The 57671-nt window shown below is 50.3% G+C and carries 43 protein-coding genes (2 of these 43 running past the window's edge); 31 read left to right on the top strand and 12 right to left on the bottom strand.

All coding sequences use genetic code 11. From position 1 onward, the window contains the following. The 9 genes from PJDR2_RS21130 to PJDR2_RS21090 form a co-directional block, all read left to right on the top strand. Positions 1-268: the 3' portion of an ABC transporter permease gene (locus tag PJDR2_RS21130; RefSeq protein WP_015845762.1), read on the top strand. Its footprint begins 647 nt before the window's first position; 268 of the gene's 915 nt are visible here — the last part of the coding sequence; its start codon lies off the left edge, out of view; it ends in the stop codon at positions 266-268. Between the two features lie 13 nt (positions 269-281). Beyond that, a complete protein-coding gene (locus PJDR2_RS21125; protein ID WP_015845761.1) occupies positions 282-1178 on the top strand; it encodes a carbohydrate ABC transporter permease in 897 nt (298 codons plus the stop codon). Positions 1179-1297: 119 nt separating this feature from the next. Further along, entirely contained in the window at positions 1298-2956 is a 1659-nt protein-coding gene (locus PJDR2_RS21120) for an extracellular solute-binding protein (protein WP_015845760.1), read from the top strand. A 35-nt stretch (positions 2957-2991) separates the two neighbouring features. After that, positions 2992-3759, top strand: coding sequence for a sugar phosphate isomerase/epimerase family protein (locus PJDR2_RS21115; protein WP_015845759.1), 768 nt, complete (start codon positions 2992-2994; stop codon positions 3757-3759). A gap of 150 nt (positions 3760-3909) precedes the next feature. After that, positions 3910-5895 carry a discoidin domain-containing protein gene (locus tag PJDR2_RS21110; RefSeq protein ID WP_015845758.1) on the top strand — a complete coding sequence of 662 codons (1986 nt, stop codon included), beginning with the start codon at positions 3910-3912 and terminating at the stop codon, positions 5893-5895. Positions 5896-5922: 27 nt separating this feature from the next. After that, positions 5923-7926, top strand: a complete 2004-nt coding sequence (locus tag PJDR2_RS21105) for a discoidin domain-containing protein (RefSeq protein ID WP_015845757.1) — start codon at positions 5923-5925, stop codon at positions 7924-7926. 153 nt (positions 7927-8079) lie between these two features. After that, positions 8080-8961, top strand: a complete 882-nt coding sequence (locus PJDR2_RS21100) for a nicotianamine synthase family protein (protein WP_015845756.1) — start codon at positions 8080-8082, stop codon at positions 8959-8961. 74 nt (positions 8962-9035) lie between these two features. Continuing rightward, entirely contained in the window at positions 9036-9611 is a 576-nt protein-coding gene (locus PJDR2_RS21095) for a LysE family translocator (protein WP_015845755.1), read from the top strand. Positions 9612-9629: 18 nt separating this feature from the next. Further along, positions 9630-10409, top strand: coding sequence for an AraC family transcriptional regulator (locus tag PJDR2_RS21090; RefSeq protein WP_015845754.1), 780 nt, complete (start codon positions 9630-9632; stop codon positions 10407-10409). Between the two features lie 22 nt (positions 10410-10431). Here PJDR2_RS21090 and PJDR2_RS21085 read toward each other — a convergent pair whose 3' ends face one another. Then, positions 10432-11301 (bottom strand): AraC family transcriptional regulator, encoded by an 870-nt coding sequence (locus PJDR2_RS21085; protein WP_015845753.1) that lies wholly within the window; start codon positions 11299-11301, stop codon positions 10432-10434. A gap of 152 nt (positions 11302-11453) precedes the next feature. Here PJDR2_RS21085 and PJDR2_RS21080 point away from each other — a divergent pair, with 152 nt between their 5' ends. Then, positions 11454-12491, top strand: coding sequence for a glycoside hydrolase family 88/105 protein (locus tag PJDR2_RS21080; protein ID WP_015845752.1), 1038 nt, complete (start codon positions 11454-11456; stop codon positions 12489-12491). Between the two features lie 56 nt (positions 12492-12547). Here PJDR2_RS21080 and PJDR2_RS21075 read toward each other — a convergent pair whose 3' ends face one another. Further along, complete coding sequence (locus tag PJDR2_RS21075) at positions 12548-14848, bottom strand: helix-turn-helix domain-containing protein (RefSeq protein ID WP_015845751.1); 2301 nt, start codon at positions 14846-14848, stop codon at positions 12548-12550. Between the two features lie 313 nt (positions 14849-15161). On the opposite strand from PJDR2_RS21075, the gene PJDR2_RS21070 reads away from it, so the two are divergent. The 4 genes from PJDR2_RS21070 to PJDR2_RS21055 all read left to right on the top strand — a co-directional run bounded on the left by PJDR2_RS21070 (position 15162) and on the right by PJDR2_RS21055 (position 23240). Then, entirely contained in the window at positions 15162-16760 is a 1599-nt protein-coding gene (locus PJDR2_RS21070; RefSeq protein ID WP_015845750.1) for an extracellular solute-binding protein, read from the top strand. 78 nt (positions 16761-16838) lie between these two features. Next, positions 16839-17738, top strand: a complete 900-nt coding sequence (locus PJDR2_RS21065; protein ID WP_015845749.1) for an ABC transporter permease — start codon at positions 16839-16841, stop codon at positions 17736-17738. Positions 17739-17757: 19 nt separating this feature from the next. After that, the gene (locus tag PJDR2_RS21060) at positions 17758-18627 is read left to right on the top strand and encodes a carbohydrate ABC transporter permease (protein WP_015845748.1); all 870 of its coding nucleotides are present in this window, start codon (positions 17758-17760) and stop codon (positions 18625-18627) included. A 59-nt stretch (positions 18628-18686) separates the two neighbouring features. After that, on the top strand, positions 18687-23240 hold the full coding sequence (locus tag PJDR2_RS21055) for an Ig-like domain-containing protein (protein WP_015845747.1): 4554 nt from the start codon (positions 18687-18689) through the stop codon (positions 23238-23240). A 344-nt stretch (positions 23241-23584) separates the two neighbouring features. Here the strand turns inward: PJDR2_RS21055 and PJDR2_RS21050 are convergent, their stop codons facing one another. Genes PJDR2_RS21050 through PJDR2_RS21040 form a run of 3 tightly spaced genes read right to left on the bottom strand, consistent with a single transcriptional unit; the run spans position 23585 to position 29225 of the window. Further along, complete coding sequence (locus PJDR2_RS21050; RefSeq protein ID WP_015845746.1) at positions 23585-24565, bottom strand: alginate lyase family protein; 981 nt, start codon at positions 24563-24565, stop codon at positions 23585-23587. 17 nt (positions 24566-24582) lie between these two features. Continuing rightward, on the bottom strand, positions 24583-28557 hold the full coding sequence (locus PJDR2_RS21045) for a glycoside hydrolase family 2 protein (protein WP_015845745.1): 3975 nt from the start codon (positions 28555-28557) through the stop codon (positions 24583-24585). Continuing rightward, entirely contained in the window at positions 28554-29225 is a 672-nt protein-coding gene (locus PJDR2_RS21040; RefSeq protein ID WP_015845744.1) for a hypothetical protein, read from the bottom strand. Before PJDR2_RS21040 ends, PJDR2_RS21045 begins: the two co-directional genes overlap by 4 nt. A 115-nt stretch (positions 29226-29340) precedes the next feature. Between PJDR2_RS21040 and PJDR2_RS21035 the strand changes: the two genes are divergently transcribed. Further along, positions 29341-30213, top strand: a complete 873-nt coding sequence (locus tag PJDR2_RS21035) for an AraC family transcriptional regulator (RefSeq protein ID WP_015845743.1) — start codon at positions 29341-29343, stop codon at positions 30211-30213. A gap of 9 nt (positions 30214-30222) precedes the next feature. On the opposite strand, the gene PJDR2_RS21030 is transcribed toward PJDR2_RS21035, so the two are convergent. Beyond that, positions 30223-31092: a helix-turn-helix transcriptional regulator gene (locus tag PJDR2_RS21030; RefSeq protein ID WP_015845742.1), complete on the bottom strand. Its 870-nt coding sequence runs from the start codon at positions 31090-31092 to the stop codon at positions 30223-30225. 157 nt (positions 31093-31249) lie between these two features. Here PJDR2_RS21030 and PJDR2_RS21025 point away from each other — a divergent pair, with 157 nt between their 5' ends. The 4 genes from PJDR2_RS21025 to PJDR2_RS21010 all read left to right on the top strand — a co-directional run bounded on the left by PJDR2_RS21025 (position 31250) and on the right by PJDR2_RS21010 (position 35998). Continuing rightward, positions 31250-33223 carry a beta-galactosidase trimerization domain-containing protein gene (locus PJDR2_RS21025; RefSeq protein WP_015845741.1) on the top strand — a complete coding sequence of 658 codons (1974 nt, stop codon included), beginning with the start codon at positions 31250-31252 and terminating at the stop codon, positions 33221-33223. 30 nt (positions 33224-33253) lie between these two features. After that, positions 33254-34381 carry a serine hydrolase domain-containing protein gene (locus tag PJDR2_RS21020; protein WP_015845740.1) on the top strand — a complete coding sequence of 376 codons (1128 nt, stop codon included), beginning with the start codon at positions 33254-33256 and terminating at the stop codon, positions 34379-34381. 138 nt (positions 34382-34519) lie between these two features. Next, entirely contained in the window at positions 34520-35560 is a 1041-nt protein-coding gene (locus PJDR2_RS21015; protein WP_015845739.1) for an NAD(P)-dependent alcohol dehydrogenase, read from the top strand. A gap of 42 nt (positions 35561-35602) precedes the next feature. Then, positions 35603-35998, top strand: a complete 396-nt coding sequence (locus tag PJDR2_RS21010; RefSeq protein WP_015845738.1) for a MerR family transcriptional regulator — start codon at positions 35603-35605, stop codon at positions 35996-35998. A gap of 35 nt (positions 35999-36033) precedes the next feature. Here PJDR2_RS21010 and PJDR2_RS33255 read toward each other — a convergent pair whose 3' ends face one another. Both PJDR2_RS33255 and PJDR2_RS21000 read right to left on the bottom strand, forming a co-directional pair. After that, positions 36034-36375 (bottom strand): hypothetical protein, encoded by a 342-nt coding sequence (locus PJDR2_RS33255; RefSeq protein WP_190276162.1) that lies wholly within the window; start codon positions 36373-36375, stop codon positions 36034-36036. Next, positions 36294-37667 (bottom strand): glycosyltransferase family 4 protein, encoded by a 1374-nt coding sequence (locus tag PJDR2_RS21000; protein ID WP_015845736.1) that lies wholly within the window; start codon positions 37665-37667, stop codon positions 36294-36296. Before PJDR2_RS21000 ends, PJDR2_RS33255 begins: the two co-directional genes overlap by 82 nt. 288 nt (positions 37668-37955) lie before the next feature. Here PJDR2_RS21000 and PJDR2_RS20995 point away from each other — a divergent pair, with 288 nt between their 5' ends. The 5 genes from PJDR2_RS20995 to PJDR2_RS20975 are packed head-to-tail and all read left to right on the top strand — an operon-like array spanning position 37956 to position 44084. Beyond that, positions 37956-39230 carry a nucleotide sugar dehydrogenase gene (locus tag PJDR2_RS20995; RefSeq protein ID WP_015845735.1) on the top strand — a complete coding sequence of 425 codons (1275 nt, stop codon included), beginning with the start codon at positions 37956-37958 and terminating at the stop codon, positions 39228-39230. A 12-nt stretch (positions 39231-39242) separates the two neighbouring features. Further along, positions 39243-40220 carry an NAD-dependent epimerase/dehydratase family protein gene (locus PJDR2_RS20990; RefSeq protein WP_015845734.1) on the top strand — a complete coding sequence of 326 codons (978 nt, stop codon included), beginning with the start codon at positions 39243-39245 and terminating at the stop codon, positions 40218-40220. An 18-nt stretch (positions 40221-40238) separates the two neighbouring features. Beyond that, on the top strand, positions 40239-41459 hold the full coding sequence (locus PJDR2_RS20985; RefSeq protein ID WP_015845733.1) for a glycosyltransferase family 4 protein: 1221 nt from the start codon (positions 40239-40241) through the stop codon (positions 41457-41459). Continuing rightward, the gene (locus PJDR2_RS20980) at positions 41456-42820 is read left to right on the top strand and encodes a glycosyltransferase family 4 protein (protein WP_015845732.1); all 1365 of its coding nucleotides are present in this window, start codon (positions 41456-41458) and stop codon (positions 42818-42820) included. The genes PJDR2_RS20985 and PJDR2_RS20980 overlap by 4 nt, the downstream gene beginning before the upstream one ends. Positions 42821-42848: 28 nt before the next feature. Continuing rightward, entirely contained in the window at positions 42849-44084 is a 1236-nt protein-coding gene (locus PJDR2_RS20975; RefSeq protein ID WP_015845731.1) for a sialidase family protein, read from the top strand. 58 nt (positions 44085-44142) lie between these two features. Here PJDR2_RS20975 and PJDR2_RS20970 read toward each other — a convergent pair whose 3' ends face one another. The 3 genes from PJDR2_RS20970 to PJDR2_RS20960 are packed head-to-tail and all read right to left on the bottom strand — an operon-like array spanning position 44143 to position 45548. Beyond that, entirely contained in the window at positions 44143-44601 is a 459-nt protein-coding gene (locus PJDR2_RS20970) for a hypothetical protein (protein ID WP_015845730.1), read from the bottom strand. 29 nt (positions 44602-44630) lie between these two features. After that, complete coding sequence (locus PJDR2_RS20965) at positions 44631-45077, bottom strand: hypothetical protein (protein WP_015845729.1); 447 nt, start codon at positions 45075-45077, stop codon at positions 44631-44633. 18 nt (positions 45078-45095) lie between these two features. Next, positions 45096-45548, bottom strand: coding sequence for a hypothetical protein (locus PJDR2_RS20960; RefSeq protein WP_015845728.1), 453 nt, complete (start codon positions 45546-45548; stop codon positions 45096-45098). 133 nt (positions 45549-45681) lie between these two features. Between PJDR2_RS20960 and PJDR2_RS20955 the strand changes: the two genes are divergently transcribed. Beyond that, positions 45682-46320: a class I SAM-dependent methyltransferase gene (locus tag PJDR2_RS20955; protein ID WP_015845727.1), complete on the top strand. Its 639-nt coding sequence runs from the start codon at positions 45682-45684 to the stop codon at positions 46318-46320. A 62-nt stretch (positions 46321-46382) separates the two neighbouring features. Here PJDR2_RS20955 and PJDR2_RS20950 read toward each other — a convergent pair whose 3' ends face one another. Further along, positions 46383-47291, bottom strand: coding sequence for an NAD-dependent epimerase/dehydratase family protein (locus PJDR2_RS20950; RefSeq protein WP_015845726.1), 909 nt, complete (start codon positions 47289-47291; stop codon positions 46383-46385). Positions 47292-47655: 364 nt separating this feature from the next. On the opposite strand from PJDR2_RS20950, the gene PJDR2_RS20945 reads away from it, so the two are divergent. The 6 genes from PJDR2_RS20945 to PJDR2_RS20920 all read left to right on the top strand — a co-directional run. After that, the gene (locus PJDR2_RS20945; RefSeq protein WP_015845725.1) at positions 47656-51327 is read left to right on the top strand and encodes a glycoside hydrolase; all 3672 of its coding nucleotides are present in this window, start codon (positions 47656-47658) and stop codon (positions 51325-51327) included. A gap of 166 nt (positions 51328-51493) precedes the next feature. Next, a complete protein-coding gene (locus PJDR2_RS20940; protein ID WP_015845724.1) occupies positions 51494-53860 on the top strand; it encodes a helix-turn-helix domain-containing protein in 2367 nt (788 codons plus the stop codon). A 180-nt stretch (positions 53861-54040) separates the two neighbouring features. Next, on the top strand, positions 54041-55726 hold the full coding sequence (locus PJDR2_RS20935; protein WP_015845723.1) for an ABC transporter substrate-binding protein: 1686 nt from the start codon (positions 54041-54043) through the stop codon (positions 55724-55726). 21 nt (positions 55727-55747) lie between these two features. Then, positions 55748-56734 (top strand): ABC transporter permease, encoded by a 987-nt coding sequence (locus tag PJDR2_RS20930; protein ID WP_015845722.1) that lies wholly within the window; start codon positions 55748-55750, stop codon positions 56732-56734. A gap of 26 nt (positions 56735-56760) precedes the next feature. Further along, positions 56761-57615: an ABC transporter permease gene (locus PJDR2_RS20925; protein ID WP_015845721.1), complete on the top strand. Its 855-nt coding sequence runs from the start codon at positions 56761-56763 to the stop codon at positions 57613-57615. 14 nt (positions 57616-57629) lie between these two features. After that, positions 57630-57671, top strand: the beginning of a protein-coding gene (locus tag PJDR2_RS20920) for an ABC transporter ATP-binding protein (protein ID WP_015845720.1). The gene runs 954 nt beyond the window's last position; 42 of the gene's 996 nt are visible here — the first part of the coding sequence; its start codon is at positions 57630-57632; its stop codon lies beyond the right edge, outside the window.

Here is a 57671-nt window from a genome sequence, read left to right as displayed (position 1 = left end):
GTCATTAAGATCCACAACCGTTATATTGCTTATATTCGCCGTTGGCGGAATACTCGGATCGGACTTCCAGAAGATTATATTGCTCTATTCGCCTGAAACCTACAGCGTAGCGGACGTCATCGGATCCTACGTGTACCGACAAGGGATATTGGGGGCGCAATACGAGTATACAACGGCAATCGGCTTATTCATGTCCGTCATATCCTTCGTTATTCTGTATCTGACCAACTGGATCAGCCGCAAGGTGTCAGATACAAGTTTGTTCTAGGAGAGGGTAAGCAATGAAAAAGATGAGCTTGGGTTCCAGAACGTTTGATGCGGTCAATATCTTTATCATGCTTTTGATTATGGTCGCTATCCTGTATCCGATTCTGAACATTATCGCGACTTCCGTGAGCAGTGCCCGTTATATTTCGTCGGGAAGCGTATCCGTCTGGCCGAAGGGCTTCAATGTCGAAGCTTATACGACCGTATTTAAAGATCCTTTTATCTTCAAGGGATATCTCAACTCTATTCTTTACGCGGTAGGATCTACGGGGCTTATGCTGCTGTTTACCTCCTTGATGGCCTATCCCCTTACCGTTCAGGGCTTTGTCGGGAAGAAGTTTCTTACCATCTTTCTGATGATTACGATGTTTTTCGGCGGAGGCTTGATTCCTACCTATTTGCTGATGCGCAGCATGCACATGCTGGATACGGTGTGGGTCATGATTCTTCCGGGGGCTATCGGAGCCTATAACGTCTTTCTGTTTCGAACCTTCTTCCATAATATACCGGCGGAGTTGAAAGAGTCTGCCTTAATGGACGGTGCCAACGATCTTATCGTCTTGTTCAAGATTGTTCTGCCGTTATCCAAGGCGCTGCTGGCAACCTTTGCACTATTTGGACTGGTCGGGAGCTGGAACAGCTGGTTTGAGGCATTGGTCTATCTGCAGGATCAGGATAAATATCCGCTCCAGATGGTGTTGAGAAACTATCTGTTTACCCTGGATACCAATGCGATTGCGGGAAGGGTCGGTGCCGGCAACGTCGCCATTAATCAGTCGGGAGACTCGCTTGACCCGCAGGCTGTCCGAATGAGCGTTATCATAATCACGATGTTCCCGATTATGTGCATCTATCCTTTCTTCCAAAAGCATTTCACGAAAGGGATACTGGTAGGCTCGATTAAAGGGTAGAAAGCGACGAGAAACCGTGCAGGAAAAGCCGGAATCCTGTTTGGGAGGTGAAGGGTCGGCAAGCAATCCGTAAGCCTTATGACATGCTGTAAACCAATTATTTATCAGGAGGGGTTTCTATGAAAAGAAAGACAAAAACGATGTCTTTGCTTTTGGCTTCCGCGTTGGCACTGGCAGTAACAGGCTGTACAAATAACAACAATGCAAACAATGCGCCAAACGAGACTTCAGGCACGAATACGGGGATGGGCAAAACGGATAGCAAGCCGTTGAGTTTCTCGGTAGCGCTGCCATCCAATGGCGTTGACAACGAGAATAGCATGATGGGGAAAGAATGGCAGAAGGAAATGGAAGCCTACATGGGCAGAAAGGTCAACATTGATTTCAATTACATTCCTTCTTCCGAGTATGACGAGAAGCTGAAATTAATGATTGCGAGCAATGATTTACCGGATTTCTTCGTTACTCCATTGTTCTATGACACAACCGAAATGGCGGAGCAAGGCCAGATCCTGGAGCTGAGCCAATATAAAGACCTGATGCCTAACTATATGAACTATTTGAGCAAGGTCAAGAACGGTTTGACCCGGGTAACCAACGCCGAAGGCAAGATGTATACCTTTAAAGAAACGTCAACGCCAAGGTTCCCCGCCGATAAAGGCATGCTGATCCAGAATACGTCCTCGTACCGTTACGATATTTTCCAGCAAAACAATATCAAGATTCCCGAGACCTGGGATGACGTGTATCAGGCTGCCAAGAAGCTGAAGGAGCTGTACCCGGATAAATATCCGATTGCGACAAGATGGAACAGCTTGCGTTCCTTGTTCGCCGCGGACCATGTGAAGGATGATATCTATTGGAACGGCAGTAAATATGTTTATGGCGTCCAAGAAGACGGATACAAAGACGCGCTCCAGTTCGCGAACAAGCTGTATGCCGAGAAGCTGCTGGATCCGGAGTATACCATCGATACGGACGATACGCTTAAACGAAAAGCTTTGAACGGCGATAACTTCATTTGGCTGACGCAATGGTTCACGACTCCGGCCGAATATACGAGAACGCTTAATGACGGGAAAGTATTCGCCGTTACTCTCTACCCGAATAACCCGGATTACGGGACAGCTTGGCAGGAGGTAGCAAACGGTAATACGCCTGATTTGGGCTGGGCTCAGTTCTGTATTAACGCCAAAACAAAAGTGGCGGAAGATCTGATCAAATTCATTGATTATCAATATACGGACAAAATGATGAACTTGATTACCTGGGGAATCGAAGGAACAACGTATACGGTTGGGGCGGACGGCGTACAGACCTTTACGGATGAATTTAAAAATGCGCCGGATCCATGGCTGGTTGGCGATAAATACGGTATCCGGGCGAGCAAGAACTATAACCCCGGCCTGCAAATGGTTAACGATTCCAAAGCATTCGTAGACTTTGCCGCCACGGATTACACCTACTTCGACGGCAAATACGAAGAGGTTCCGATTGAGAAATCGCCGTACTTAAGAAGTCTGCCAATGCCTCAGAACGACTATGTGCCATCGTCGTACAGCGAGCCAAGCATTCAGTTTACGCAAGACGAAAGCCAGAAGATTTCCGAAATCATGAACCCGGTTAAAACCTTTGTTACGGAAGAACAAGCGAAATTTGTTTCCGGCAAGAACAAATTTGACGATTGGTCCAAATTCATCGACAAACTGAAGAAAATGGGCGATATCGATAAAGTGCTTCAAATTTACAACGATGCCGCGCAACGCGCGACGAAGTAAGGAATGCTATTTAGCAAGGAATGGAGTGATCGATTGTGGCTAAACCGGTTGTAGGGCTTCAATTATATACGTTGCGTGATTTAACGGAGCGGGATTTTCTTGGGACCATCCGCAAAGCTGCGCAGCTAGGCTATAAAGCGGTAGAGTTTGCGGGATTTTTTGACACGCCGGTAAAAGAGGTCAAAGCGCTTCTTGCCGAGCTTGATTTGCAGGCGCCTTCGGCTCATATCGGATTGAATTTTTCCGAGGATGCCGCTGTCCGTTCCGCGGAGCTCGATAAGCAGATCGAATACGCGCAGGAACTCGGCCTGCAATACATGGTTGCGCCGTGGGCTCCACTGCCCGAGAATCCCGAATGGGAAGATGTCCAGAAGCTGGCGGGCATTCTTGAAGAAGCGGGAAGAAAAGTAACCGAGGCGGGAATGACCTTTGGCTACCATAATCACGCTTTCGAGTTTCAATTAGTCAATAACAAACCGGTTATGGATCATCTGCTGGAGCTTGTTCCGGCGCAGTATCTCGTAGCGGAATTTGACCTCGGCTGGGTTCATGTGGCTGGTTACAAGCCCGTTGATTACGTGCAAAAGTACAGCGGACGCGTACCGCTCGTTCACTTCAAGGATTTCGTGGAGGGGCATACGGATACCGAGATAGGCAAAGGCTCCGTTGATTTGAAGAGCGTATTGCCGATTGCCGAGGAAGCCGGAGTTCAGTACATCTTCGTGGAACAGGAAGTTTTCCCTTCCTCTTCTCTGAGGAGCGCTGAGATCAGTCTTGAATTTTTCCGAAAGAACGGCCTTTAAACTTACTTGATTTCATCTTAGATCGTATAGGAGCAGTCTGCGTTCAGCATGCTGCTTCTTTTTTTTTCGGGAGGTGATGCGATGTCGTAGTTTGCAGTCGCCATAATGATGCTGCGCAAGGAAGTCAAATCAATGGGAGGATGATCATGTATGCATGCAAAGCTGCGTAGAACGACCGGAATAGCAGCCTCAATCCTGCTTAGCCTAGCTTTATTCCCTGGGACGATGTTGGCGGATAACGCCGCAAATAACAGTGGAACTAGTCGAATCCAAAGCCAGCAGCCTTTTGGGATCCGGGTCGTCGACTCGAAGACCGGACGGGGAATTCCGGCCGTTGAACTGAGGACTACCAACAATATGACCTTCTATACGGACAGTGCCGGTTACGTCGCTTTTAAAGAGGTTGGCCTTATGAACGAAACCGTGTTTTTCCATTTGTCCAGCGATGGTTACAAAGTTCCCCAGGATATGTTCGGTTATTATGGGCAGGCCGTTGAAGTAACGCCGGGAGGAAGCGTTACGCTGACGATGGACAGAGTAAATATCGCAGAGCGGCTGTACCGTATGACGGGCGAGGGCATTTACCGGGACAGCTTATTGCTTGGCAAGACGCCGCCGATTAATGAACCGCTCTTGAACGGGAAAGTAATGGGACAGGATTCCGTCCAGACGATTAAATATAAGAATAAATTGTACTGGTTCTGGGGAGACACGGACCGCGTAGCTTATCCGCTCGGGAACTTCCGGGTAACGGGCGCAACCTCGAAGCTTCCGGGACAAGGCGGACTAGATCCGGATGTAGGCGTTGATCTTAGCTACTTCAAGCAGGACGACGGCTTCGTTAAAAGTCTGGTGCCGACGCTGCCTGACGGCGCGAATATCGCGTGGGTATTTGGACTGATGACCGCAAAGGATTCAAGCGGACAGGAGCGTCTGCTGGCTGGCTACAGCACGCATAATCCGGATCTGTCGGCCTTCGGCATTCTTCAATTTAATGATCAGACGGAGCAATTCGAGCAGCTGGTCCAATTCCCGGACAAGAATGACTGGCGACATCCGGGAGGCCAAGCCAGCTACTACAAGGAAAACGGAAAAGGATACTGGGTATTTACCGAGCACCGGATGCCGAATCTTCGCGTACCGGCGACCTATGAAGCGATTAAGGACTACACGAAATACGAAGCCTTTACGCCTCTGGAGCCGGGGACAACGTACAACGGGGTCAATACGCAGCTTGAACGGGACGCTTCGGGCAAGCTTGTCTGGAGCTGGAAGCAAAATACGCCGCCGCTGAAGCAGGATGAGGAGAAAGAGCTTATTAATCTAGGAGTAATAAAGGATACGGATGCCCGTTATTACCAGCTGAAGGACGTGGATACCGGCGCCGGCGTCACGATTGCCGGCAGCTCCGTTGAATGGAATGACTACCGCCAGAAGTATGTTCTTTTTGGCCAGCAAATGGGCGGAACGTCATCTGGACTCGGCGAGATGTGGTATGCGGAGGCGCCTGCGCCGCAAGGGCCATGGACAACGGCCAAAAAAATCATTACGCATAACAACTACACCTTCTATAACCCGGCTCATGATGAGTTTTTCGATAAAGCCGGAGGCCGTTATATCTACCTCGAAGCGACTTACACCAATTCGTTTACGGACCACGAGCCAACACCGCGCTACAACTACAATCAGATGATGTATAAGCTCGATCTTGCCAATCCTGATCTTGGGCTGACGCCTCCGGTAACGGATTTGGCTAAAGACAAGCCGATTGCCGCCGCTTCAAATGAAAAGAATCAGCCGGCAAAGCTGGCTAATGACGGCAGCTCCGAGACGTTCTGGATTTCGGCTGCCAAAAGCCCGCAATGGCTGAAGGTTGATCTTGGTGCGCCAAGCAGCATAAACCGCGTTGTATTGAACTGGGGAACCGCCTACGGAAAAGCGTATCAAATTCAGATTTCAAACGACGGGGCGAAATGGAAGGACGTATACAACACCAAAACCGGCGACGGCGATGTGGACGACATTGCGTTTGCGGATACGAAGGCCAGATATGTCCGAATGTACGCAATACCAAGAGGCGCTAAGTTATCCGTACGGGATTTCGAAGTGTACGGAAGCCAGCAGGGCTCAAAATAATCATTTTGGAATGGAGGAGATTACGGCATGGGAATGAGATTACGCGTTCGAATCATGGCGGGCGTTATGCTGGTTGCAGCGCTTCTCCCGGGAACCTTCGTAGCGGCCGGTGCAGCAGGGGCAAGCGGTACCGATAAGCCGGCGCAAAGCCAGGTCTATAATCAGGAGCTGTTCAAAATTCACGTCGTAGACGCGGAAACCGGAAGAGGAATTCCGGCGGTGGAGCTGAAGACGACGAACAACATCCGTTACTATACGGACAGCGCCGGCAACGTTGCTTTTGACGAGCCGGGGCTTATGAATCAAACGGTATTTTTTCATATAGCCAGTCATGGCTACGAGGTTCCGACGGATATGTTTGGTTACCGCGGTCAAGCGGTGGACGTAACGCCTGGTGGAAATGTGACCATCCAGATGAACCGGATCAATCTTGCGGAACGGCTATACCGGGTAACCGGACAAGGCATTTACAGGGATACCGTCATGCTTGGCGAGACGCCGCCGATTGAAGAACCGCTCTTGAACGGGAAAGTGATGGGCCAGGACTCCGTGCAGACCATTAAATACAAGAATAAGCTGTACTGGTTCTGGGGCGATACGGATCGGCCTTCCTATCCGCTTGGGAACTTCCGGGTGACGGGAGCTACTTCAAAGCTGCCGGAGCAAGGGCTGGATCTCGATGTTGGCGTCGACCTCGACTATATTACGCGCGAGGACGGCTTTGCGAAAAGCCTAGTGCCGCCGCTTCCGGACGGTGCGAATATCGCCTGGATATTCGGTCTGATGACCGTCAAGGACAATAACGGCGAGGAACGGCTGCTTGCCGCTTATAGTACGCATGATCCTAACCCTCGTTCTTTCGGCATTCTGATCTTTAATGACGAAAAGCAAGAGTTCGAGCAGCTGGTCCAATTTCCGGGTACCAGCGATTGGCGTTACGCGGGAATGGGCGGTCAAGGAACGTATTACGAGGATGGCGGCAAAGGGTATTATATTTTCACGCAATACGAGTATCCGAATATTCGGGTAGAGGCGAAGATGGATGCCATTATGGATTACACCCAATACGAGTATTTTACCCCGCTTGCGCCAGGGACGACTTATGCCGGGGCGAACACGCAGCTTGAGCGTGACGCTGAAGGCAAGCTGGTATGGGGCTGGAAGAAAAACACGCAAATGCTTACGCAGGAAAAGGAGAAAGAACTGATTGGATTAGGCTTGATCAAGGCGGATGATGAACGATATTTCCAATTGAAGGATGTCGATTCGGGCGATGAGGTTCAAATTGCCCAAAGCTCCGTCGAATGGAATGAATACCGCCATAGCTATGTCATGATTGGACAGGAGAAATTCGGCAAGACGTCCCTGCTGGGCGAAATCTGGTTCGCGGAAGCGCCTGCGCCTAACGGACCATGGAAAGTGGCAAAGAAAATTATTACCCATAACGAATACTCTTTCTATAACCCTTCCCAGCATGAGTATTTCATCAAGGATGGCGGGCGTTACCTCTATTTCGAGGCTACCTTCACCAATACGTTTACGAAAGCGCCTGCCATGCCGCGTTACAACTATAATCAGATGATGTATAAGCTGGATCTCTCCAATCCGGAGCTGAACCTTACGCCGCCGGATGGACCGGAGCTGACGGAACTGGCCCAAGGCAAAGCGATCACCGCTTCCTCTTCGGAGAGCTCGCATCCGGCAGCGGATGCCAATGACGGAAACGGGCAGACCCGCTGGGCTTCCGACTCTTCCGATCCGCAGTGGATTCAGGTCGATCTTGGCGCTCCAAGCCCGATCAGCCGCGTCAAGCTGGATTGGGAGGTCGCTTACGGCAGAGCCTACAAGATTCAGGTGTCGGATGACGGCCAGAATTGGACCGACGTTTATAGCACAACTTCCGGCGACGGAGGCACCGACATTGTTAACTTTGATGAAACAACAGCCCGTTACGTGCGGATGTATGGAACGCAAAGAGGTACAATGTACGGCTATTCCTTATGGGAGTTTAAGGTATTTGGGCGTAACTAAAGGCTAGAAACAAGGCATCCGGCTCCTGTTTATCGGGATCAAGGATGCCTTGTTTTCTTGTCGGAATAAACCGGTTTGTCTCAATTCCCTTCTACATCCCGGGCGGTATGAATATATTTCGAATATATGCGGGGAAGAAGGAGAGTTGCGTAAATGGAGGTTTATTCTACGGGTACGGCAGCATCTGCGGGAAGCCTGCCTAGATGGCAGGTCGTTGACGATTTTATTGCTTTTATCCGCGAAGCCAACGAGCTTCTTCAGAAGGAAATAGATTTGTCTCCGGCTAATCAATTGGTAACAAGCGTTATTAGCCGTATTTTCGCCCAGCTGCGTTCCCGTTATTTGCCGGAGGAGGTACAAGCCGTTTTGAGCAACGAATATATTCAAACGCATCAGCGGCAGCTGCAGGATAAGCTCTCGGAAGCCGAGTTTCTGACGGAGCTCAGCGACTCCAGGCAGGCCTGCAAAGCGCAGGATTCCGGCTTGGATGCCATTAAAAATCTCCCGAATTGGCCGGTTTACATAGCGCTGGTTAAGCAGGAACTGGATACCCTTCGCCGCTTCACTGATCCGGATAGCCGCCTGGAGCAATCTCCCGTTGTGTTTGTAGGCAGCGGGCCGATGCCGTTAAGCCCGATTATCTTTTATTTGTTAGCCGATGTGGAGGTTGTCTGCCTGGAGAAGGATGCGGTGGCTTACGAAGCTTCTTGCTCGCTGCTCGAGCACATGGGTCTCGGATCCAAAGTTAAGGTTGTATTGGAGAATGGCGCCTATTACGATTACGGCCCATACAAGCGGATTTTTGTCGCTAGTCTTGTGAGAAACAAGCAAGCCGTGCTGGAACAGATAAGCCGCACTGCCTCGGATCCCCTGGTCGCTATGCGAACGGCGGAGGGTATGAAACAGATTATGTATGAAGCGATTGATGAAGAGGTTCTTCGTTGCCAAGGATGGCATATCCTTGGACGGACACAGCCTGACGAGGGGCTGGTCATCAATTCCACTTTATTTATGAAGCACAAAGGCTTAGAATAAGCTGCAATAATATACTATAGGCAATTTCCAATCGGATGTAGGATATGAGAAGAGCGTGAAAGGAGCGGCTTCTCATGGATACTACATCTTTTTTTGTTTATTGCCTGGTTGCAACGTTTACACCGGGACCTACGAATATTTTAATTTTGTCTACCGTCAAAAACGCGGGAACGAAAAAGGCGATGATCTTCTCTTATGGATCGACGATTGGCTTTGGTTTGCTGCTTGTCTGTTCGGCCGCATTAAATTCGGTGCTGCTGTCGGTAATGCCCAAGTTTATTACGGTCCTTCAGGTTATCGGAAGCGCCTATATGGTCTATCTCGCTTACCGGATGGTCCGAAGCCATCATTCGGAATCGGACGTAAACCAGAATGCCACTTTTCGATTCGGCGTCCTGCTGCAGTTCTTGAATCCCAAGACCGTGCTGTTTGCCTTAACCGTCATCCCGGCGTTTATTTTGCCCACTTACAGCGGGTTTACGGGTGTGTCCGTTGGTGTTGCAGCCATCACTTTAATTGGGTTTTCGGCCTTTTTTACATGGGTTCTTTTCGGGACGGTTTTTAAAACGTTTTTGCAGAAACACCATACGGGTGCTAATCTGGTTATGGCTTTATTTTTAGCTTACGCTGCCGTTATGATTTGGGTATAGCTTTGCGAGGTGAGTAAGATGGAAAGGTTTATTTATAAAAAGTCGGCCGGCATTACCGCATTATCCGCAACAATGACGGAGTTTAAATATAAGAAGCATGCCCATCAGGAATATGCGATCGGCGTTACCTTGCGCGGCATTCAACGTTATAACCTGGACGGCAGCCTGCAATTATCCCATAAGAGCGGCATTATGCTGTTTCATCCGGAGCAGACGCATGACGGAATGGCGCATGACGAGGCGGGGCTTGATTACGTTATGCTGTACATTGAGCCGCAGCTGCTGCTGGAGGTTATGGAGAAGAAGGAGATTATGCGGTTTTCGAATCCTATCGTGTATGACCCGGAGCTGGAGCATAGGGTCCTTAATTTAACGAATGCCATCTTAAGCGAAAAAGATGAAGCGTTGTGCAGCGAGTTATTGCTTGCTCTAACGGATCGCCTTGCCGATTCCAGTCTTTCGCAATACGGCAAGAGAACGGATCATGCCTTGATTCGAAAAGCGAAGGACAGAATTCACGATAATCTGGATCATGTTCTGAAGCTGGATGACATTAGCAGGGAACTTGATTTATCGAAGTTCCAGTTTATCCGATTATTCAAGGCGCATACCGGGATTTCACCGTATCAATATTTTCTTAACAGTAAGATCGAAAGGGCCAAGCAGCTTATCGAAAGCAGCAAGGATATTTATTCCGCGGTAGCGGCGTGCGGATTCGTGGATTTGACCCATCTGAATAAACATTTCAAGAGCGTTTACGGCACAACGCCGCATGATTATATCTCGCATTTTCAATAACGGTTAAGCAGCTGCTTAACCGTTATTTTTGGTTCTGCTCCAGCTTCCGATAGTCTCGGGGGGAGAGTCCGGACAACTCCTTAAACACCTTGCCGAAGTGGGAAAAGTTCTCGAAGCCGCAACGCTCGGAAATTTGAGTGATGCTCCAATCCGTTTCTTTCAGCAGAAGCTCAGCTTCCTTGATCCGGGTAACGTTGATGTATTGGCTGAAGCCAAAGCCGGTAACCTCCTTAAAGACGCGGCTGAGATGTCCCTTGCTTATGAAGAATTGCTTGGCCAATTCATCAAGAGGCAAAGGTTCCCTAAAGTGCTGGTTAATGTGCCGGATAATATCCGTGACCTTTTGCTGAACAGGGGTAAGCTCAATGCTTGGCAGCGATTTGCGTTTTAAGGCATGCCGGGCCGTGAATAACAGAATCTCGGTGGCCATGTTACGGACATGCAGCTGATAACCGGGTGGACATTCCTGCAGCTCGCGAAGCAGGGATTCGAACAAAGCCTCCAAATGCATCCGTTCCTGCAGATTAAGCTTGATGATTGGATGCGCGGAAGCAAAAGGGGACAGCAGCAGTTCGGTCTCCTCCCGCGATAAACCGTCAAAGAACGGCAGGTCGTAATGCAAGACAATCCGCTCGTGATTGGGCTGGCTTAGCTCGGAGGTCCGGTGGACGTCATTGGTGTTTACGAGGATAAGATCACCCGACTGAATCTGATAAACGGAATCGCGTATAAAAAACTTTCTCTCGCCGCTGTACAGGTAAAAGAATTCATATGAACGATGATAATGGGTAGTGTCCATGGAATGGTAGCCGATTCTCCGGTCGAATTCGATCCATAACGGTTCGCTGATCGAACCGAACCGAAGGATATTGGGAAGCGAGGTAATCGTCATAATGAGATGAGCTCCTTTCACGGACAATCGTAAGCTCATTATATCAATATTTGCGGGGTTTAAGCAGTATTTGTCCATATATGCGGAGAAATCCTTGCAAAATTCATGCTACTCTTGGGGTATGAGAGCGATTTCAGACGGAGGTTTGGACAATGAAAAAATTTGAAGTGAACCAAGAGGAAGTATTAGAGCTGATCGACCTTGTCGTACGCAGAACGATGAATATGGATTTTACATGGAACTGGTCTTGCGGAGTTGCCTTTTACGGCATCAGCAAAGCTTGGGAAGTAACGAAAAATCAGGAGTATATTGATTTTCTGGTGAAATGGGTGGACGAATATTTGGAGCTGGGGCTTCCGGCTTTAATGGTTAATTCTTGTGCCATGGGGCATACGATGTTAACGCTGCATGAAGCGACAGGCGACCAGAAATACCTGGATCTCGCTCTAATGAAAGCCGAATATTTGCGCAAGGACGCGATCCGGTTTGGAGAAGGCGTATTCCAGCATACCGTATCGTCCAAAAACGATTTTCCCGAGCAGGCGTGGGCGGATACGTTGTTTATGGCGGCGTATTTCCTGCTGAGACTTGGCTTCAAGCTGGACAAGAAGGAATATATCGACGATGCGCTTAACCAGTTCTACTGGCATGAAGAATATTTGCAGGATACAAAGACGAATCTGTTCTACCACGCATGGGACAATGTGAGAGGGGATCACCTGTCCGGCATCTATTGGGGCAGAGCGAACGCATGGGCTGCCTATACGATGGCGCAGGCTCATAAAATGCTTAATCCGTTTATGCCGATGTGGATGCAGCTTGGCGGAGCGCTTGGCGATCAGTTAAGCTCCCTGGTCAGACTGCAGTCGCCGGACGGCTTGTGGCGTACGATCTTGAATGACGAGACCTCGTACGAGGAAACCTCGGCTTCCGCCGGCATTGCCGCAGCCCTGACGATTTACGCGCATCCGCTGCATCAGAATTATATGGCCAAAGCTTATGAAGGCATTCGTGCCAATATCGACGATGACGGTTCGGTCCGCAATGTATCCGCCGGCACGGCGGTTATGTATTCGGCGGATGACTACAAGGTGATTTCCAAGAAGCGGGTGCAAGGCTGGGGTCAAGGATTAACGCTGGCTTACCTGGTTGCATTGGTTCAGAATACGGAAGTCGTCAGCGCGATTTAATTGATGGTTATTCTTTAAGGTCTGCTCTTGGGCAGACCTTTTGTTATTTTTTCTCTTCATCCTTGCGAGAGCAGCTTCTCCGCCGCATGCTGCTGTCGGTATTGCCCGGGCGTAAGCCCCGTACGGGCTTTAAAGATCTTATTGAAGTAGCTGACATTGGCGTACCCAATCTCGTGACAGATCTCTTCAATGGACAGGTTGACCTGCCCAAGCAGCTCCGTAGCTCTCCTTATGCGCAGCTGAATCAAATAGTCATTGATGGTCATACCCATGGATTCTTTAAAAATACGGCTTAAGTAAGAGGAGCTGCGTTCCACGTATTCGGCAACGGTATCTACGGAAATGTTGTTATTGAAATTCGCATCCATGTAGTCGATGGCAAGCTGCAAGGTTACGTCCGTCATTTTGGAACGCTTCTCGCGATGGTAGTCGATAATTCTATCGCACATTTCGATCAGACATTTTTCCATATCCTTCAGCGTCTCGGCGCGTGCTATAAGATCGGCATAAGCAGCACGGCTGCCGAATACGGCGGCAATATCCCCCCGGGATTGGACAAGAGTTTTGACAATCTCGCCGCTCAGCTGGAAGAACAGCTGCTGGATATTGGCTTTGCTCAGCTTCTTGTCTATCGCGGTCCCGGTGATTTCCCGGAGGGTATCGAAGCACTGCCCTTTATCCGTCTGAAGCAACGCCTGCTGCAGCTTTGCTTCCAGATCATAGGGATAGTAATAAGCTTCTTCTTCCTCCGCCTGCCAATCGCCCAAGATCGAGTAGGGCAATACCTCGCCTTTACCGATATAGATCTTCAGGTTCAAGACGGCAATCGTATCCTCGTAAGCCAGCCGGACCGATTCCTCTCCCGTGCAGATTCGGCTGACAGCAATCGTAACCGTTAATCCATACCTGGTGAGCATATGCTGTTTCAGCCTCTTGGCATATTCCAGAGGGAATTCGTCGTTTTCGGGCGGAACAGCCAAGAGGATAACCGTCCTCTTATCATCCTTGGCAAATACCTCTCCGTTGATATCCGCGCCTAGTTCATCCATAAATCCGTAACGCAGCAGGTGGAAATGAAAAGGATCGTCCTTTACGGGATAAGGCTCCTCCAGCTCCAGCGTAAGCAAGGCAAACCGGGAAAAATCAAGCCGCAGTCCAAGCAGCTCCACGGCTTGCCCGTTTCCTTCACCGCCTTGGATCAGATCGTTCAAGTACTTTTCTTTAATAGCCGTACGGTTGTCGGTGAGCAGAGAATCAACCTTCCTTTTCTCCTTGGCGAGAATCTCCCAGCTGCGGATCATCTGCTCGAACCGCTGCCGGATAAAGCCCGCCTCGTCTCCGGTTGGAAGAGGCTTGATTGCACCATCCCGCTGGTCATGCGCGGCATTCTCAATATAAGAGATGACGCTGTGGAGAGGACGGTACAATCTTCTGGACACGAAAAAGGAGATTGCGATAGCGGCTGTCAGATAAGCCGCGGCTACGCTAACCACAATTACTTTGATACGCCCCATCCCTTGCAGAAGGGTGGACTTCTCCGTGACGTCGATAAACTTCCAGCCTGTCAGCTCGGAGGTTGTGTAGGAGATGATCCGGTCGGAGTCATCGATATAGGAGCCGCTTTCCGCGTTTAGACGGCTAAGATTAACGGCCTTCATTAGCCGATCTCCGTCGGCCGCATCGGTATAGAGCAGCTCGGAGTTTGCTCCAAGAACAAGAGTGGTGCCTTTTTTATTATGGTAGTGGCTCAAATAATCGTTAAACAGCAGATCCAGCTTCAAGTTGATCACAATAGCGCCGTTGACTTGGCCGATCAGCGGCATTTTTTGAAGTAAGCTGGCAGCGGAATGGTCGGGGGAAAAGCCGTCCTGTCTCCCGGTAATCCAGACCGAGCGGCTTGCCGAAGGCTGCTTCCACGTATCCAGCCAGGACCGGTCCGCGAAGGTGGAAATGGGGGAAGTCCGGATCTCCTGCCGCGAGGTCAGGACAAGCTCCAGCGGAGCGTAATAGATATAGATGGAATCGATGTAAGGACTGATTTTTTTCTGTTCGGCAACAAAGCCGGTTAAGTCAATGAGGGAGCTGACGCTAAGCTTGCTCCCTTTCATTTGGTAAAGATACGTTTGGGTCGCGATCATGCTTGAAGCGTTATATTTAATGGAGGTTAGTTCTTTGTGGATGAGCTCTTGCTGCTGGGTAAGGACGGATTCGTTGTATGTAATCGCATTTTGAATACTGTTGTCTGCCGAGATGGAATAAGTAACGGATGCAATAAGGACAACCGTGATAACGGCAATAGCGGTTAAGGAAAGAAGCTGCTTCACGAACATGCTGTTCTGCTTGATTGAGCCCGGCATTGCATTCACTCCTTGTCTCAATGATTGCGCTTACATATTGAAGCGCCAAGCATCCGGCGCTAATACGGGGATTATATCACAGTTGCCCTCCTTGGAAAGGAAATACGCGAAAAACATACAAAAAAGAGAAAAACATAAGGCCATCCAAACGGTACAAAAGCGGAAAAACATAAAAGAGAATCGTAATAGAGGATTGAGAACGCCGGCGGAGAAGGCTATCGTAAATATTGTAACCGCTCCCATAACCCGGCCGGGAGCCAGAGCCTGGATGCGGTCCATTATACCGAATCAATAGGGGGAGATTGAATTGCAAATGAAACGACAGACAATGGGCAAGGCCGCACTCGCGGCAATCGTAGCTGCGGGATTACTCGCGGGCTGCAGCTCCAACTCGAATAACGCTACTAATAATAATAAAACAACGGATTCTTCGGCTAGCCCAAGCGCAGGCACATCCGAGCCAACGGAAACAAAAGAAGCAAACGCAAAGCCGATTGAAATTACATGGGGCATCCATTTCCAGGCTGCGGGCGTCGTTGAGAACACCGAAGTTCAGAAATGGCTGGAACAGAAATTCAACGTCAAGATCAAGCCGGTGAAAGTAACCGATGCCAGTATCGCTTCCGGCGATGTTCCGGATATCTTCATGCTGGGAGATCCGGCTAACGTATCGGCTTATCAGAACCAAGGCGTATTAATGAGCATTGATCCTAATCAATTGAAGGAAAAGATGCCGGAATACTATGCCGATATCGAGAAAAAAAGCAAGCTGTTCCAGACTGTTACCTTTAATGATCAGCTGTGGGCGATTCCGATGTTTATCGATTTGAAGCCTTATGATTTGGGAATGCTTTGGCGCAAGGATTGGTTGAATAATGTCGGCATAACGAAGGTGCCGGAGACGCTGGATGAATTCGAGCAGGCGGTATACGCCTTTGCGCAGAAGGATCCGGATAAGAACGGCAAAAAAGATACGTACGGTTTGACGGGCACGGCAACCTCCACCTGGTCTTCCGGCTTCTACTCGATCTTTGGGGCGTTTGGCGTGGAGCCAACGATGTGGCATGAGAAAAACGGCGAGATCGTAAACGGCTCCGTTATGCCGGAGACGAAGGAAGCATTGGCGAAGCTGCGGCAATGGTATGCGGATGGAGTCATTGACCCTGAATTTATAACCGATACGCAGGATTCTTACCGCAAGAAGCTGTACAACAACCGGATTGGCGTTATTGAAGAGCAAATCGCCAAAGGCGCGCTTCCGGAAGGCGGCACCGTAACGGAGATGAAATCCTTAAGTCCTAATGCGGAGCTTGTCTTCTCGAAAAATCCGAAAGGCCCGGGCGGCGACGGATCTTGGGACTGGGGTGTGAAGAGCAACTTTGTCGTAATCGGCAGCAAGGTGAAGGATCAGCCTGAGAAGCTCGATAAGCTGTACGAAATTCTCCGCGCGGAAAGCAGCGACGAAGAGACGATCAACATGACCAGCCTTGGCGTGAAAGGTACGCATTGGGACTTTGCGGAGAGCGGAGCCGCATCGGGAGCAACCAAGTTCCTTCCTTCGTTCGAGAAGCAGGAGCAGCGCGACCAGGAAGGAATCCGCCTCTTCTCGCTTGGCAACATTACGACGCAGGCGTACCGCGAGAAGTATTCGAATCCGAAGCTGAACGAAGCGATCAAAACGTATTCGTCCGCGCCGAACTTAACGGATGCGCTGCTCTTCTCGGCATTGCCGTCCGACGGCAAATACAAGGCTGACCTGACAGCGCTTATGCAGAAGTATTTCGCCCAGATTATTAGCGGTGAAATTCCGCTTGACGACTTCGATAAGTTCGTAACGGAATGGAAGGCTAGAGGCGGCGACGAGTTAACGAAAGAAGCCAACGAGCTGTACCAGGCGCAATTCAAAAATTAACCGGCCGGCTCCGCGGACCCGCAAGGGCTGATGCCAGCTCTTGCGGGCGGACCGGGCAAGGTTGCAAGGAAGTGTGGCATGAAGACTATACGCAGGCACGGAGAGCTGCTCTCGTTATTTCTGTTTTCGTTTCTCTTTTTCTTCATTTTCAAATACGGTCCGCTGTATGGCGTGATCATTGCGTTCAAGGATTTCAAAGTGGTGGACGGCATTTGGGGAAGTCCTTGGGTAGGGCTGCAGCATTTCCAAGAGCTGTTCCAGAACAGCGACTTTTACCGTCTCCTTAAAAATACGCTGCTTCTTAATCTGTATCTGCTTATTTTTGCTTTCCCGGCACCGATCATTTTGGCGCTGCTGCTTAACGAGGTCCGGTCGCGCTACTTCCAGCGTTTTATTCAGATGACGATGTATTTGCCCCACTTTGTATCGTGGGTCATCATGTCGGGGCTTATTATTTACTTTTTATCGCCAACGACCGGAGTCTTGGCTGAAATCATGGGATGGTTTGGGGTAGAGCCTGTCTTCTATATGGGGAAAAAGGAGTATTTCCGCTCCATTGTTGTTATTTCCGCGATTCTGAAGGATCTGGGCTGGGGCTCCATTATCTATTTCGCCGCCTTGACCGGGATCAACCCGGAGCTTCAGGAGTCCGCGATTATCGATGGCGCCAACCGCTGGCAGCGGATGATTAAGATCAATATTCCGTCGATTATGCCTACAATCGCGATTATGTTTATTCTAAGTCTCGGCGGGTTCTTAAGCGCGAATTTCGAACAGATCATCAACCTGCTTAACCCGGTTACGTTTGAAACCGGCGATGTGATCGATACTTATGTCTACCGGGTAGGCCTGCAGCAGTTCCAATACAGCTACACGGCGGCGATTGGTCTGTTCAAGTCGCTGGTCGGCCTTCTGCTTATTCTCGGCGCCAATTTGCTTGTACGGAAAATGAGCCGGGGAGAGAGCGGATTATGGTAGGGACAGGAGGAAGTTTGTCATGAAGGCGACAAGATGGCAGGAACGTATTGCCCCCGGCCTCATTTATTTTGTATTGGCCTCACTCGCGGTAATTGTTGTGTATCCGTTTATCCATGTCATAGCCGTTTCGTTCAGCGGACGCGGGGAAGCGCTCCGGAGCGGGTTCCATTTCTTCCCGCGGGATATCCAGTGGACGGCTTACCGGGAGCTGCTTAATTATCCGTTTATCTGGTCCGGCTACTCGAATACGATTTTCCGGATGGTGGTGGGCACGGCTCTCACGCTGCTCGTTACCGTCTGCGCGGCTTATCCGTTGTCGCGTCCCGATTTTCCCGTCAAACGGCTCCTTACTTTGCTTCTGCTCTTCACCATGATTTTTGACGGAGGGATCGTGCCTCATTATTTGCTGATGAAGGATTTGCATTTGCTTAACTCCCTTTGGGTCTATGTGCTGCCTACGGCGGCAAATGCCTTTCAGGTTCTGGTCATGTTATCTTTCTTCCGGTCGCTTCCCGATGCCTTGATTGAAGCAGCCCGGATCGACGGAGCCAGAGATATCGGGATTTTGTTCCGCATCGTGCTGCCGCTCTCGATTCCGCCGCTTGTTACGATCGGGCTGTGGTCCATGGTTCACCATATCAACGCGTTTATGGACAATTTGCTGTACGTGACCGACCAGTCGAAGTTTGTCCTGCAGCAGGTCGTCCGGCAAATTCTAATCGAAAACAAGGTAGATGCGTTTACGACGGCAACGAATATGATCCCTCCGGCTCCCGAGAGCCTGAAGATGGCATCCGTAATCGTGTGCACATTGCCCGTGCTTGTCGTATATCCTTTCCTGCTGAAATACTTCGAGAAAGGAACGATGATTGGATCGGTAAAAGGCTAAGCGAAGGGAACCACAAGGTTCCCTTTCTATTTATAGAAATAAGGAGGAATTGATGAACCATGAAGAAGAAAATGCTGATGGTCTTATGGATAATGGCTTTGCTTCTAAGCGGATTTCCTGCAGGCGGCGTGCTCGCGGCGGAATCCCCGGATTCAAGCGCAGGCTCTGGCGAAAATGCCGGAGCGGTCTTTTTCGTCTCGCCAAATGGAAGCGATTCCAACTCCGGGACTTTAGAATCGCCTTTTCTTACTCTGGAGAAGGCGAGAGATGCTGTCCGTCAATTAAAGCAAAGCTCGGGATTGCCAGGCGGAGGCGTTACGGTCTATCTAAGAGGCGGCGTATACAACCGGACCGGAAGCTTTCAGCTTGAAGAGCAGGATTCGGGTACGGCGGATAACCCGATCACCTATAAAGCTTATCCGGGAGAATCCGTCAGTCTGAGCGGGGGCCGGAATTTGGAGAAGGGCTGGTTCGAGCCTGTAACCGACCAAGCGGTATTGAACCGCATCATCAGTACGGACGCAAGAACAAAGGTATTGCAGGTAGACCTTAAGTCATATGGCATTACGGATTACGGCGTCTTGAGCCGGCATGGCTATTACAAAGCCAACGATGTCAGCCAGACGCCGCCTATGGAGCTGTATGTGGAAGGCCAAGGCATGACTCTGGCAAGATGGCCGAATAACGGGACGGTACAGATGGGCGATATCGTTGACCCCGGTCCAACCCGCAAGGATGCTGACCTGCAGACCCGTGGAGGCACTTTCAAGTATACTTACGACCGGCCGGCGTTATGGACGCAGGCGGACGATATATGGCTGGACGGCATTTTCGGCTATAGCTGGGAATGGTCCTATAACAAGGTTGCTTCTATTGATACCGTGGGCAAAACCATCACATTGGCTTACGGGGAAATGAGCGGTTTGTTCAAAAACTGGTACCCGGACTTTCATTTTGCCCAGAACCTATTAGAAGAGATTGATATGCCTGGCGAGTATTATATCGACCGGAGCCAAGGCATTCTGTATTTCATGCCGACGGCTGCCTTCAAGCAGAAGGCCAATCCGGAGATTACCGTAACGATGCTGAAGACTCCGATGATTAATACGGTAAATACGTCTTTCGTGAACTTTGAGGATTTAATATTGGAAAATGGCCGTGATTCCGCGGCGGTGATCATGGGCGGCAACCATGTCCAGATCGTACACTGCGAAATAAGAAATTTTACCGAAGGCGGCGTACGCATTAATACCCAGAGCCGGTGGCTGTACGATGACTTCGCCAAGGCTTCCGGTGTTAACCATGCGGTTATCGGTACCCATATCCACCATATCGGGGGAACGGGAGTGATTCTGAACGGAGGCGACAGGCTGACGCTGGAGCCGGGGAATAACGTGGTGGAGAACAGCCATATTCATGATTTTGCCTACTATCATAAAGCCTATAATCCTGCCGTCATCCTGACCGGAGCCGGAAACCGCATATCGCATAACGAAATTCATGACGCTCCGCACCCGGGTGTTCTTATTTTTGGCAACGATCACGTTGTCGAGTACAACAACATCTATGACGTATGCAAAACGTTCTCGGATCTAGGCGCAATCTATATGAATCTGGGAGCATCGCCGCAGGAACGGGGAACCGTTATCCGAAGAAACTATTTCCATAATATCGGGGAAGGCAAAGCCGGCGTGCAAGGGGTCTATCCCGACAACTTTACGATGGGGCTTGCGATCGAGGAAAATATTTTCTACCGGATGGGCAACTCCGCGATTCTGAACAATGGCGGCGCCCATATTAAGACCAGCAATAATCTTTTTATTGATGCCAAGACTCCTTACGAATATTCGGATATGTACCTGGGCGACGGTCCGGATCAGCAGATCTCCAAAAACTACATGGGTCCGTGGCATGCCTTATTCGACAAGTACAATAACTTCGTTGGCATGCCGCATCTGACGAAATATCCGGAGCTGGCGGATTTCTTCACGGAGAATCGCTATTATCCGGACACCAATACGTTTAAGAATAATGTTATTTACAATCCGACAAAAGCGAGAAACAGCACGACAAACGCAAACGGCGCTTACGATAAGCTGAATCTGGTGCAATACGCGAACAATTGGGTTACGAATGGGGATCCGGGTTTTGTAGACTTGGCCGGAGGGGATTTGAATTTGAAGTCCGACGCGGCGGTATTCCAGCAAATACCGGGCTTTGCGGATATCCCGTTTAGCGAGATGGGGCTAACCGAAAAAGCGGGGACATACCTTGCTCCAGACGTTATCCCAGTCGAAGGCCTGGAGTTGTATGATGACAGCCTCGCGATCGGAATCGGCAAATCTTACGATCTGTATGCGGCGGTGCTGCCATGGAATGCGACTAATCCTGCACTGGTGTACACATCAAGCGATCCATCCGTCGTGAAGGTGGATGCTAGCGGCAAGCTGAAGGGAGTGAACCTGGGCAGCGCAACCGTTACGGCCGCATCCGCAGACAATCCGCTTCTCAAGGACGAGGTCCAAGTGACCGTTGAGGTCGGAGACGGCATGATGGACGATACGAACTTCGAGAACGGCAGGAATAGCTGGCCAACCGACCCTAACCGCAGCATTGTAGACGTTGGCGGCGGCAATCACATGTATAAGCTGCTCAAAGGCGCCACTGCGCTGAACGATAATGACTTCAGCAATTACGAGCTTGACTTCAAGCTGAAGACGCCGCCTGTTATTCCGGAGCTGGCAACGTTTTACGTGTTCGACCGGTTGAATCAAAGCGGCAGCGGAGGAAGAATCGGATACCGGAAATTTGCGGACGGAACCTCCTCGTGGATTCTATATAATGGGGCATGGGCAACGATTAAGCAAAATACGCTGGCCTCCCAGGATCTGCTGCCCGATACCGTATACGACATCAAGATTATGGTGAAGGGACAGGAGATCAGCGTTTATGCCAACGGCCAGCTGAAGCTGAAAGCGTCCGATCCGACCTTTAATCCTTCGGGAAAAGTCGGCTTTTATGCCGGCGGCTTTGATTATCTGTTATTCGACGATATTCAATTTAAGGTTCCCACGACCGATGTGGCCGGTCTGCTGCTGGATAAGAGCAGTTTGAACATGGTCATTGGCGAACCGCAGCAGCTGCAGGTTCAATTCGATCCGTCGGATGCCGCCAATCGTGCTGTTGTCTGGCAATCCGCAAATCCGGATATTGCGTCCGTCGACGAGAGCGGTAAGGTGACTGCTCTGGCAAAAGGCGAAACGACGGTTACGGTCACCTCCGTTGCCAATCCGCAAGCTTCGGCTTCTATTAAGATAGTCGTCTCCGATATCCTTCTGTATACGGATTTCGATTCAGGGGCGAACAGCTGGCCGGTTGACCCGAACCGGAGCATTGTAACCGTAAACGGCAATAAGATGTACCGCATTGTAGCCGGGGCTTCCGCTCTTCATCCGAAGGTATTTACCGACTACGACTTAACCTTCAAGCTGAAGACGCCTGCCGAGATGCCGGCTCAGGGCACCTTCTACGTGTACGACCGTTCGGCTTCCGGCACTTCAGGCAAGGTTGGTTACCGGAAATTGGCGGATGGAACATCGCAGTGGGTTCTATACAATCCGAATTGGACGGTTCTGCAGACGAATAACTTCTCCGGTCAGGATCTGCAGCCTAATTCGGAGTACAACATTCGGGTCCTGGTAGACGGGGCGAGAATAAGAGTGTATGTGAACGGGGAGCTGAGACTGGACGGTACGGACACCAAGCATAATGCATCGGGAACGGTAGGGTTTTATGTCGGGGGCTTTAGCGAGTTCTGGTTCGATGACGTCAAGTTTACGCTGATTGACCGGACCGCTCCGGTAACGGCGGCGGCTATGAATCCAGTGCAGCCTGATGGCACGGGAGATTGGTATTCCAAGCCTGTAACCGTTGATCTGAGCGCAATCGACAGCGGAACCGGCGTGGCAGGCACGGAATACAGCACGGATGGCGGAGCGACCTGGCTTCCATATCAGAACCAGCTTACGTTCACTGACGACGGGGACTATTCGTTGCTTTATCGGTCGGTTGACGCGGCTGGAAATAGAGAAGACAACAAAACGATAAGCTTTAAGCTGGATACCAGTGGGCCTGAGACTAGTATTACGGGTTTAGAAGAGAAGGCATACGCAAACTCGGAAACGGTAAATCTGTCCTGGGCGGTCTCGGATACCGTCTCCGGAGTGGATGAGGGCAAGACGACTGCGCAGCTGGACGGTCAGACGGTACAGCAAGGAGCAGCTATTCCGCTATATACGCTGGCTGCAGGTTCTCATACCTTCACGGTTTCAGTTACTGACTTGGCAGGGAATACGCGGGAGAGCAAGGTGACCTTCACCGCCTATGCCGATATCAGTTCGCTGAAAGAGTTAGTTGCGCAATTCTATGAGCTGAACTGGATTGATAATCAAGGTATCGCAAATAGCCTAACGAAAAAGCTGGAAAACGGCAGCCTGGATGCCTTTATCAATCATGTGGAGGCGCAAAGCGGCAAGCATATCCAGGCGGAAGCAGCCGCTTATCTGCTGCGGGATGCTAACTATGTTTTGCAAGGAAATAGCTTACCGGTGTAAGTGGAAAAAGCGGTGCAGGGGCCATCCCTGCACCGCTTTTCGGTAACTTATTTCTCAATGCGCTAACATCGTCTACGTACATTGGATTTAATCCAATTAAATGGAACTGTCAGCAGCATCTCGCGGGCTAGGTTGGATTTCGTCCAACGAAATACACATAAAACGTGGTATAGGGCAGCAAATCGAAGATTTTACTGGAGTGAATCCAATCTGGTGCCGATGATGGGTCCAAATCATATGAATATAGTGGATGAAATCCAATGTGCGTCGTTCTGCTGTTTAACATGCAAAGAAACAAGGCTCTACCCGTGTCGTTAATGACTATGGTAGAGCCTTGTTTCTGTTCATAGCAACTCCGGGAAAACCCAAGCGTGAGACTGGAAGTAGCCGCTGTTTTTGTTCCGGTTGCCGATGATCGGGCGATACGGAGAGACGAATTGATCGTATTCGGGATCCTCGTAAATCCTGGACATGGCTTCGTAGAGATCAAGAGGCCAGGTCTGGGAAGAGAGAGGATCCGGGACGTTCTGGCCTTTCTCGTATGGCCATTCTCCGGCACGGCCGTTGGCATAATAAAGCAGCGTATCAAGCGCCTTCTTGATGGTATTGCCGCTTGGGGAAGTCCAGCGGAACAGGTCCTCGCCGGTATAATCCAGTACCTGCTTAGCCGCTGCCGTAAGAGGAGCAAGGGCAAAATAGTGGTACCAGATCGAATTGGTTCCTCTTAACGTTTCTTCCGGAATAAAGCCGGTGAGCAATAGGGATGAGTCGATATGCTCCTTCAGATGAGCGGCTTCCTCCGCAAAACCGGCTTGATCATCCAGGAAGCGGTAGAGCAGCAGCTGGGCATACAAGCTCCAGCTCCACCAATTGTTCCGGAGCGGGATACGGTCCCACTCCGGTAATAGAACGGTTGTTATCCAATAGACAAACTGATCCTGATCCTCTTCGCGCCATCCCGGGTAGGCTTTTATCCACTCCGCCGCTTGAAGAAAGCCTGCTCCCAGATAGGCGGATACCAACGGACCGTCTTTGTCTGCGAGCTCCCGGTTAATGGAAGCCCAGCCCTTCAGCAGCTCCATCGCTTTGTCCGCATAGTCCGGCCTGCCGGTAAGCCGGTAAGCCAGAGCTGTCGCGTAAGCGGCTTGCGCATCGGCTTCCATGAGTTTTTTCGCGGCCTGGTGTCCAGCGGTATCGAAATAAAAGCCGGGAATATGCCAGACGGGAACGGCATGACAGCTGACGGACAAGCTCTCTTCCGCTAAACGCAGAAGTTCATCCTTAGCTGCTGCGGCTGTTTTAGAAACGAGTTCCTTTTTGCTCATGCGAACGTCCTCCTATTCTATTTGGGCTCTACTTCGTCGAGGGTCAGCTTGTATTGCAAATGCTTCATCGGAGTACCGTCCGTATTTTTGAATACCATACCAATCCGGATCTCCTCTTCCGTGCCTCCTACAATGGCAATCAGCCGGTTTATCCCGGCATGGAGGGAAATCTCTTTCTCCGGCGCAGCCACTTGACTGCCGTTCATATAAATCTCGCAAGAGCTGTTGGTTGTAATCAGAAGTTGGCCATTTTTTTCGTCTAACGTTGGGTCCAGCATATAAACAAAGCAGCTGAAAAACCAGCGGTCTCCGTTAGGATTAAGAACACGGAACGTTCCGTCATAACGGCTCCGTTCTTTTTTCTGCATCCAGCCGTAAAGTCCTTCGCCTAGATTGTTGAGCGAGAATTCGGGATCGATATAGTAAGCTTTCATGGCATCAAAATCGACATAGGGCCGGCAAGGCATAGCCATAATCTTTTCCACAGCCCATTGGCTGCTGCCTTTGACTGCCGACAGGAGACCGTCATCAAATGACGCGCCTAGATTAGCAAGCAATCTCGTATACAAACGAACCGACTTGTCGCTTTCGGGTTCCAGGAAGAGCTGGGAGAGTACAAACAAGCCTTGGCCAACCTGCGTTTGAAGGAGATAATGCCCTGCTGGTTGTTCTTTCTCCCTGTTTAGTTCAATCAGAGCTAGTCTGCTGTATTCATCCGTATGCTGGCCGATAAAATAATCGTGCCACGCGGTACCTTCCACACTCTTGCACAAAACATCAGCGCCGTCCACCAAAAGGCTATGCGAAGCGAGAGGACGGTTAACGACGTCCCGCGGAGACAAGAACACCTTGTCGTAACCAAATAAATCTACCGGACTAAATCCTTGTACAGCGGGCTTGGAATAATCCGCTTCAAGATGATAGATTGCTTTTTCCCGGACGGTGGCATTCTGATTAAGCAAGGCGGCCAGCACAGCTTCTTGTCCGTCTACTGCCGGAAGGATGACAACCTTACCGCCTTTTGCCGCATATTCCCGTATAACGGATGCCGAATTGGAATCTGAGAGCAGATGCGGCTCAATCAGAATTAGGCCATAGTCATCAAGCGGCTTGCTCGGAAGCTCCTGCAGCAGATCGAATGAAACGCAAAGCGTACGCAGGAAGGCTTCCGTTTTTCCTCCAGGCTCGACGAACGCCCCCGTACAACGGCAATCCGTATTCTCGACGTTCCCCGCATAAGCAAGCAAATTGCGCAGCAGGAGGCAGGCCTGCGGTACCCGGTGGAAGTTCGCCGTCAACTCTAGCTGATTGGCAACGAATAACCCTTTATTGCTCCGATATTCCAAAAGCGGGGACCATAAATCTCCGCCATCCCCGAAATCACCCGCGCTGCATTCCAGAAGCATCGTGAAGGGGCCATTAACAGGCTTTTCGAAGGCAGCATGAATAATCGGGAGAGGTCCGTCTTCCCGAAGCTCTTCATGCCAGAAAATTAAATCGTCGTTACCTAGTCCTTGAAGAACGGGATGGCTATAATCGCCGGAATGAGCTCTCATAAAGTCCTGCCGCGATATCGCCAAATCTCCGAAGGACAAATGAAGCTGCTCGAGCAGCACAACCCTGCCGCCTTGACTGACGTACCGGTTAAGCGCCTCCTCAAGCCGTCCATCCGGATCTTCGAGTTTACTTCCCGCCACGAGTAGATGCTTGGGTGACAGCTGCGAGATCTGCTCCGTAGTGATGGGTTTGCAATCCGGAATCAATGCACGAATAATAGCATAGTCCTGCTCGCCGCCTATATAAACAACGGGCCGGTTGATGACGACGGGCTCCGTCTTATAACGGGATGGATACAGCTTGAAGCTCAAATCCAGTTCATGCACGGGTACGTTATCATGCAGCAATACGGCATGAAATCGAATAGAAGATATATCGCTAACAAGCTCCGGCTTCCATGTCGTTGTTACCGTTGCGCGATTGGCCGGGGCTTGCAGGAACTCGAAAGTTTCCCTATGGATCACTTGGTCTTTCTGACGAACTTCGCAAACAACGGTCGCCTGACGGGTATAAAGCGTGTCGTTATATACATCAAAGCTCCTGACAATTGGTTCATTGTCAAAAAACGAGCGGTTATATTCTCCCGGAATAAGAGTAGCAGGCTTAAAGGCAGCGGCCAAAATATCAAAAGACGGATTTTTCCGGTACATCGGATACTCTTCCGGAAGAAGACCGTTGTTAAGGGTTAAGGAGTACCGCGGAATCACTTTCAGCTGCGGACCTTCTGCGTCTGAATCGGGCAGCTGAAGCGGGATGTCCCGCTCGGGCATCGCACGCATGAAATAATGGGCAAAGTTAAAGGTGGACAGACCTGATACCCCTTGCCGCCTCGCGTATTCGATAAACAAACGTTCCTTTTCAGCCAGTCCCTTCGCACATTCCTCCGTATTCCGGTATGCCAGATGACCTACATACATGCTGCTGTTCTGAGGGCAAATATACCACCAGCCGCCATGCTCGCCAAAGACAAGAGGCGCCTTGCGGTCCCAACCGTCAATGGTTCCGTCGATGTTGTAATGCCGGGTCTCTACCTCGGTAAGCTCTTTGGCGAGAAGACGGTTATCGCCTTCCAGAAGGATAGGGCGGGTAGGGTCAAGCTCGCGAATGATAGCCATCATAGACGGGATATGCTGCTTGAAGCCGTCGCGCCCGTCTACCCAGCGCATCTCGTTCTGCAGGCTCCACAGGATAACGGAAGGATGATTCTTGTCCCGTTCCACCAATCTTCGGATATGATCCTTGCAGTTCGTTATAAATTCGGGATGATCGGCCTGCATCGATTTGCTGGAGCCGTAGATCGCGGTTTCGTCCACAATCAGCATGCCTTCTTCGTCGGCAATGTCCAAATAATAAGCCGGATGCGGCTCCGCATGAAGGCGAACGCAGTTAGCGCCGGCTTCCTTGCACATGCGGTACCAATTCCTTACGTACTCCTTTGTTTGCTGAATCCCGCCTTGGAAATGCCAGGAATCGCCACGCAGGTTAAGGGGAGTCCCGTTTAAATAAAACTTAGGACCCTCGGAGGTTATTTCGCGAAAACCAAACCGTTCCTCCAGCCGGTCCAGTATACGGTCACCGTCTATTAGCACCAGCTCCAGCGTGTAGAGGAAAGGATGATCCGGATTCCACAGCTTGGCATCGGCCCATTCTATAGAGAAAATGGCTTGGCTGGATTGGCCGTATCCCGACCAATCACCCGAAACAGCCTCAGCCGTGATAATAGGGGAGGATGTCTGCGAGCTGCTCTCCCGTATACGCAGTCCAACTCTAATAGACGGGTCTAGCTGCTCCATATAGGGATGACTTATTCCGGTGCTCACGTGAAGCCGGCCTTCCCTGACGGATGTTCGGATCGTTACATCCGAGAGCGATAGCAGCGGCTTGCTTTCCAAATACACATCCGCCCATAAGCCTCTTGCGAGAGCGCCAAACCAGGAGCCGACTAGCCCGGTAACCTTTTGCTGTCCGGATGGAATCGTAACCTTGTCAAAGCTGCCGCACACGACATGCAGCTGGTGGTTGATTCCTGCCTGAATCCGCTCCGTTACCTCCACGAGAAGCGGGAGATAACCATCCCCCCAGATAGCAATCAGCTCATGGTCCAGATAGATGGCGGCTTTTTGCATAATGCCGTCAAACCTGAGAAACAGACGCTCATTCCTCTCTTCCGGCGCCTGAAACACCCGATGGAGCACGCCGGCATCCGCCCGTGCCCATTCCTTCGGATAACCGTACAAATCATAGGGAGCATACCCGTGCTCGGCTATTTCTCCAAAGCTTTTGCCTGATGCACGCACGTAGGAAGAACGCCAGCTGGACGGGACCTGTACTTTCTGTTCCTCGTAAATGAGTTGCTCGGGAAGAATCAAGTCCAATCCATGCTCATAGAGAGGCATGAAATCCCATTCGCCATTTAAGCTATATGTTGTTCTCATCGCATATGCTCCTCGCCGTAAGCTTCGCCTTCAAGCTGTAGCAGCAGGGGAATCTCGAGCCAGGCCAGGGATTTGCCGGTGTCTTGATCCCACATGATGAAGTGGGGATCCATTGCGGCTTGCCAATCGGACGGCGTATTTGCGGTAGCAAGCTTGCCTGTATACGGTGGCGGCTCAATCGTAGCCGGCGATTCGGAATAGAAAAACAATAGATTCTCATAAAGAGCGATCATACCGTATTTGTCTCCATCTCCGGGACGTTCTTCCTGGTATTGATAATGGTAGAAAATATAGCTGGCCACTTGCTCCGGCTTTAGCCGGGCAATCCGGGCATAAGGCTTTGGCGAAAGCCGACTCCGGCGCCAAGGCTCCTCGCCGACGGGCTGCTGGTAATGGAAAATGTCCATCATCGGCACCCATCTCCGGGGCGTGTCCGCACCCGGCCAGGGCTCAAGTCCGGATTCGCAGTAGCGGAATAGAGTATGCGGATCCGCATCCATTAACGGGCTTTCATAGTAGAGAAAAAGCTTGGATCCATAATGGAACAGACTAAGATGATGGACTTTGGCTTCCTTCATCCGGTCTTGAAGCTCATGTTCCATATCGCGGAAGCAGTTAAAGGGATCAACGTCATGGCGGCATTGCGCCAAATAATGATATCGCTGCATAAGGCACCTCCGGGTTCTATCATCAAGATGCCTTCATTATATAGCCGGACGAATTATTCTCTGTTGTGCTAAGATATAACTAAATTGCGATTCTATCTTTGGGGGAGAGATACAATTGGCATCTCGCATCGAGCATGTAGCACCGGGGAAAAGCAGCTTTTTTCTCGCTTTTCGGGATGAATGGACGGAGGAGCATTTTCTCCGGTTTCATGCCCATCAAGGTCTTGAATTGCTTTTTATTCATGAGGGTCAAGGAGTTGTGGAGGTGGAGGGCAATAGCTACGAGCTTGAAGGGGGTTCGTTGTTCTGCTTCCAGCCTTATCAGCTGCACAAGCTGGAAATCCCGGGACGGAAGAGTGCCCGCTATGTCCGGACCAATCTGACCTTTGATCCCCGGCTTCTGGAGCCTTATCTGGCGCCGTTTCCGAAGCTGTTATCCTTTCTCCGTTATCTGACCAGGGGAGCGTTGCCCGCGCCTAAGTTTACATTCTCGGAAAATCAACTGATGTCTATCATGGAATGCCAGGTACAGGCGGTACGGGAAAGCGGGGAAGAGCAGGAGGCTCAAATCTTGCTGCTGATTTCCTTGCTGCGTTATCTGCAGCTGTCGGTCATTGCTCAACCGGAGTTGTCTCCTGAAGAATGGTCCGCTGCCAAAACCGCCCATATCGAAGCGATGATGGATTGGATCGAGCGTCATTTCCGGCAGCCATTTAGTCTGGAGCTGCTATCGGAAGAGCTGCACTTGTCCTCTTATTATGTCTCTCATCTATTCAAGCAATATACGGGAGTATCGCTGACGGATTATGTAACGGCCAGACGCATGCGCGAGGCATGCGTGCTCCTTGGGAGCTCCGACATGCCGGTGCAGCAGATTGCTCATGAGGTTGGCCGGCTAAGCGCTCCTTATTTCTGCAAGCTGTTTAAGAAACAAAAAGGAATGACGCCGCTCGACTACCGCTCGGCGCTGCATTATGCCGCTAAGTAGCCAACCGGGTTATACTCTTCCGATTCTGATTGAACGGTATTGCCCGGGAGTAATGTCCGCTTGTTTGCGAAACAGCCTAATGAAATAGTTCGTATTCTCAATTCCGACTTGCTGGCCGATTTCGGATACGGACAGCTCGGTGCTCTCCAGCAGCGATTTAGCCTTTTTGATCTGCAGGTTATGCAAATATTGAAGCGGGCTCATCCCCGTATATTTCTTCAGACAGCGGGCTAGATAGTCGAAATGGAAATGAAGGGTCTGCTCCATGTGTTTCGCGTCAAACGGGCGGGTCAGATGCTGCTGCAAATAAGCGATCGCCTGATCGCAGAGCAGTCTGGACCGGGGAGCAAATTGGCTGCTTACGGCCGTCTGCAGTTCAACAAACAGACCGGCTAACAGCGTCTGGAGCGGCAAGGAGCTTGCAGGCGACAAGGTGTGATGGAGCTCCAGCATTTGCTGCAGGAACGGTAAAACGTCGGTAGCGCGTAGACTCGTAAATTTCGGTAAGTACATGACCTGCCGATGGGGAGTAAGGTCGTCGACGGTCCCTTTGGCGAAAGGAATCGACCACGAGATCTGCCCGCTGTCCATCGCTCGGACCGGGGCGGGATGAGCGAAATGGATCCAGTAGATTTCGGTTACTTCCTCGCATGGGCGATGCCCGATGTGCATGCGGTTCGGCTCCAGCACAAGCATCGTGCCTTCCTTAATCTCGTAAGGCACATCGTCTTCGGTCATATACAAGGTTCCTTTCAGAACAAACAGCATGTCGTACACATTAAACGATCTTGCCACATGCTGCTGTCCCGGCGTCCAGAAGGAATGACCGACCGTTAATAGCTGCGGAAGCGGAGGGATGATGAGTTCCAGGCAATGCATGGCGACGGCTCCTTTGCGTTGTAATCGCTTACCCGATTGTAGCACGGACATTATCCGTTAGGTAGAAAATGTGCTATAAAAAGTCGTTAATGAACCTGTCCGGTCAAACGCGGAACTTATATAGTTAAGGTAAACGAACCGGAAAGGATGACAACTTATGCGTTTTCGCCAGGTCCATCTTGATTTCCATACCTCAGAAGCTATCACCCCCATTGGTCAACGGTTTGACAAAAAGCAGTTCCAGGAGATGCTGCGGCTAGGCCATGTCGATTCCATTACCGTATTCTCCAAATGCCATCACGGCTGGGCCTATCATCCTTCGGAAGCAAACGAGATTCACCCTGGTCTTAACTTTGATCTGCTTGGCGCCCAGATCGAGGCCGCGCATGAGATTGGCGTCAAGACTCCGGTCTACTTGTCCGCCGGACTTGACGAGAAGCTCGCCAGACGGCATCCGGAATGGCTGATCCGCGACGAGAACGATACTACCGGATGGGTAAAAGGGTTTTTGGAGCCGGGTTATCATCAATTTTGCATGAACTCCCCGTATCTCGGTATTCTTCTCGAGCAGATTCGCGAAGCGGTATCGCGATACGATGCGGATGGCGTATTCCTCGATATTGTAGGCGTACGCAAATGCTATTGCCATAATTGTATCGAGAGCGCAAGGCGGGAAGGCATGGATCCAAGGGATGAGCAAGCCATGCGGAGTTTATGGGAGAGGACGTATGCCAACTATACGGCAAGGGTGAAGGAAACGGTGGAGTCGGTTAAGCCGGGACTGCCGATCTTCCATAATGGCGGGCACATTAAGCGGGGGCGTCGCGACTTGGCCATGATGAACAGCCATCTGGAGCTGGAATCGCTGCCCACGGGCGGCTGGGGTTATGATCATTTCCCTCTGTCGGCCAGATACGCTCAAACCCTTGGCGTTGATTTCTTGGGCATGACGGGGAAATTCCATACGTCCTGGGGAGAATTTGGCGGCTATAAGCATCCGAACGCCCTCCGTTACGAAGCGGCGCTCAGTATAGCTAACGGAGCGAAATGCTCCATCGGGGATCAGCTGCATCCGGACGGTTATATGGATAAAGCGACGTATACGCTAATTGGCGCCGCTTATAGCGAGGTCGAAAGCAAGGAAGCCTGGTGCGCGGATACGACAAATGTGGCCGACGTAGCGCTTCTGTCGCTTGAAGCCGTTGGCGTCCATGAGAAAGCGCGGGATGGGCAATCCAAAGGGGCTTCCGATGCAGGAGCCGTACGGATGCTGCTTGAAGGGAAAATCCTGTTTGACGTCATCGACAAGGAGCATGATTTTGACGCCTATAAGGTGTTGATATTGCCGGATTACGTAGCGGTTGACGATTCGCTGCGCGGCAAGCTGGAGTTGTACCTGCAGCAAGGCGGAAAGCTCCTCGCCACGGGCTGGTCCGGTCTTGATCCTGCAGGGGAAGAGTATGCCATTGACTTCGGAGTACGGTACCTGGGAGTGAACCCTTACAAACCCGACTACTTCCGTCCGGGCTTTGCGTTAAAGAGTTTAAGAGAGGCCTCCTTCATCTTTTATTCCCAGGGGCAAAAGATTGAGCTTAACGGGGGAACGGAGCTCGGCAGGCGCGAAGACCCGTACTTTAACAGGGATGCGTTTACGTTCTGCTCCCATCAGCATACGCCAAGCAGCCACAATAACGGAGGCCCCGGCATGGTGGAGAGCGGCAACGGAATCTACATCGCCTGGAACGTGTTTGAGGATTATGCGAAGAAAGGCAGCCTGATTCTGAAGGAAGCCGTTCTATACGCGCTGGATCGCCTGCTTCCGGGCAAGACGCTTCAAACCAACCTGCCCGCGCAGGGCGTAGTTACTCTACAGGAGCAGAAGGAATTGAATCGCCTTGTTAATCATCTCCTTTATGTATCGCCGGTAAGAAGAGGCGATGGGGTGGAAATCATCGAGGATATTATTCCGCTCCACAACGTTCAGGTTACAATCCGGACTGCAAGTCCGGTGAAGCAGGTCTATTTGGCACCGCAAATGACTCCGCTGCCGTTCAGCAACAATGACGGCGTAGTTGCTTATACCGTACCTGAACTGGAGTGCCATCAAATGATTGTTATGGATTACGAATAGAAACTTATCTCATGGATTGGAAGTGCACTCATGAAAGCTTTGACCGAATTTATCGACCGATTGACCTCCTGGCGCATTCCATGGGCGGAGGTAATGGTCATTCACCGCAATGAAACGTTATTCCGTTATCGAAGCGGATTCTCCAATCTGGAGGACGAAACTCCCATTGAAGAAGGACGTATCATTAACCTCTATTCCATGACGAAAATCATGACCTGCGTGGCGGCTCTTAAGCTTGTGGAGCAGGGTAAAATGCTGCTCAACGATCCGCTGTCCGCTTATCTTCCCGAATACGCGGATATGAACCTCCGCAAGCGTCTTCCTGACGGTAAGCTTGAGATCGAAAGAGCAAAAAAAACCATTCTAGTTCGTGATCTGTTTACGATGACGGCCGGCTTTTCTTATGATATCGGATCTCCTTCCTTGAAGGAGATTGCGGAGCAGACGCAAGGAAGGGTGCCGACTCGCGCTTTTGCGGAGGCTTTAGCCAAGGAGCCGCTTCTTTTCGAACCGGGCACCCGCTGGAACTACAGCTTATGCCATGATGTGCTTGCGGCATTGGTAGAGGTTGTGGACGGCCGGCGTTTTGGCGCTTGCATCCGGGAGGAGATTACGGGACCTTTGGGAATGAAGGATACGGCTTTTGATCTTTCCGAGGAGCAGCGGAGCCGCGTCCTTCCGCAATTCGAGTTCAAGGATGAATTGGGCAGAGCGGTCCGAAAAGACGGGAACGGCTACCGGCTGGGAACGGAGCACGAAAGCGGCGGCGCAGGGCTGCTCTCTACCGTAAGCGACTACGCGTTATTCCTGAATGCTCTCACCAATAAAGGAACTAGCCCGGATGGCGTACGCATTTTGTCGCCGGCGATGATCGATCTGATGCGGACGGACCATTTGACCGACCGTATGCGCGGGGATTATAACTGGGAGCAGCTGAAAGGCTACGGCTACGGATTAGGCGTCAGAACGCACGCGTCCAAAGCGCAAAGCGGATCGCTTAGTCCGCTGGGGGAATTCGGCTGGAGCGGGGCCGCAGGCTGCATGGCGATTATCGATCCGGATTCCGGTCTGACCGTCATGTATGCTCAGCATCTCCTCAACAACCAGGAGCCTTATATCCATCCGCGGTTAAGAAATATCGTATATTCCGGCTTGTAATAGAATGTTAATGAAAGGGACTGTTCCGAAGGGGGCAGTTCCTTTTTTTGTTAACCGGGTGTTGACTTGGAGTTCACTCCAGCATGTATACTCCGATTGTATTCTTTATTTCATGGATAAAAGGAGCAGAGAAACTTTATGTGTAAATCTCATGTACTTCGTGTTGCAAGCGCAAAGGCGCCTTTCGAAAAAACAACGATTGAACGGAGAGCCTTGCGTCCGGATGATGTTCTAATCGATATTAAATTCAGCGGCATCTGCCACTCTGATATCCATACCGCCTTTGGGGAATGGGGCGAGGCAATCTTCCCGCTTGTTCCCGGGCATGAAATTGCTGGTGTCGTGGAAGCTGTTGGGGCGGAGGTTACGAAGTTTGCCGTTGGCGACCGCGTTGGGGTAGGCTGCTTTGTAGATTCCTGCGGCGAATGCGAATATTGCCTGCAGGGCGAGGAGCAGTTCTGTACGAAAGGCGTAGTCAGCACTTATAACTCCCTCGACTATGACGGGCAGCCGACTTACGGCGGTTACAGCCAGAAGATTGTTGTTACGGAGCGATTCGTTGTCCGTGTTCCGGACAGCCTGGAGCTTGATGTTGCAAGCCCGCTTTTATGCGCGGGTATTACAACGTACTCTCCTTTGAAGCATTGGAATGCCGGCCCGGATAAAAAGGTTGCGATCGTTGGCATGGGCGGTCTTGGCCATCTGGCGGTGCAATACGCGCATGCCTTGGGAGCGGAAGTAACCGTTCTGAGCCAGTCGATGAACAAAAAGGAAGAGGCCGTCGCGTTTGGCGCGGATCATTATTACGCAACAAGCAACCCGGATACGTTCAAAGAGCTGGCCAACCGGTTTGATCTGATCTTGAATACCGTGTCCGCCAATCTGAATGTGGATGCTTATCTGTCCATGCTCCGTGTCGACGGCACGCTGGTTAACGTCGGTGCGCCTTCCGAACCGGATTCTTACCGAGCATTCTCCCTGATTATGCAGCGCCGCAGCCTTGCCGGCTCGCTTGTGGGCGGCATCCGCGAGACGCAGGAGATGCTCGACTTCTCGGCGGAGCATGGCATTAAGCCGCAAATCGAGCGGATAAACGCCGATCAGGTGGATGAAGCTTACCAACGCGTACTGCGCAGCGATGTGCGTTACCGGTTTGTCATCGATATGTCTACGATGTAAACTATTGTTATATTGATTATTGATAGGAGGGAGACAATCCGTATGAGAATGACCGAAGTAAGCGCCAGGTACGACCTGTCGCAGGATACTCTCCGTTACTATGAACGAATTGGATTAATTCCGACCGTTAACCGCAATAACAATGGCATTCGGGAATATACCGAGGATAATCTCAAATGGGTTGAATTTATAAAATGCATGAGATGTGCCGGTCTTCCTATTGAAGCATTAATTGAGTACGTCAATCTGTTCCAGCAGGGCGACCATACGACGGAAGCGAGGAAAGAGCTGCTTATCGAGCAGCGGGAGCAGCTCCGTTTCCGGATCGAAGAAATGACCAGGACACTGGAGCGGCTGGATTCCAAGATAGAAAATTACGGACAACACTTGCATTACAAGGAACAGGAATTATATAAACCGCAGGAGCGGGAAGAATAGGAAGAGCAGGCCGTTTACTTAACGGCCTGCTCTTTTTATTGCGCCACCGTTCCCTCCGAGCCGGGTGCTATTATCGGAGAAATGACTTGTTTAAGCCTTTGAAAGGTAAAGCTGTCAGGGAGGGCGTAACCTTTGGGCTGAGCTTGCAGAATACGCCTCCAGACCTCTTCATCCGCTTTTGAAAGGATTAAGCTTGGATCAAGCGGCGAAGCAAAGAGAGGTGCGAGGTTTAGCGTTTCGACCGCAGCCGGCACATGCTTCCTTCTTCGTTTCTTAAACGGCTTTTTTGCCGTTTTTATCTTTTTAAACCTTTTATTTTTTTTCGATATTTTTTTGTTTTTCGAGCTGACCGTTTTCTTTTTCTTGATGTAACCCATTTGCGGTCCTCCTCTGGCATTGAAATGACTTGTTCCCCAGATTGAGCCTCAAAGGCAAGGCGCTCCTCCGTATGTTTACTCCGGGCGGACTCATACAGCTCCAGAACCCGTGAGATCATCGTAGACAATGACCAATGATGATGCCCCCACGTTTTCGCCTGGTCGGCCATCACGCTTAACAGCTCCGGCTCTTCCAGGGCTGTTCGAAGGCAAGAATAAAGCTGCTCAGGGTCTCCCAAGCGGGATATCAGCCCGTTCTGAAGGTGAGTAACCATTTCCGGAATGCCCCCGGCATCAGAGGTGATGACCGGTTTACCTGCAATCTGAGCTTCAATGATCGCAAACGGCTGATTGTCCTGCATGCTGGGAAGAACGACAAAATCAGCTTGCTGCATCATTTCGGGCACGTCCTCCCGGTGTCCCCAGAAGAGAATATGATTGGCCAGACCAAGCTGATTGGTGAGTTGAATTAATTCATCGCGAAGGAAACCGTCTCCGACCAGCCAGCAAACCCAGTCCGAACGATCTTCCTTCAGCTTGGCTAAGGCATGAATGAGAGTGGAATGTCCTTTGACGATATCAAAGCGGGCGGGGCATATAAATACTTTCTCCGCCAAGGGTTTAATCGTCGTTGGCTCTCTTAGCATTTTATTCTGGAATTCCGCGATATCTATCCCGTAATGACTGACCGTCACGCGTTCTTCGGGAACAGCAAAGTCATTGACCAGTTCGTTTTTTAACCAAAGCGAAGGAGAAATCGTTACATCGCCGACCGTTGCGCCAAGAAACTCCCGCAAGGACGAATAGTACCATAAGGGAGAGTTAATATTTTGGTCGGTCATGCCCATTTCTTTCAATTTAACAAACCATTCCTTGGTCAGACAGCCATGAATGGTGGTAACGAGGGGGATATGCGCAGGCTTAACGCGCGCAATCGCGTGTGCGCTTACGATGTCCTGCGCGTGTATGACATCGTATTCGGTCAATCCAAAATACAAACCGGCTGCTTCCATGCACAATCTATCAACCTCTGCTTGTTTGATCCAAGGATCGATCCCCGGCAGCAATTCATTCAAATAAAGTTCCGTTTGGCGGGTAATGAGAGGAGCCAGCCTGCTTTTCTCTATCGATAAATTTCTGCTTGGAATATAGAAGCCTTGCGCATCCGGTGTTGAGGAAAATATATCAACTTCATGCCCGGCACCTTGTAATCCCTTGACCAGTTGATTGACATAGGTATTTACGCCGCCTGCATGCGGCAGTGCCCACATGCAAGCGATTAATATTCGCATGTTTTGTCCTCCGATTGGTCCGTCGTCCCATTAGTATATGATTCAACCAAAGTATTGTTAACGTACACGAACCTATTTCGGCCGTATTTCCGGACGGGCATCTCCCTATTAAGCAGTCCTGTAAAAAAGATAGATTTCAACAATAATCGCTAAAACGGGGCACTTATCTCTTTTAGTCCGTAACTTCGGGATAAACTACTATTTTCATAGCCTTTAGACGTTAATCCAATGCGTCTCTAATTCATTTGCGTATCATGCTAGAAGATGAATTGAAGGAGTTGAAAGAGATTGGAGCTTGCCCATAAATATAAAATCGCCATAATCGGCCTGGGTTATGTCGGATTGCCGCTCGCGAAGCTGTTCGTAGAGAAGGGGAATACGGTATACGGAATCGATACCGATATTCGCAAGATTCAAATGCTGCAGAAACGTCAATCCTATTTATCGGACTATAAGAGAAACGATATTCGAGAGCTCTTCAGCGGGAAAAACTTTCATGTCAGCCATTCGTTTGAAGTCATAGAGAAGGCGGATGTCATTATTTTGTGCGTTCCGACACCGCTTGACGAGCATATGCAGCCGGATTTGAAATTTGTGATAAACGCCACACGCTGCATACTTCCTCATTTGCGTAGAGGCCAGCTTGTCGCCCTTGAGAGCTCCACCTTCCCGGGGACCAGCGAGGAAGTCTTGAAGCCGCTTCTGGAGACCACGGGACTGGAGGTCGGAAAGGATCTTCTGCTTGCTTATTCGCCGGAACGGATCGATCCCGGATCGCATTGGGAGCTGTCGCAAATCCCGAAGGTCGTAGGCGGAGTGAATCCGGCAAGCACCTCGTACGCCAAAGAAGTCTACGGTACCGCATTCGAGAAGGTGGTGGTCGTCTCGTCCCCTCGGGCCGCGGAAATGACGAAGCTGTTGGAAAACTGCCAGCGATTCCTGAACATTTCTTTTATGAACAGCCTTCTAAAGCTATGCGAAGAGCTGGATATCAATCTTTGGGAAGTTATTGAAGCAGCAGGGACAAAGCCGTTTGGATTTACCAAATATTATCCCGGTCCGGGAATTGGCGGACATTGCATACCGGTTGATCCATTGTATTTGCTCTGGAAGGCGAGAGAGCATCAGATCGATATGCCTTTCATCGAGCTTAGCTCCCATGTAAACGAGAGTATGCCCGCTTATATTGTTGGGAGAGTTTCCAAAATCTTAAAGCCTAAAGAGCTGAAGGGCAGCAGCGTGCTGATTATTGGCGTCACGTATAAAAAAGACGTTAATGATATGCGCGAATCCATCGCTTTGCCTATTATTGAACAATTGCTGCAAGAAGGCGTCCATGTCGGTTTTTTCGACCCTTACGTAAACGAACTGCAAATTGGCGAAACAACTCTCCATTCGATCCCGCTTACTGCGCGGAATATGAAAAATTACGATTGCACGGTCATTCTGACGGACCATTCCAATATTTCGTACGAACTGATTGCAGCTCATACCCCTATCATCTTGGATACGAGGAATGCTACAGGCAAACTTGCGGACCGGAATAACATTATCCTAATTTAAGGAGGGAGTTTTTTGAAAATATTAGTAACAGGCGGGGCAGGATTCATTGGCTCTCATCTTGTGGAAAGCTTGTTGGCGGCAGGGCATACCGTCTGGACGTTGGACGATTTCTCGAACGGAAGGCCTGAGTTTCTCGCTCACTTGTCCAATCATCCGCGGCATAGGCTTATAGAAGGGTCGGTTCTGGACCGGAAGCTAGTGAAGAAATGCATGAGTCATGTAGATACGGTCTATCATCTAGCAGCTGTGCTTGGAGTGAAAAATACGGTAGAGGATCCAATAAAGGTCATTGAAGGCAACATCGACGGAACCCGCAATATTCTTGAACTGGCTTATCCGAGCCGCACGAAAGTTATATTCGCATCAACCTCGGAGATTTACGGGAAAAACGAGAAGCTGCCGTTTAACGAGATGTCGGACCGCGTTTACGGTGCGCCTTCCATTCATCGCTGGAGTTATGCAACGGCCAAATCCATCGACGAGCATATGTGCTTTGCGTATGCGGCGAAAGGGCTTCCGGTGACGGTGCTCCGTTATTTCAATGCCTACGGACCTAGACAAACCAACTCGCAATACGGAGGGGTCGTGGCCAGATTTATCACCGCCGCTTTAAAAGGAGAACCTCTTGAGGTATACGGGAGCGGTACGCAGCGTAGATGCTTCACCTTTGTGGACGATACCGTAAGCGGAACGATCGCGGCGCTTAGTCCGGAGGCAGACGGTCTGGCCTTTAATGTCGGCTCGACTCATTCCGTGACGATTATCCAGCTTGCGCAGCTAATCATTCAGCTAAGCCGCTCTACATCTCCGGTAATACTCAAATCCTATGCGGAGGCTTATGGTCCGGGTTACGAGGATATGCCGGCCCGCGAGCCCGATTTGACTCGGGCAGAGACTATCCTTGGCTATAAGCCTTCCGTTTCTCTGGAACAAGGACTTATTAAAACGATTGAATGGTACCGGGAACGGATCAGCTTGGAGACGGTCTAGCCGGAGGAGGGAAGCGGAATGAAGATTGCACTTGTTTCCTATTGGTGTATTCCTTATTCCGGCGGAGTTTCCACTTATACGCTGGCATTAAGGAAGGGACTCGAAGACCTTGGTCATGAAGTGGATATTATCTCCCACAATGAAACGGGAATGAAATACCACATAGTAGACAAGGGGAAAACCATCGATAAACCATTGGTTTCGGCGGCGGTAAAACGGCAGATCGGTACGCGATACAATAAAAAGCTGCCTTCCTTTGACGCTTGGCTGGCCGATATGGAAAGCGAGCGCATCGCTTTCCGTCAAGCGTTATCCCATTTCAGATTGGATGACTATGATCTCATCCACGCGCAGGATGTTATCTCCGCGACAGGAGCCTATGAAGTGAAACCGCACAATATTCCGCTGCTATTAACTCTTCACGGAGATCTGGCGGCGGAGTGGAGGTATCAGGGTGTTGTTTCGAAGCGCTCCTTATCCTGGGAATGGGCGAAAGCGCTTGATCATTACGGAAGATTAGCAGCAGACCAGATTATCTTTCCTTCCGGGTGGCTTAAGCGGCAGTATGACGTAAAACCAGGCCGAACAAATTCCTCGGCATCCGTTATTCCCTATGGCTTCGATACGATGAAATTCCTCCATCAATCCGCCCTCTATACGCCTGCCTTTAATAAAAACGGCTTGAAATTAATTCTATGTCCTGCGCGTCTCGATCCTGTGAAGGGGCATCAAGTGCTGCTGCAAGCTTTGTCTAAGCTAAAGGAAATCCGTTCGGATTGGATTTGCTGGTTGGCCGGGGACGGTCCCATGCGCAGCCAGCTGGAACAATCGGTAAGCCAGTTGGGGTTAGGTCAACAGGTTAGCTTTCTTGGTCACCAAAATAACATGGCGCTTCTGCTGCAGGAAGCGGATTTGATTGTTCTGCCAAGCATACATGACAATTTGCCGTTTGTCGTAATGGAAGCGCAGGTGGCTGGAAAACCCATCATTGCTTCAGACACAGGGGGAATACCTGAAATGATTGACAATGGAAAGACGGGCGTGCTCTTTCCAAACGGGAAGGCGAATCTGTTATGCAGGGGCTTAAACCAACTGCTTAGCGATGAAGACCAGAGAAAGAAGTTGGCCAATCAAGCGAGATATCAAGGTCTTCGCAATTGGTCATTACGAACGATGATTAACCGGACTATTCTTCTTTACGAGAAAACCATAGCTTCGAAGCGTGCTGACAGCCTATGAAAATTCTTATAGCAACGTATTGGCTGATTCCGCATGTAGGCGGGGTATGGGTATATATTCAGGATCTGAAAGCCAGTCTGGAGAAGCTCGGACATGAAGTAGACATACTCGCGAGACATCCGGACGAGAACAGCTACTATATCGTGAATACCGGCCGCAGGGTTGAGAAAAAGCTGTTTAGGCCATTGATAGAAAAAGAAATAAAAGCGGTGTATGCCTCGCAGCCGATTCCAATTGACTCTTGGATCGTGGAACAGGAAATCGAGTTTTGCTCTTATGCGCTGGCTGCCTCGTATTTGGGCCTTCGCGGCTATGATATCATCCACGCGCAAGACGTGATTTCCTCGCGTGCCTTATGGCAGATCAAGCCGGATCGTATTCCCTTGATCAATACGATACACGGCTGTCTGGCAACCGATTTCTGGGTATCCCTGGAAGGGCGGACGCCATCCGATTCAATTTGGAAGTATGCCTGCGCCAGAGAATATTATGGGGCTACCTCAAGTGATTTGGCCGTCGTACCGACCAACTGGCTGCATCGGACGCTTGGCAGTTATTTGGTGCCTGGTGATCACATGGAAGTGGTGCCTTACGGAATGAACATCGAGCTTTTTTTAGAGCGCACAAAAGAAAGAAATTCATTCAGGCTTCCGAAAGACAACTGCAATATTCTATGCCCGGCCCGCCTGGATAAAGTAAAAGGACACAGCAGCTTGTTGGATGCCTTGCATCTGCTCAAGCAATCCAGGAACGATTGGAGATGCCTGTTTGTTGGCGACGGCACTCTCCGGGCAGAGCTGGAGGCCAAAGCGCTTGAGCTCGGCTTATCGCCTTATGTTGTATTTGCGGGAAGCAGGAATGACGTGCCTGCGTTAATGCGGCAAGCGGATATTATCGTCCTTCCGAGCTTAAATGACAACCAACCGTATGCCGTCATGGAAGCTCAGCTCGCAAGCAGGCCGATACTTGTTTCGGATGCCGGAGGTATTCCGGAGATGGTTCAGCACGGTCAGACCGGTCTGATGGCAAGAGCCGGGGATAGCGGCGAGCTGTCGCGCTGCCTGCAACTGCTGATCGAGAACAAGCCGCTTCGCAACCGATTAGCCAAGAACGGGCACAGCTGGGGCCTCAAGCAATGGTCGCTCCCCGCAATGGCGGAACGGATCGAAGAGCTGTATGAAACGCTTCTGAACAATCGGCATACCCGCAAAGCCTCGCATCCGCCTAAGCATCCCGCTCACCACGGCTCGAAGATATGCACTTATTTTCGAAATGCTTATCAAATGGACATTCCCAAGTCTTTTTCGGTCGTTGACGACCATATCGTGGGTTCAATCTTGTTCCAAGCGAACCAGCCTTAATAAATTTTAGAAAGGAGTTAAGAATGAGATGGCAAATCAACAAATTACCCCTTCGGGGCCTCAGCAGGAGCCGTCCATTGCTCTTAACACTCTTGACCAAACCACCATCGTGGTAACGACAAATGATTTGCGTTCGGGCAACAACATGACAACGATTTACCGTTCGATTAACGCTGGTGTATCGTATGCCCAAACCTTGCTTGCACCTCCACCGGGATTTGACGCCTCGGGAGACGGCGTAGCCGCTTTCGGCTATGCTCAAACCTTTCTTGTCGCCGCTACCGCGCTCACTGTAAACCCCGTGCAGAACTCCTCGATTATCGTCTATCGTTCAACCGACAATGGAGCTACTTTCTCTCCTCCCGTCATTGTCAATCAGGGCTTCGGTACGGCCGTTTATAACGATAAACCGGCGCTAACGATTGATACGGCGAATGGAAGCCCTTTTCTAGGGCAGGCGTACGTGGCGTACACCCGGTACTTTAACAATTTTACGCAATCGGAAACCTTATTCCAGCGATCCCTTGATCAAGGACTAACCTGGTCTCCGCCAATTCTGCTGACGAATCAGGTGCAGGGCGTAACAAGCTTTGGGTCTACGATTGCGATCGGACCGCAAGGCGACGTGTATGTCGGTTGGATGCAATACGGACCTGGGACGCCGCAATATTTAATGCGGAGATCGCTCGACGGGGGAGTAACCTTTGGGCCAATCGTAACCGTGTCCACGGTCAGCCTCGTGCCAACCCCTCTGCCGGTTCCAACCTTTGGCTTCCGCGTCTTGACCATTGCTTATATGGCGACGGATATTTCGCCGTTTAACGGTCAAGGTATCGTCTATGCCGTTTGGCAAGACAACCGTACGGGCAGCGCGCATATCTTTATGTCCCGTTCGACGGACAGGGGCAATACCTGGTCAGCTCCGAAGCAGATTGATGACAGCCCGGCCGGTACGCAGAATTTTCTGCCCAATGCGACGGTTTCCCGCGATACCGGTGCTTTCAAAGCCATGTACTATACGAACCGCGTAACCAGTAATCTCATTGACGTATTTTTGGCCGAGTCGAATGATGCCGGCAATACGTTTCTGCCTAACCGCCGGATTACCAGCGTCTCCTTTGATCCGAACGCGGACCCGTCGCTTGGCCTTCCTACGCCTTCCATTGGCGATTACAACGACCTGGAGATCAATGCGGCAGGAACAACTTTCGTTGTATGGATGGATACGCGAACCGGCTCGCAGAATATTTTCGAGGACCGGTAAACAAAGAAGCGGTTGGTTAGCCGGAATCCGGCTAACCAACCACCTCATTGTTGCTTACTTACAGATACACGGTTCCGTCAAGATGCACCGGGCCGGTTATGGTAACCGAGTTTTGTCCGACATGCTCTACGGTGAGGGAATATTGCTGGAAGGTGCCAACCAGACCAGCCGTTGCCGTTTCCGTATGCTGGAAGGCCGTCGTGAAATCAAGGGCTACCCAAGGGCCTTCTTGCGCTGTACCGATAAAAGCGGAATCCATGGTCTGGTAAACAACCGGAGCAGGAGCAGAGATGCCGCCGCGCCGGATGCGGAAGAGCAGCTTAGGAACAATATTGAGCAGCAGCAGCTGAGCTTCCCAGCCAATGGATGCTTTGATTTCAATCCGGTTATTGATGTTATTGATTTGGAGAAAAACGGAAGTCAACAAGTATTCGGCACCCGGAGAGATTATAAACGGGAGAGAACCCGTTCCGGCGGCAGCTTCTTGGTACTGGTAGTCTACAATGGTAACAGTCATGCTATCACCTCCTTTCAAAAGCAAATTCTTCAGGAATGACCGATTGTGGTTCCTTTCAGCACGATCGGACCCATGACCGTAATCCTGCCGATTCCGGCTGATTCTGCCGTCAGATAATAGGACTGATATAATCCGGCCGTTCCGGGCTCGGGAGATTCCACGTGATAAAAGTCGGTTGTGGAAGAGGTTGGGGACGCGTTGTTGGTCCAGTAGCAGGAGTCGGCGATTTGAGAGACTTCGGGGAAAGCCGGAGTAACGCCGCCGCGCCTTAACCGGAGTATGATCTTCGGCACAATGGGAAGCTGAGACGCTTCGGCTCTCCAGCAGACGGAGGCTTCGATAAAGATTTTGCCGTCAGGGCTAGAACTTTTCAGATATAGGGATGTGAGAAAGGTTTCCGTACCGGGGGGGATGGGAAGCGGGAGGGAATGGGTGCCGGGCAGTACTCTTATTGAAGCGGAATCTTGAATAGCCATCGTTTTGCCCTCCTCTTTTTATAGGTTAAACGTTCCGCCGATAAGCGTGACCGGCCCGGAGATTGATGCCATGCCCGTACCCGCGAGCTCTGCTGTCAGGCAGTATCGTTGATAGGTTCCGACGTTCTCTGAACTTGGCAGATCGGTGAATTGCAGGGATAAAGTTTTATCTATCGTTAATATGGGAACGTCATGGCCTAGGGAAACGGAATCGACGACCCAGCAAATTAACTTATGGGCGGATGTAAAGCCGCCGCGGCGAATTCGGTAAATCATATTGATATGCTGCGCGTTCTGTAACAGAGGAGTTTCCCAGCCGATGGTTGCATAACCGTTAATCCGGGTTTGATGATCCGCAATAGGAAGAAAGATAGAAGTAAGCAAAATCTCGGTACCCGTAGTTATCGACAACGGAAGCGATCCCGTTCCGAAAGAAACCTCCTGCGCAGAAAAATCTATCCAGTCGCTCAAGCTTATCTCCTCCTCGTTTCTGCTTTTTATATTAGATTCATGGATTTAATAGATTGCAATGTACAGATATACCCCGGTAAATATCTGTTATGCGGAAACAAGTTTGATTTTATGGTTACTGGAGGCGAAAAAAATGGATGACGAAATTGCCAAGATGGAACGAATGTACGCGACGTCGGTAGACGATGCCATGCCGGATCATTACTTTCGCTATCAATATGCGGTACGTTTTATCCGCCCTGGCGATATTTTACTCGATGCGGCCTGCGGTTCAGGCTTTGGAACGCATTATATGGCCGCCCATTCTGCTTGTACATTAGCGGTCGGGGTGGATCGGTCTGAGCACGGATTAAATTGGGCCGTTCATCACTTCTCCTCCCACAAGACCGTTTATTGCCAAACCGATTTATCGGGCACCTTTCTCGAGGAGCTCCCGCTGCCAGGCTATGATGTCATTATCTGTTTTGAGACCGTCGAGCATATGAAGGATGACCAGTCATTTATCCGCAAGTTGTATCAATGCTTGAATAAAGGCGGGGTGCTGCTTATTTCGGCGCCTAACGAGAACGTTATTCCTCATTTAAAGAACCCTTACTTTTTGCATGGGGTAAACCCTCATCATTATCGTCACTATCGTCCGGAAGAGCTGCGCAATCTGCTTGTTAAGCATGGCTTTCATATTCAGCAAGCCGTAACGCAAGACAACGAGACATACGAGATTGTGCCCGGAAGGGATGATGGATTTACCATTATTTACGTGGCCACTAAGTAAAGGAAATGAAGGAGAAAGCTAATATGCCGCTGGCTGCAGCGGCTATTAGCTTTCTTGTTATTTCATTCAGCATGCTGATAGGTTTGGGAGAGTCCTTCAAACAAACTGCTTGCAGGCCGCCAGCCTAATAGTTGATTGGCTTTTGTATTGTCCAGGCAGCTGTCCATAATATCGCCCGGCCGCTCCGGGCCATAAGCGATGTCGACATTTTGCCCATGGATAAGCTTTACCATATGAATCAAATTGTTAATCGAAGTGCGCAGTCCCGTGCTGATATTGACCGTTTCCTGGTCTCCATGATGGATAGCTGCCAAGTTCGCTTGCACAACATCCTGCACATAGATGAAATCTCTGGTTTGGTTGCCGCTGCCGTTTACGTGAAGAGGATGGCCTTGTTTTAATTTGTTCATGAAAATGGAAACGACGCCGCCTTCCCCGGAAGCGTTCTGCCGAGGGCCATACACGTTGCTGTAGCGTAATATCGTATAAGGGAGACCGTACATTTTGTGAAACAGCCGGATATAGTTTTCTCCGGTTAGCTTGGACAGTCCGTAATAGGAGATGGGGGCTGTAACGGCATCCTCCGAATTCCTCTCTTTATTGGCATCGCCGTAAACAGCGGAGGTAGAAGAAAAAACAAGCTTGCCGACTTCAGCCTGCCGGCATGCCATCATCAAGCGAATCGTTCCGACAATATTGACCAAAGAATCAAAAGCCGGATCAGCTACCGAACACTGGACATCGACCTGCGCGGCCATATGAAATACAATATCCGGTTTGACTTGCTTAATGATTTGCAAGGCCTCATCACTATTAATATCCAGCTCATGGAGAACGGCTTCAGGATGGACATTGTGTATGAAGCCTGTAGATAAATTATCAATGACATGGACAACGGCACCGCTTTGAACGAGCGCATCTGTCAGGTGAGAACCAATAAAGCCGGCGCCTCCGGTAACTAAAGCTTTCATTATTCAACTCCTCAATTGACGATATGCTTCATAGTACGTGCCAGCTTCGAGCTCGGAATAATGTATATATCTCATAGACTGAAGCCAATTTATTTGCAGCGGTCTCAAAGACAGCTGGATAGCGCCTGCTTATTCGTTTTGTTAATTCAACAAGAAAAGCTAGGATTAGACAAAAAATAGCGACTGAAAGACGTAATTTTTAGGAGCGCAGTAGGATGTGGAGGGAAGGGGCAGGAAGTAAAATCGAGAGCGTGGAGCCCTTCATAAAATGACGTGCTCCACCTTTTTGGAGCTTTAGGAAACCGGTTTCATGAAACCGTTTTCTTAATGCCTCTCGACCAATTCAACTTAAGGGGGAAGACGATTGAAACCGTTCAAGCTTAAGAAAAGAACCGCGGCAGCAATGCTGGGTACCGTCATCAGCCTTGCCTCGCTGGGGAGCCCAATTTATGCGGCAGAGACCGTAAAGACACCGGTCACGTACGATGCCGTAGTAAAAGTGGATGCCTCAACCACCTTCCAGACCATCGATAACTTCGGAGCTTCTGACGCCTGGAGCATGGAACAGCTCGGGAAGAACTGGACGGAGGAGAATAAAAACAAGGTAGCGGATCTGCTCTTCTCAAGGGATAAGGGGATAGGCCTTACCGCTTGGCGTTTCAATATCGGGGCGGGCTCAACCGAGACGGACAAAACCATCATTACCGATCCTTGGCGCCGCGTCGAATCGTTCAAGTCCTCGGAGAATGGCAATTACGACTGGAGCAAGCAAGCCGGTCAGCAATGGTTTCTGCAGGCAGCCAAGGACCGCGGCGTAGATACGCTTATCGGCTTCGTCAACAGCCCGCCTGTATGGATGACCAAGAACGGCCATGCCCAGCCGGATTCCACGGTTGGATCCACGAACCTGAAAGAAGGGTATGAAGACGAGTTCGCGGCCTTCCTGACGGATGTCATTGAACACTTTAAGGAACAAGGCATTAATTTGAACTATATCAGCCCGATTAATGAACCGACCTGGGACTGGAATAAAGCAGGCCAGGAAGGCAACCGATATAACAACGACGATATTAAGCGAGTCATTCTCGAGCTGTATAAGCAACTGCAGGCCAAAGGGCTGGAGACGCAGATCAGCGCGCCGGATGGCGTTGAGATTACGGCACTGCTGGATGATGAAGTATTCAAATCCTTCTCGGGCCAAGAGAAGTATAGCGGCGGCTCCAACAGCCTTGGCGTTGGCAAATACCGCGAATACATTAAAGACCTGCTTGGCGATCCGGAGCTTCAGGAGGCGGTTGGCCATCACATCGCTTCTCACTCCTACTGGTCGGATTACAGCAAGACCGGAGATGACCGTTACGGTACGTTAAGAGATTTGCTGTTCTCCAATTTGAACAAATACGACCGTGAAGCGGTTTATTGGATGAGCGAATATTGCATTCTCGGGGACTACGGTCCCGGCCGCGACCTTGGCATTGATCCGGCGCTTTATATCGCGAAGACGATCCATTTCGATCTGGCGAGAGCAAATGCTTCCGCATGGCAGTGGTGGACGGCGGTATCCGCGGGAGATTATAAGGACGGCCTGATCTATACCGACTTCCATAACCCGGGCGATGAACAAAATATCCTCACTTCCAAAATGTTCTGGACCCTTGGCAACTACAGTAAATTTATCCGCCCGGGCGCGGAGCGTATCGCACTCTCCGGTCTTGACGATAACGCGCGTAACGGCGCGCTGCTCGGATCGGCATACAAGCATGACGGGGAGAATACCGTAACGACGGTGTTCGTCAACGACAGCGCGAAAGAGCAGCATATCAAGGTTGAAGTCAGCGGCATCGACAAGCATGAGGCGGTTCATGTATTGAAGCCGTATGTGACATCGACAGACAAGGATCTGGAAAGAGGCGCGGACATTCCGGCATCCGCAGACGGCTCGTTTGATGCGGTTATCCCGGCCCGTTCAATCGTGACGCTTAATGGCGATGTCGTAAAAGAAAACAAAAAACCGGATGCTCCTCTGATCGTAAAGGTAGAACCGCTTAACAAAGGTCTTAAAATCGATTTCCAAGCTCCAAAAGGCGCATACGAATACGAAGTGGAATACGGCAGCAAAAATGACAAGAAGGTATTGAAGCTGTCGAACCTGTCCTCCGATACGGTTATTCTGCAAGGTCTGAAAAATGATCAGCAGTATGATGTAACCATTCGAGGAGGCAACGACAAAGGCTTTGGCCCAACATCGAAGAAAGCTTACGGCACGCCTAAGCTGCTTGCGCCATCCGGCGTAAAAGCGTCAAGCACGGATGGAGGCTTTATCCTCACTTATAATAGTCAGATTGGCGTACCTTCTTATCGCGTTCGATACGGCACCGTGTCTGGGAAATACGATAAGCAATTTTTGACCGAGGTGCCTAACGGCAGTATTCAGATTGACGGACTTGCGAACGGAACGGCGTATTACGGCGTTGTGGAAGCCGTAGACGGCAACAGCTCCAGCAAGCCTACGGCCGAGTTTACCGTAAAGCCGGACATTGCCGCACCGGGCAAGCTGGTTGCGATTCCGGGCAACGGGGAAGCTTTGCTAACGTTTGGTGCTGTTGAAGGGGCGTCCGGATATACGGTTCAAACCTCGCTGAACAATAATGTCCAGCAGATCAGCAGCAACAAAACCGTATTAACCGGTCTAACCAACGGTGAAGCGGTAACCGTTCGCGTCTCGACGATTGGCAAAGGCGGTAAAGGAACCGGCTATTCCGAAACCTCGGTAACGCCTGCGAATGGGGAAATCCGGTTCAAGGACGATTTTACAAGCGGCAATCTTGCGGGCTACACGCAGGACGACAGCAAATGGGTGATGGAAGACGGACTTCTGAAGCATGTTTCCGGCGGTAATAACCGCGGCGAGATTGGCGTAAACAATCTTTCGATCATTGACGGTACCATTACCGCTGTAGCGAAGCATGCCTTGGGCGAAGCGGATTGGGGAATTACGTTCCGCGGCAGCAGCTATTCGAAGGGTTATGTGTTTGGCTTTGAGAACGGCATCTTGTTCCTTCGCAGAGACGGGCAAAACCTGGCCGAAGCCGTGCCTTTCTCGCCTAAATTAGGCGAGTACTACAAGATGGAGGTTCAGCTCGACGGACAGCATATTCGAGCCTTTCTGGACGGCAATCTCATCTTTGACGTAAAAGATTCGACGTACACTAGCGGGCGTGTTGGACTGCATAGCTGGGCGGACGCGCAATTCGCATACCTGCAGGTTGCCCGTAAGCCGGAAAACCTGACAGCCGCTCCGGAAATCTATCAGATCAAAGAGGGCGACGGGCAGGTAATGTTGCAATACAGAGAAGTAGACGGAGCGGACAGCTATCTGATCCGTTATGCGCCAAAGAATGGCGGAACGGCAGCAGAGGTTGCGGCAGCACCCGGCTCGTCGGTTGTAACGGGACTTCAGAACGGCACGGCTTATTCGTTTAATGTTGTTGCCGTTCGCGGCGGGGCTCTTTCGGAATCCGCTCCAATGGATGCAACGCCTAACTCGAATAACAAAGTCGTCTATTACGCGGATGCCGGGGACGGAACGCCTGGCACGCTGGAGGACGGCGAAGTGCTTGGCATATACCAATCGCAAGAGGAGCAGGAATACGGTCTTGATCCCATTACGGGCATGATGTGGGGATATGTAGCCGATGACGGAAAGACATGGGCTCAAACCTCGCCGGTAGACGCTTATGAGACGATCCGCCAATACGACGGCAACGAGAACGGTAAAGGAATCGCGTACCGCTTCCAATTGCCGGAAGGTCAGTATAAAGTAACCGTTGGCTTCTATGACCCATGGAAGGCCAGCGACCGGAATATGAACCTGACTATTAACGGCGAGATCAAGCTGAGCAATTACGTCATTGGCTCGAACCGCGAAGCGAAGGTATTCGACAATATTGCGGCAGTAAACGGCGAAATTGTTGTAAAAGCGGTTAAAGCCGGCAACTCCAAGCCGATGATCGCCTGGATTAAGATCGAGAAGTAACAGGTTAACCACAATAAGGCCGGTATCCTACGGGGTACCGGTTTTGTTGCGTGCTACACAAATTTTTGAAAAATCGTATGCTGCGGAAAGGGGATTGAGGTCACGGAATGGAAACAGTGGTGGAGGACGATGCGAAACTTGATAGGCGTATATAGGAGGGGGAGGAATGATTAGTCTTATTAAGGTTGCGTTTTCGAGCTTCAAATTTCGAAGCTTGTTTTTTCGGATATTGTTCCTGCTCGTCTTGCTCGTCGTGTTTACGGTAGTTGTCGTAGGATTTTTCGCAAACCGCCACAGCCAGGACGTAGTTAAGAACGAGGTTAAGCAGTCCAGCTTTCAGATGCTGGAGCAGACGCGAAGGCTAATGGATACGATCCTCAATGATGTCGATCAAATTACAATCAGGCTCGCGCAGAACCGCGCTTTTTCGGAAGCGATGGAAGCGGGAGAAGACGGTCCTTCCGAAGCTGATGTGGACGAGATCAAAAGCTACCTTCTCGATTCTTACATCACTTCACCCTATATTGAATCGATTTATGTGTATTATGCGGCTAGCGATAAAGTACAGTCTGCCTTAATCGGTCCGGTAAAATCGGGAGAAACGGAAGATTTGAATTGGCTCCCCTTTTATCGCGGAATGAGCCGGACGGAAGGGAAATGGTTTGTCCGGAATTATCCGGATGAGAATAAGAACTTATCGGAGACGCAGGTAACCTTAATCCGTACCACGCCTTGGGCCAGCTCTCCCGTACGCGGTGCCATTGTGGTCAATATGAACCAACAAGCGCTGTTTCAAATTCCGTCGTTTCGGCTGATGCGGCAAGGGGAGGAAATTTGGATGGTCAGTCCGGATTCTACGCTTGCTTTCAACAGCAATACGGGGGGACAGGTACCAAGCGATGAGTTTGCGATTATTCAAAACAAGCTGGGCAGCGATATATCGGCATTTACAACCCATTTCCGCGGCAGCGAGTTTTCGTTTACGGCCGTGTCGTCTCCCTATACGGGTTGGAAATATGTCGACCTTATACCAACAAGCTCTTTATACAAAAGCAGTAAAGAAATTCAGAATTTTATGCTGATTCTGATGGCATTCAGTATCTTGGCCGCCGTGCTTGCGGCATTTTATTTAACCCTCAGAATCTATAGTCCTATTCACTCCTTAGTGCAAATGGTAAATAACAAGAAGGACTGGAGGTCTGCCGTTCCTCTTCATGAGCAAAGCGAGATGGCGATGCTGTTCTCCGCCTTTATAACCATGAAGGAACAGGGGGCCGAAATGGAGAGCCAGCTGAAGGAAAACTGGCCGGTATTGCAGCAGAGCTTTCTTCAACAATTAATTCATGAACGGACAAACCTCCATGAGGAGCGGTTTGCGAAGTTTGAGTATTATCAGCTGCCAGTCTCGCGCGAAGGTTTCTTTGTCATGGTTATCCGCATCGATAATTATCATGGTTATATAAATGCATACGGGAGTTTTGACCAAAGCCTGATTCGTTATTTTATCGCAAAGCTTGCCGGCGAGCTAACCGGGCAGCTGTGCCTCAGTTACCCTTTGCACACCGAGAGCAGAGATATTATTCTGATTTGCAACCCGGAGAGAAGTATGGTTCAGGAAGATTTCTTCCGGGAGACGCCTGAATTGGCCGGGCGAATTCAGGCAGCAGTCAATGAATATTTGAACTTGACCGTAAGTATTGGAATAGGCCAGCTCAAACCGGATGCAGGCGATATAAGCGAATCCTATCGCGAAGCGTTCGAAGGGCTGGAAAGCCGGGCGTTCAAAGGATATGGAAGCATTGCGCCAAGCTGGCTCGCATCGGAAAAGAAGCCCGGCGACCAGCTGCTAATCCGCAAACTCGCGGAATTAAAGCGCGAAATTCTTTTGTTAATCCGCGAAGAGCCCTCCGAGAAATTTGAAGAGGAGCTTCGAAAGCTGGAAGAGGTGGCTGAAGGCGCGGAGGGATTGCCGTTTCCGCTTATCCAGCATGCTTATTTTCAGTTAATGATTGAAGTATATCACCGTTCCGTTGATCTTGGCCTACCCTTGCATAACGACAACGAGCTGGCCATGCTGCAGGAAACGCTGCTTCGCATGGAGACCGTAGACGATGTTGCATTGGCTGTACAGGATTATATCCGAGAGACCAACCGTCGCTTTTGCGCGGAGAAGAGGAGCGGGCCGGAGTCTGTAGCCAAGCAAATTTTGGCGTACATACAAAATAACTTCGATAAGGAAATTTCGCTCGGCGGCATAGCCGACCAATTGCAGCTGGATCCCTCTTATGCCAGCCGTTTGTTCAAGCAGGAGATCAGCGTGACGTTTATGGATTACGTCATTTCGCTGCGATTGGAGAAAACCAAGGAGCTTCTGAAGACAAGCGAGCTCACCGTCAAGGATATCGGCGCATCGGTCGGGTATGCCAATCAGCGAAGCTTTAACCGCATTTTCAAAAAATACGAAGGCATGACCCCTGGTGAATACAGGGATATCCACGCTCCAAAAAAGCTCAATCAAGATGAAATATACTGATTCTACGCGGCATGTGAACGATATCAGAAAAGGTCCATACCCTTTAGCGGAGGCACTCGGAGTCCCCGGTTACATAGTTCGGAAATGGTCTATATACGGAAAATGCTTCTTGTCTTTATGATCGGTGTTGTAGATTTCACAAGTCTACGACACCATCTTTTCTTGAGGAGGAAGATACAAATGAAGTGGGGTACTAGAAAAACGTCCGTGATCTTATTCAGCGCGTTGGTTGTACTCGTAAGCGTACTCAGCGGTTGCAGCAACTCTGCGTCTCAATCACAGACTGGTACGGAAGGACAGGCGGATACGGCAAGTTCCACGAAACCTGCTACTAAAGGAGAGTCTGTCGTATACCATCTCGGGGAAACGGTAAATCCGGAGCAGGTGACCAACTTTAACCCGTTTCTTGCCACAGGCAACTGGACGCCATTCTTCGATTATGTATTTGATCCTCTATACTATTTCAATCCTGTAAAAGGCGAGCTGGTTCCGCGATTGGCCGAAGGTGAAGGAACTTGGTCCGCGGATAACAAAACGTATACCGTCAAGCTGAATATGAAGGCCAAATGGCAGGATGGAACTGCTTTTTCCATCGACGATGTGCTCTATTCCTTTAATACTTTAAAAGACTACAAAGTGTTGGACCGTTATCAATTATGGGGGGACGGCAGACTGCAGGAAGTGACCGCGCAAGGCAGCGATACGGTTGTGTTCAAATTAAGCAATACCTTCCCATCCTTGCCTTTCTATTTATCAACCGTCTATATCGTGCCGAAGCATCAATACGAAAAAGAAGATCCGTCTCAATTCCTGAACAAACAGCCGATTGGCACGGGACCGTTCCAATTTAAAAGCATAAATGAAAGCGCTATAGTTCTGGACAAGAACGCGGAGTATTTCCTTGGTTCTCCTAACATCGATCAATTATACGTGGACCGGTTTAATAACTCTTCTACGCTAACGCTTGCGTTGGAAAAAGGCGACGTGCAAGGCTCGACCGGAACCGTCGCCATGCCAAGCGTGCCGAAATTGCTTGAAAACCCGGTGAATAAATTGCAAGTGTATCCCGGGTTAAATACGTTCTCCGTCATTATGAATAACGAAAAGCCAGGGCTTAACGACACGGCAGTACGGCGGGCGATCCAAATCGCAATCGATCGCAAGTCTCTGATCGAAAAAGGCGAATCCAACGGCGTATTTCCCGCGAATCCTGGTTTCTTGTCCTCCGTGTTCAGCGACATGGCCGATTCCGGGCTGATTGATAACCCGACTTATGCTTACAACGTCAATGAGGCAACTAAGCTGCTGGAATCCGCGGGCTATAAGAAAAATTCCAAAGGCATCTACCAGAAGGACGGCAAGCCGCTTTCGTTCACCTACCATATGGCTGCCAACGCTCCGGCGCAAAATAAAGAAGGAGCCATGATTACGGAGTGGCTGAAGAGCATCGGCGTGGAAACAACCGTTAAGCTGGTGACATGGCCGGAGCTGACGAAGCTGTTGATGTCGGGGGACTATGAACTGCTGCAGAACGGGATTCAAACACCGCCGGATCCTCAAGCTCAGCTGGAGATTTTCCATAGCAAAATGACGGCGCCAACGGGCGAGAATACGCCGGGTCTCAACTATATGCGCTTCCGGGATTCGGAGGTCGATCAATGGCTGGATGAAGCTTCTTCCGCCGATGCCGGCAAACGAAAAGAGCTCTACGGGAAGATTCAAAGCCGGATTTCCGAACAAGCACCGGTAGCCGTTATGTATAACGTTGGCGGACATATTCCGTACCGTATCGATCAATTCACGGATTACAATGAAGATTTGCCGGTTACATCCGCTCTCTCGCTGATGCAAATCAAGAAGAAGTAATCCGGAGAGGAGACATGTTCAATGCGATACAACTCGGTCTACCTTATCAAAAGAATCGGAATTGCCCTCCTCACGTTATACGTGGCGGCAACCTTGAATTTCTTGCTCCCCAGGCTAATGAAAGGCGATCCGGCGAGCGCTCTTGCGTCGGAGAAGGCTCTGGGATCCCAGGAAGTAGCCAACGCGCTTAAAGTACAATTCGGGCTGGATAACCCCAGCCTCTGGTACCAATACGTAAAGTACATGAAGCAGCTGCTGCACGGAAATCTTGGCGTATCGTACGCCAACTTTCCGTCGCCCGTAGCGGATGTCATGCTGAAGGCATTGCCTTGGACACTCGGAACGGTACTTATAGCAACGCTGCTCAGCTATTTAATCGGATGGCTGATTGGTATTCGGGGCGCATGGAAACCCGGTTCGCTATTCGATAACACTACGTTGTTTTCTTCTTTTTTCCTCAATTCGGTTCCTTTCTTTTGGATCGCCATCATTTTTATTATGATCTTCTCTTTCTATTTGGGGTGGTTCCCGCTAGGGCAGGCGGTAGATCCGGCTTACGACAGTTTCTCCTGGCTGGAAAAAGCAAAGTCCGTCATTTATCATGCCTTCTTGCCTGTATTTACCTTAATTATCGCAACACTGGCGGGACATATCCTCGTCTTGCGCAACAATCTGATGCGCGTGCTGTCGGAGGATTACATGCTTCTGGCCAAAGCCAAAGGGCTTCGCGCAAGCAGAAGGAAGTATATGTACGGCGCAAGGAATGCGCTCCTTCCTTCCTTTACCGGATTGATGACTTCTCTCGGACATGTCATTGGCGGGGCGATCACGACGGAGATTGTATTCTCTTATCCCGGCGTGGGGCTGGTTACCTTCAATGCGATACTGAATCATGATTTTCCGTTGATCCAGGGAGCGTTCTTGTGTATTGCCATTTCGGTTATCGTCTGCAATCTGATCGCCGATCTAGTCTATCCGCTGATTGATCCCCGAGTGGCGCTCAATTAACTGGCATTGGAGGCTGACAACCAACTATGAAAAAAATAATGAAGGCAAGCTGGTTCGCTTTTCCCGGCATAAAAGGAAAAACGGGACTCATTATTCTATTGTTTTTTACAGGAGTCGCGTTGTTTGGTACCTGGATTGCTCCGTATCAAAAGAACTTTATCGGCTTTGACTCCTGGCTTCCGCCGTCTTTCAGCCATTGGCTTGGCACGGACAGCTACGGACAGGATGTCTTGAGCCAAATGATTTACGGAACGCGGACTTCATTCTGGGTCGGAATACTTGCCGGCTTAATCACCACGGTAATCGGCGTAACGGTTGGTATCGTTGCCGGATTTAAAGGCGGCTGGATCGAAGAATCGCTGATGCGGATCGTGGATCTGTTTCTGATTATCCCTACGCTCGCGCTTATGATTATTCTCGCTTCTTTCCTGCCGTCTATGGGGACAATGAGCACAATCGTGATTATAGGTTCGTTAAGCTGGCTCTATATGGGGCGAAGCATCCGAAGCCAAACGATGAGCGAAAGGCAGAGCGGATACGTAGAAGCTGCCCGGATGGTTGGGATGAAGGATTCGGAAATTATGTTCCGCGAAATTCTGCCTAATATTACCCCCGTCATACTGGCCAATCTGGTGCTTGTTACGACGCAAGCCGTATTGGCGGAAGCGGGACTAAGCTTTCTCGGACTAGGCGACCCGACCAATGTGAGCTGGGGTACGATATTGGCGCTTGCTAACGCGAATAATGCCGTATTATTCCATGCCTGGTGGTGGATTCTTCCTCCCGGACTCGCGATCGCTTTCTTCTGCTTCGGATTTATCTTAATCGGCAACGGCATCTTGGAAAAATATCGGGCGAATCGCGGAAACGCAGCCTTGTAGAAGGAGGAATTAGGTTGGCTGATTTACTCCAGGTCCGTAATCTAAGCATCGAGTAC

The sequence above is a fragment of the Paenibacillus sp. JDR-2 genome (assembly GCF_000023585.1).
GTDB lineage: Bacteria > Bacillota > Bacilli > Paenibacillales > Paenibacillaceae > Pristimantibacillus.
This window is presented reverse-complemented; position numbering and strand designations above follow the sequence as displayed.

Excerpts from the sequence above, each read along its gene's own strand:
- PJDR2_RS21060 (WP_015845748.1), top strand. The coding sequence starts at position 17,758 with ATGAAGGCGACAAGATGGCAGGAACGTATTGCCCCCGGCCTCATTTAT.
- PJDR2_RS21040 (WP_015845744.1), bottom strand. The coding sequence starts at position 29,225 with ATGCAGCGATATCATTATTTGGCGCAATGCCGCCATGACGTTGATCCC.
- PJDR2_RS21050 (WP_015845746.1), bottom strand. The coding sequence starts at position 24,565 with ATGAGCAAAAAGGAACTCGTTTCTAAAACAGCCGCAGCAGCTAAGGAT.
- PJDR2_RS21015 (WP_015845739.1), top strand. The coding sequence starts at position 34,520 with ATGTGTAAATCTCATGTACTTCGTGTTGCAAGCGCAAAGGCGCCTTTC.
- PJDR2_RS20940 (WP_015845724.1), top strand. The coding sequence starts at position 51,494 with ATGATTAGTCTTATTAAGGTTGCGTTTTCGAGCTTCAAATTTCGAAGC.
- PJDR2_RS21055 (WP_015845747.1), top strand. The coding sequence starts at position 18,687 with ATGAAGAAGAAAATGCTGATGGTCTTATGGATAATGGCTTTGCTTCTA.
- PJDR2_RS33255 (WP_190276162.1), bottom strand. The coding sequence starts at position 36,375 with ATGGGTTACATCAAGAAAAAGAAAACGGTCAGCTCGAAAAACAAAAAA.
- PJDR2_RS21125 (WP_015845761.1), top strand. The coding sequence starts at position 282 with ATGAAAAAGATGAGCTTGGGTTCCAGAACGTTTGATGCGGTCAATATC.
- PJDR2_RS21120 (WP_015845760.1), top strand. The coding sequence starts at position 1,298 with ATGAAAAGAAAGACAAAAACGATGTCTTTGCTTTTGGCTTCCGCGTTG.
- PJDR2_RS21030 (WP_015845742.1), bottom strand. The coding sequence starts at position 31,092 with ATGCATTGCCTGGAACTCATCATCCCTCCGCTTCCGCAGCTATTAACG.
- PJDR2_RS21100 (WP_015845756.1), top strand. The coding sequence starts at position 8,080 with ATGGAGGTTTATTCTACGGGTACGGCAGCATCTGCGGGAAGCCTGCCT.
- PJDR2_RS20925 (WP_015845721.1), top strand. The coding sequence starts at position 56,761 with ATGAAAAAAATAATGAAGGCAAGCTGGTTCGCTTTTCCCGGCATAAAA.
- PJDR2_RS20980 (WP_015845732.1), top strand. The coding sequence starts at position 41,456 with ATGAAAATTCTTATAGCAACGTATTGGCTGATTCCGCATGTAGGCGGG.
- PJDR2_RS21080 (WP_015845752.1), top strand. The coding sequence starts at position 11,454 with ATGAAAAAATTTGAAGTGAACCAAGAGGAAGTATTAGAGCTGATCGAC.
- PJDR2_RS20935 (WP_015845723.1), top strand. The coding sequence starts at position 54,041 with ATGAAGTGGGGTACTAGAAAAACGTCCGTGATCTTATTCAGCGCGTTG.
- PJDR2_RS20965 (WP_015845729.1), bottom strand. The coding sequence starts at position 45,077 with ATGGCTATTCAAGATTCCGCTTCAATAAGAGTACTGCCCGGCACCCAT.
- PJDR2_RS21110 (WP_015845758.1), top strand. The coding sequence starts at position 3,910 with ATGCATGCAAAGCTGCGTAGAACGACCGGAATAGCAGCCTCAATCCTG.
- PJDR2_RS20950 (WP_015845726.1), bottom strand. The coding sequence starts at position 47,291 with ATGAAAGCTTTAGTTACCGGAGGCGCCGGCTTTATTGGTTCTCACCTG.
- PJDR2_RS21070 (WP_015845750.1), top strand. The coding sequence starts at position 15,162 with ATGAAACGACAGACAATGGGCAAGGCCGCACTCGCGGCAATCGTAGCT.
- PJDR2_RS21000 (WP_015845736.1), bottom strand. The coding sequence starts at position 37,667 with ATGCGAATATTAATCGCTTGCATGTGGGCACTGCCGCATGCAGGCGGC.
- PJDR2_RS20975 (WP_015845731.1), top strand. The coding sequence starts at position 42,849 with ATGGCAAATCAACAAATTACCCCTTCGGGGCCTCAGCAGGAGCCGTCC.
- PJDR2_RS21090 (WP_015845754.1), top strand. The coding sequence starts at position 9,630 with ATGGAAAGGTTTATTTATAAAAAGTCGGCCGGCATTACCGCATTATCC.
- PJDR2_RS20955 (WP_015845727.1), top strand. The coding sequence starts at position 45,682 with ATGGATGACGAAATTGCCAAGATGGAACGAATGTACGCGACGTCGGTA.
- PJDR2_RS21065 (WP_015845749.1), top strand. The coding sequence starts at position 16,839 with ATGAAGACTATACGCAGGCACGGAGAGCTGCTCTCGTTATTTCTGTTT.
- PJDR2_RS21020 (WP_015845740.1), top strand. The coding sequence starts at position 33,254 with ATGAAAGCTTTGACCGAATTTATCGACCGATTGACCTCCTGGCGCATT.
- PJDR2_RS20985 (WP_015845733.1), top strand. The coding sequence starts at position 40,239 with ATGAAGATTGCACTTGTTTCCTATTGGTGTATTCCTTATTCCGGCGGA.
- PJDR2_RS21010 (WP_015845738.1), top strand. The coding sequence starts at position 35,603 with ATGAGAATGACCGAAGTAAGCGCCAGGTACGACCTGTCGCAGGATACT.
- PJDR2_RS21095 (WP_015845755.1), top strand. The coding sequence starts at position 9,036 with ATGGATACTACATCTTTTTTTGTTTATTGCCTGGTTGCAACGTTTACA.
- PJDR2_RS21075 (WP_015845751.1), bottom strand. The coding sequence starts at position 14,848 with ATGCCGGGCTCAATCAAGCAGAACAGCATGTTCGTGAAGCAGCTTCTT.
- PJDR2_RS20970 (WP_015845730.1), bottom strand. The coding sequence starts at position 44,601 with ATGACTGTTACCATTGTAGACTACCAGTACCAAGAAGCTGCCGCCGGA.
- PJDR2_RS21085 (WP_015845753.1), bottom strand. The coding sequence starts at position 11,301 with ATGACGATTACCTCGCTTCCCAATATCCTTCGGTTCGGTTCGATCAGC.
- PJDR2_RS20930 (WP_015845722.1), top strand. The coding sequence starts at position 55,748 with ATGCGATACAACTCGGTCTACCTTATCAAAAGAATCGGAATTGCCCTC.
- PJDR2_RS21045 (WP_015845745.1), bottom strand. The coding sequence starts at position 28,557 with ATGAGAACAACATATAGCTTAAATGGCGAATGGGATTTCATGCCTCTC.
- PJDR2_RS21105 (WP_015845757.1), top strand. The coding sequence starts at position 5,923 with ATGGGAATGAGATTACGCGTTCGAATCATGGCGGGCGTTATGCTGGTT.
- PJDR2_RS21025 (WP_015845741.1), top strand. The coding sequence starts at position 31,250 with ATGCGTTTTCGCCAGGTCCATCTTGATTTCCATACCTCAGAAGCTATC.